At 36.7% G+C, this 57,671-nt stretch carries 55 protein-coding genes and 1 tRNA gene; 11 read left to right on the forward strand and 45 right to left on the reverse strand.

The window, feature by feature from the left end:
- Positions 1-198: 198 nt before the first annotated feature.
- The 26 genes from DVJ99_RS06195 to bshC form a co-directional block, all read right to left on the reverse strand.
- A complete protein-coding gene (locus DVJ99_RS06195) occupies positions 199-1,047 on the reverse strand; it encodes a hypothetical protein (protein ID WP_114603569.1) in 849 nt (282 codons plus the stop codon).
- Positions 1,044-1,337 (reverse strand): CRISPR-associated endonuclease Cas2, encoded by a 294-nt coding sequence (gene cas2, locus DVJ99_RS06200; RefSeq protein WP_240430815.1) that lies wholly within the window; start codon positions 1,335-1,337, stop codon positions 1,044-1,046. The genes DVJ99_RS06195 and cas2 overlap by 4 nt, the downstream gene beginning before the upstream one ends.
- A gap of 47 nt (positions 1,338-1,384) precedes the next feature.
- Positions 1,385-2,260 carry a type II CRISPR-associated endonuclease Cas1 gene (gene cas1 / locus DVJ99_RS06205; protein ID WP_114603571.1) on the reverse strand — a complete coding sequence of 292 codons (876 nt, stop codon included), beginning with the start codon at positions 2,258-2,260 and terminating at the stop codon, positions 1,385-1,387.
- The gene (cas9, locus tag DVJ99_RS06210; protein WP_114603572.1) at positions 2,250-6,284 is read right to left on the reverse strand and encodes a type II CRISPR RNA-guided endonuclease Cas9; all 4,035 of its coding nucleotides are present in this window, start codon (positions 6,282-6,284) and stop codon (positions 2,250-2,252) included. The genes cas1 and cas9 overlap by 11 nt, the downstream gene beginning before the upstream one ends.
- Positions 6,285-6,695: 411 nt before the next feature.
- Positions 6,696-7,658: an exonuclease domain-containing protein gene (locus DVJ99_RS06215; RefSeq protein ID WP_114603573.1), complete on the reverse strand. Its 963-nt coding sequence runs from the start codon at positions 7,656-7,658 to the stop codon at positions 6,696-6,698.
- Between the two features lie 154 nt (positions 7,659-7,812).
- A complete protein-coding gene (locus tag DVJ99_RS06220) occupies positions 7,813-8,730 on the reverse strand; it encodes an RluA family pseudouridine synthase (protein WP_114603574.1) in 918 nt (305 codons plus the stop codon).
- A 12-nt stretch (positions 8,731-8,742) separates the two neighbouring features.
- A complete protein-coding gene (gene lspA, locus DVJ99_RS06225) occupies positions 8,743-9,225 on the reverse strand; it encodes a signal peptidase II (RefSeq protein WP_114603575.1) in 483 nt (160 codons plus the stop codon).
- 116 nt (positions 9,226-9,341) lie between these two features.
- Positions 9,342-9,827 carry a CHAP domain-containing protein gene (locus DVJ99_RS06230; RefSeq protein ID WP_114603576.1) on the reverse strand — a complete coding sequence of 162 codons (486 nt, stop codon included), beginning with the start codon at positions 9,825-9,827 and terminating at the stop codon, positions 9,342-9,344.
- A 6-nt stretch (positions 9,828-9,833) separates the two neighbouring features.
- Positions 9,834-10,628 (reverse strand): VOC family protein, encoded by a 795-nt coding sequence (locus DVJ99_RS06235; protein WP_240430816.1) that lies wholly within the window; start codon positions 10,626-10,628, stop codon positions 9,834-9,836.
- Positions 10,629-10,830: 202 nt separating this feature from the next.
- A complete protein-coding gene (gene ileS / locus DVJ99_RS06240; RefSeq protein WP_114603578.1) occupies positions 10,831-13,578 on the reverse strand; it encodes an isoleucine--tRNA ligase in 2,748 nt (915 codons plus the stop codon).
- Between the two features lie 234 nt (positions 13,579-13,812).
- Positions 13,813-14,430: a DivIVA domain-containing protein gene (locus DVJ99_RS06245; RefSeq protein ID WP_114603579.1), complete on the reverse strand. Its 618-nt coding sequence runs from the start codon at positions 14,428-14,430 to the stop codon at positions 13,813-13,815.
- Positions 14,431-14,456: 26 nt separating this feature from the next.
- A complete protein-coding gene (locus tag DVJ99_RS06250; RefSeq protein ID WP_105993882.1) occupies positions 14,457-15,182 on the reverse strand; it encodes a YlmH family RNA-binding protein in 726 nt (241 codons plus the stop codon).
- A 124-nt stretch (positions 15,183-15,306) separates the two neighbouring features.
- Positions 15,307-15,600, reverse strand: a complete 294-nt coding sequence (locus DVJ99_RS06255) for a YggT family protein (protein ID WP_105993881.1) — start codon at positions 15,598-15,600, stop codon at positions 15,307-15,309.
- 11 nt (positions 15,601-15,611) lie between these two features.
- On the reverse strand, positions 15,612-16,220 hold the full coding sequence (locus DVJ99_RS06260) for a cell division protein SepF (protein ID WP_105993880.1): 609 nt from the start codon (positions 16,218-16,220) through the stop codon (positions 15,612-15,614).
- Between the two features lie 5 nt (positions 16,221-16,225).
- Positions 16,226-16,900: a YggS family pyridoxal phosphate-dependent enzyme gene (locus DVJ99_RS06265; RefSeq protein ID WP_114603580.1), complete on the reverse strand. Its 675-nt coding sequence runs from the start codon at positions 16,898-16,900 to the stop codon at positions 16,226-16,228.
- Positions 16,901-16,918: 18 nt separating this feature from the next.
- Positions 16,919-17,707 carry a peptidoglycan editing factor PgeF gene (pgeF, locus tag DVJ99_RS06270; protein WP_114603581.1) on the reverse strand — a complete coding sequence of 263 codons (789 nt, stop codon included), beginning with the start codon at positions 17,705-17,707 and terminating at the stop codon, positions 16,919-16,921.
- A gap of 224 nt (positions 17,708-17,931) precedes the next feature.
- Positions 17,932-19,098 (reverse strand): cell division protein FtsZ, encoded by a 1,167-nt coding sequence (gene ftsZ / locus DVJ99_RS06275; RefSeq protein WP_114603582.1) that lies wholly within the window; start codon positions 19,096-19,098, stop codon positions 17,932-17,934.
- A 29-nt stretch (positions 19,099-19,127) separates the two neighbouring features.
- On the reverse strand, positions 19,128-20,546 hold the full coding sequence (ftsA, locus tag DVJ99_RS06280; protein WP_105993876.1) for a cell division protein FtsA: 1,419 nt from the start codon (positions 20,544-20,546) through the stop codon (positions 19,128-19,130).
- 102 nt (positions 20,547-20,648) lie between these two features.
- A complete protein-coding gene (locus DVJ99_RS06285; protein WP_114603583.1) occupies positions 20,649-21,578 on the reverse strand; it encodes a cell division protein FtsQ/DivIB in 930 nt (309 codons plus the stop codon).
- A 15-nt stretch (positions 21,579-21,593) separates the two neighbouring features.
- Positions 21,594-22,943: a UDP-N-acetylmuramoyl-L-alanine--D-glutamate ligase gene (murD, locus tag DVJ99_RS06290; protein WP_114603584.1), complete on the reverse strand. Its 1,350-nt coding sequence runs from the start codon at positions 22,941-22,943 to the stop codon at positions 21,594-21,596.
- Positions 22,944-22,946: 3 nt separating this feature from the next.
- A complete protein-coding gene (gene mraY / locus DVJ99_RS06295; RefSeq protein ID WP_114603585.1) occupies positions 22,947-23,912 on the reverse strand; it encodes a phospho-N-acetylmuramoyl-pentapeptide-transferase in 966 nt (321 codons plus the stop codon).
- An 81-nt stretch (positions 23,913-23,993) separates the two neighbouring features.
- A complete protein-coding gene (locus DVJ99_RS06300; protein ID WP_114603586.1) occupies positions 23,994-26,147 on the reverse strand; it encodes a penicillin-binding protein in 2,154 nt (717 codons plus the stop codon).
- Complete coding sequence (ftsL, locus tag DVJ99_RS06305) at positions 26,128-26,526, reverse strand: cell division protein FtsL (RefSeq protein WP_105993871.1); 399 nt, start codon at positions 26,524-26,526, stop codon at positions 26,128-26,130. The genes DVJ99_RS06300 and ftsL overlap by 20 nt, the downstream gene beginning before the upstream one ends.
- 20 nt (positions 26,527-26,546) lie before the next feature.
- Positions 26,547-27,482, reverse strand: coding sequence for a 16S rRNA (cytosine(1402)-N(4))-methyltransferase RsmH (rsmH, locus tag DVJ99_RS06310; RefSeq protein ID WP_114603587.1), 936 nt, complete (start codon positions 27,480-27,482; stop codon positions 26,547-26,549).
- A 14-nt stretch (positions 27,483-27,496) separates the two neighbouring features.
- Positions 27,497-27,928: a division/cell wall cluster transcriptional repressor MraZ gene (mraZ, locus tag DVJ99_RS06315; protein ID WP_114603588.1), complete on the reverse strand. Its 432-nt coding sequence runs from the start codon at positions 27,926-27,928 to the stop codon at positions 27,497-27,499.
- Between the two features lie 141 nt (positions 27,929-28,069).
- Positions 28,070-29,683 carry a bacillithiol biosynthesis cysteine-adding enzyme BshC gene (bshC, locus tag DVJ99_RS06320; protein ID WP_114603589.1) on the reverse strand — a complete coding sequence of 538 codons (1,614 nt, stop codon included), beginning with the start codon at positions 29,681-29,683 and terminating at the stop codon, positions 28,070-28,072.
- 147 nt (positions 29,684-29,830) lie between these two features.
- On the opposite strand from bshC, the gene DVJ99_RS06325 reads away from it, so the two are divergent.
- Entirely contained in the window at positions 29,831-30,277 is a 447-nt protein-coding gene (locus tag DVJ99_RS06325; protein WP_105993867.1) for an N-acetyltransferase, read from the forward strand.
- A 74-nt stretch (positions 30,278-30,351) separates the two neighbouring features.
- Here DVJ99_RS06325 and DVJ99_RS06330 read toward each other — a convergent pair whose 3' ends face one another.
- The gene (locus DVJ99_RS06330; RefSeq protein WP_114603645.1) at positions 30,352-31,035 is read right to left on the reverse strand and encodes a YjjG family noncanonical pyrimidine nucleotidase; all 684 of its coding nucleotides are present in this window, start codon (positions 31,033-31,035) and stop codon (positions 30,352-30,354) included.
- 187 nt (positions 31,036-31,222) lie between these two features.
- On the opposite strand from DVJ99_RS06330, the gene DVJ99_RS06335 reads away from it, so the two are divergent.
- The 3 genes from DVJ99_RS06335 (at position 31,223) to DVJ99_RS06345 (ending at position 33,515) form a co-directional block, all read left to right on the forward strand.
- Complete coding sequence (locus tag DVJ99_RS06335) at positions 31,223-32,116, forward strand: hypothetical protein (protein ID WP_114603590.1); 894 nt, start codon at positions 31,223-31,225, stop codon at positions 32,114-32,116.
- Between the two features lie 131 nt (positions 32,117-32,247).
- Complete coding sequence (locus DVJ99_RS06340) at positions 32,248-32,427, forward strand: hypothetical protein (RefSeq protein WP_114603591.1); 180 nt, start codon at positions 32,248-32,250, stop codon at positions 32,425-32,427.
- Positions 32,428-32,585: 158 nt separating this feature from the next.
- Entirely contained in the window at positions 32,586-33,515 is a 930-nt protein-coding gene (locus DVJ99_RS06345) for a hypothetical protein (RefSeq protein ID WP_162912146.1), read from the forward strand.
- 76 nt (positions 33,516-33,591) lie between these two features.
- Here DVJ99_RS06345 and DVJ99_RS06350 read toward each other — a convergent pair whose 3' ends face one another.
- Positions 33,592-33,726, reverse strand: coding sequence for a beta-class phenol-soluble modulin (locus tag DVJ99_RS06350; RefSeq protein WP_105993862.1), 135 nt, complete (start codon positions 33,724-33,726; stop codon positions 33,592-33,594).
- 314 nt (positions 33,727-34,040) lie between these two features.
- Here DVJ99_RS06350 and DVJ99_RS06355 point away from each other — a divergent pair.
- Together DVJ99_RS06355 and DVJ99_RS06360 are read left to right on the forward strand one after the other, a co-directional pair.
- A tRNA-Arg gene (locus tag DVJ99_RS06355) sits at positions 34,041-34,114 on the forward strand.
- Between the two features lie 244 nt (positions 34,115-34,358).
- Positions 34,359-35,039: an Ltp family lipoprotein gene (locus tag DVJ99_RS06360; protein ID WP_114603593.1), complete on the forward strand. Its 681-nt coding sequence runs from the start codon at positions 34,359-34,361 to the stop codon at positions 35,037-35,039.
- Positions 35,040-35,358: 319 nt separating this feature from the next.
- On the opposite strand, the gene DVJ99_RS06365 is transcribed toward DVJ99_RS06360, so the two are convergent.
- Positions 35,359-35,742: a hypothetical protein gene (locus DVJ99_RS06365; RefSeq protein ID WP_114603594.1), complete on the reverse strand. Its 384-nt coding sequence runs from the start codon at positions 35,740-35,742 to the stop codon at positions 35,359-35,361.
- Between the two features lie 327 nt (positions 35,743-36,069).
- Between DVJ99_RS06365 and DVJ99_RS13285 the strand changes: the two genes are divergently transcribed.
- From DVJ99_RS13285 to DVJ99_RS06380, 3 genes are read left to right on the forward strand one after another with little or no spacing between them, the layout of a single operon-like run.
- Positions 36,070-36,576, forward strand: coding sequence for a hypothetical protein (locus DVJ99_RS13285; protein WP_240430817.1), 507 nt, complete (start codon positions 36,070-36,072; stop codon positions 36,574-36,576).
- Positions 36,577-36,623: 47 nt separating this feature from the next.
- On the forward strand, positions 36,624-37,289 hold the full coding sequence (locus DVJ99_RS06375) for a 3'-5' exonuclease (RefSeq protein WP_114603595.1): 666 nt from the start codon (positions 36,624-36,626) through the stop codon (positions 37,287-37,289).
- A gap of 17 nt (positions 37,290-37,306) precedes the next feature.
- Positions 37,307-37,705 (forward strand): YkvA family protein, encoded by a 399-nt coding sequence (locus DVJ99_RS06380; protein ID WP_114603596.1) that lies wholly within the window; start codon positions 37,307-37,309, stop codon positions 37,703-37,705.
- Positions 37,706-37,781: 76 nt separating this feature from the next.
- On the opposite strand, the gene DVJ99_RS06385 is transcribed toward DVJ99_RS06380, so the two are convergent.
- On the reverse strand, positions 37,782-38,231 hold the full coding sequence (locus DVJ99_RS06385; protein ID WP_105993858.1) for a VOC family protein: 450 nt from the start codon (positions 38,229-38,231) through the stop codon (positions 37,782-37,784).
- Positions 38,232-38,357: 126 nt separating this feature from the next.
- Between DVJ99_RS06385 and DVJ99_RS06390 the strand changes: the two genes are divergently transcribed.
- Positions 38,358-38,732: a VOC family protein gene (locus DVJ99_RS06390; protein ID WP_114603597.1), complete on the forward strand. Its 375-nt coding sequence runs from the start codon at positions 38,358-38,360 to the stop codon at positions 38,730-38,732.
- 59 nt (positions 38,733-38,791) lie between these two features.
- Here DVJ99_RS06390 and DVJ99_RS06395 read toward each other — a convergent pair whose 3' ends face one another.
- The 13 genes from DVJ99_RS06395 to zapA form a co-directional block, all read right to left on the reverse strand.
- On the reverse strand, positions 38,792-39,310 hold the full coding sequence (locus tag DVJ99_RS06395) for a YfcE family phosphodiesterase (protein ID WP_114603598.1): 519 nt from the start codon (positions 39,308-39,310) through the stop codon (positions 38,792-38,794).
- The gene (locus DVJ99_RS06400; protein ID WP_114603599.1) at positions 39,307-39,894 is read right to left on the reverse strand and encodes an XTP/dITP diphosphatase; all 588 of its coding nucleotides are present in this window, start codon (positions 39,892-39,894) and stop codon (positions 39,307-39,309) included. Before DVJ99_RS06400 ends, DVJ99_RS06395 begins: the two co-directional genes overlap by 4 nt.
- A 15-nt stretch (positions 39,895-39,909) precedes the next feature.
- Positions 39,910-40,710: a glutamate racemase gene (gene racE / locus DVJ99_RS06405; RefSeq protein WP_105993854.1), complete on the reverse strand. Its 801-nt coding sequence runs from the start codon at positions 40,708-40,710 to the stop codon at positions 39,910-39,912.
- 92 nt (positions 40,711-40,802) lie between these two features.
- Complete coding sequence (locus DVJ99_RS06410; protein ID WP_114603600.1) at positions 40,803-41,321, reverse strand: GNAT family N-acetyltransferase; 519 nt, start codon at positions 41,319-41,321, stop codon at positions 40,803-40,805.
- A gap of 69 nt (positions 41,322-41,390) precedes the next feature.
- Positions 41,391-42,200 carry a succinate dehydrogenase iron-sulfur subunit gene (gene sdhB / locus DVJ99_RS06415; protein WP_105993852.1) on the reverse strand — a complete coding sequence of 270 codons (810 nt, stop codon included), beginning with the start codon at positions 42,198-42,200 and terminating at the stop codon, positions 41,391-41,393.
- Positions 42,200-43,993: a succinate dehydrogenase flavoprotein subunit gene (gene sdhA, locus DVJ99_RS06420; protein ID WP_114603601.1), complete on the reverse strand. Its 1,794-nt coding sequence runs from the start codon at positions 43,991-43,993 to the stop codon at positions 42,200-42,202. Before sdhA ends, sdhB begins: the two co-directional genes overlap by 1 nt.
- Positions 43,994-44,047: 54 nt before the next feature.
- Positions 44,048-44,662: a succinate dehydrogenase cytochrome b558 subunit gene (locus DVJ99_RS06425; RefSeq protein ID WP_114603602.1), complete on the reverse strand. Its 615-nt coding sequence runs from the start codon at positions 44,660-44,662 to the stop codon at positions 44,048-44,050.
- Positions 44,663-45,143: 481 nt separating this feature from the next.
- Complete coding sequence (gene uvrC, locus DVJ99_RS06430; protein WP_114603603.1) at positions 45,144-46,949, reverse strand: excinuclease ABC subunit UvrC; 1,806 nt, start codon at positions 46,947-46,949, stop codon at positions 45,144-45,146.
- Positions 46,950-47,168: 219 nt separating this feature from the next.
- Positions 47,169-47,483 carry a thioredoxin gene (trxA, locus tag DVJ99_RS06435; RefSeq protein WP_105993848.1) on the reverse strand — a complete coding sequence of 105 codons (315 nt, stop codon included), beginning with the start codon at positions 47,481-47,483 and terminating at the stop codon, positions 47,169-47,171.
- Positions 47,484-47,602: 119 nt separating this feature from the next.
- Entirely contained in the window at positions 47,603-49,951 is a 2,349-nt protein-coding gene (locus DVJ99_RS06440; RefSeq protein WP_114603604.1) for an endonuclease MutS2, read from the reverse strand.
- 10 nt (positions 49,952-49,961) lie between these two features.
- Positions 49,962-51,674 carry a DNA polymerase/3'-5' exonuclease PolX gene (gene polX, locus DVJ99_RS06445; RefSeq protein WP_162912149.1) on the reverse strand — a complete coding sequence of 571 codons (1,713 nt, stop codon included), beginning with the start codon at positions 51,672-51,674 and terminating at the stop codon, positions 49,962-49,964.
- 114 nt (positions 51,675-51,788) lie between these two features.
- On the reverse strand, positions 51,789-52,316 hold the full coding sequence (locus DVJ99_RS06450; protein WP_240430818.1) for a CvpA family protein: 528 nt from the start codon (positions 52,314-52,316) through the stop codon (positions 51,789-51,791).
- A 3-nt stretch (positions 52,317-52,319) separates the two neighbouring features.
- On the reverse strand, positions 52,320-52,586 hold the full coding sequence (gene zapA, locus DVJ99_RS06455; protein ID WP_105993844.1) for a cell division protein ZapA: 267 nt from the start codon (positions 52,584-52,586) through the stop codon (positions 52,320-52,322).
- A gap of 268 nt (positions 52,587-52,854) precedes the next feature.
- On the opposite strand from zapA, the gene rnhC reads away from it, so the two are divergent.
- Positions 52,855-53,796, forward strand: a complete 942-nt coding sequence (gene rnhC, locus DVJ99_RS06460) for a ribonuclease HIII (RefSeq protein WP_114603607.1) — start codon at positions 52,855-52,857, stop codon at positions 53,794-53,796.
- A gap of 71 nt (positions 53,797-53,867) precedes the next feature.
- On the opposite strand, the gene pheT is transcribed toward rnhC, so the two are convergent.
- Together pheT and pheS are read right to left on the reverse strand one after the other, a co-directional pair.
- Positions 53,868-56,273 (reverse strand): phenylalanine--tRNA ligase subunit beta, encoded by a 2,406-nt coding sequence (gene pheT, locus DVJ99_RS06465; RefSeq protein ID WP_114603608.1) that lies wholly within the window; start codon positions 56,271-56,273, stop codon positions 53,868-53,870.
- Entirely contained in the window at positions 56,273-57,331 is a 1,059-nt protein-coding gene (gene pheS, locus DVJ99_RS06470; RefSeq protein ID WP_105993841.1) for a phenylalanine--tRNA ligase subunit alpha, read from the reverse strand. Before pheS ends, pheT begins: the two co-directional genes overlap by 1 nt.
- Positions 57,332-57,671 lie beyond the last annotated feature (340 nt).

Genomic DNA, 57,671 nt, shown 5'->3' on the forward strand with positions numbered 1-57,671 from the left:
CACCACGTACTGCATCATAACGATCTGTGTTTCACTTCATTCTAAAAGATCATAATTCTAAAACAACTTATCTGTTTTCAACACTGAAATATCGTTTCACTTCATTCTAAAAGATCATAATTCTAAAACATCATAATTCTAAAACCTCAAACAACGAAGTTTCAAGGTTTTAGAGACCTTAATAATGACAGTGAAAACTTATTTATTAACAAATTTCAAAAAGAAATCATCGTCTAAATACGGGTGTTGACTAAATTCATGATACGCAATCATTTTGACCGTTGTGTCTATATTTTCGATGTCTTCATCACCTTTAAATAAATACAATTCTTCATGTATTTGGTTTAAATCTACCGCTTCACCATTCGATTTAATCAGTGATAGATTATCTGATTCAACAATAAAATAAGGATGGTTGGTAACGATAATCGTATACATATTTAATTTTCTTATTTGATTTGCAAATAACTTCATATCTTGTAATCCCAATTGACATTCTGGGAACAGTAATATAATAATATTTTCTTTTTCGTTAGAAACCAATGTGTCTATAAACAATTGTCTTTGTTCTAGAGCACATAAGTCTTCTAAGTTATTGTGAAAATCAGGTTTAAACATGCCCAATAACTTTTTCAGAACAATATTAAAGTTTTGAAAGTCCACTTGATAATTATCATCTGTAATCTCTAAAGAAATTAATAACTTCTCAATGCTTGACTCAACATCATTATATAACATATTAGTGTTTAAATCGTTATATATTTGTTGCTCAAATTTACTCAATAATGCATCTTTAAATACTTTACTTTGAAATATGTTCAACTCTCCGCAAGGAACCATTATTATGTTTAATTTTGACGGAGTAATTGTCGAATAATCATTAGTTATAAGCCTTACACTTCCATCAAAATTCTTTGCTTTAGAAATACTATAGTTAATTAAGGCTTCAGTAAAATGATTCACATGGTTGGTTAGTTGAAAAGAGATTACATTTAACATTTGCTTGTGCAGATTTATCGGCTTATTAAACTCTCCTGCAAGTTTCATAATTCAAGCATTCTTTCTGTAGTGTTAACATCATATTTTGTTCTTGGTTCACCTATTAAATAAGCCATATCTGAAAATTGTTTTTCAGTTACAATCAAGGTTTGTACAATTCCATTTGTCGGTAAGTGCTGCTTAAGTTTACCAATTTGATGATTTAATGTCCCTCTATTTAAAATCAGTTTGCAATAAATCGAATATTGACTTCTTACATAGCCTTCATTTAAAAGAAATTTCAAAAATTGCCTATACTCTCTTCGTTCTTTGGAGGTCTCAACTGGTAGATCAAACATAATAAACAGTCTCAAGAATCTCATACTGCTCCTTTCAGAAACCTAAGTTAAAATTCAAAAACAGGCATTTTAATAAAGGCTTCATCTCCAGAATCTAAATATTTAAATATACCGTCTAAATATATTTCAATCGCATTAACCAGATAATAGTTCTTACGATTCAATTTAACTTTCATATCAAACATACTTAAAATAGCTCTTTTTTCCTCTTTTTCAAACTGCTTATGGACATTTTGTATTACTAGAAAATCTACTAACGGCCTAAAAACTTCCATAAAATCAGATGCTAGATTGTAAGGATTGAATTCATTTTTATGTTTTATGCCAAGCTCACTTAAATATCCTTTAGCTACAATTGTTCTTACAAAGACTGCTAATAAAACTTGATAACCATAATCCAAGCCAGCATTGACATATTCTTCAGAATTTCTAGATACACCTGAATCTAAAATTATATTAAAATAATACTTCGCTGCTAAACCTTCTCTGTTTGTACTATCATTCAACTTCGTATCACGAATACAGTTATCCAAAAATCCTGTGTCCAGATTACGATAAAAACATTTAACAACTTGTTTCTGATTTGTTATTTTATTTTTAATAATTCTTTGCCATAAAACCTCTTTAAATTCTGGCTTCCAGTTCATTTGTTTAGTAATATGCCTAGATTGCTTGTGATGCCCATATATTGGCACCACAAACGAATTTGGCAAGTGTTTCTTATCACATAATAAGGTGATGATTTTATTTTGTGATAAAGCATTTAATAAATGTCCCGTAATTGAAACACTCGGGTTTTCAATTACTACACATAAGATTTCTTGTAATGGAATCTTATAAAGCTCATCTGCATTTACAATCAAATGGTTCATCCTTAATGACAACTTAGACTCTTTAGTGATAATTACAGTCCTAAAGCTCATTTTTGGACTCCGCAAGTTTAAAGATAGATTTCGGCTTAGTAGATTTTAAGCCTGTTATTGACGTATATTTTATTTTAGCTTCTTTATCAGGTTCTAATAACGTTTTAGGAGTTTGACTTCCCCATCTTATTTTTAACTTTGAAGATCTATCTGCTGATACTTTTGTCATTTTCAACACTTCAAGAATACACTGTATAAGTGATTCTTTAGATTTATCAGTTTCACTAAATTGATTAATTATTAAATCGATTTTATCCTCTCTAGATTTCACTCCAAAACTTTGTGAAAATTCCTTTATAACTTTTTCAGCAAACTGGTTATAAAACTCCACTTTTTCTTGCTCAGTCATTTTATTAAATGGACTCAATGCTTCTTTTAATTTTCTTTGCATAGAAATATCCAGTTCTAACTGCTTACCATTAATACGTTCTTTTGCTGAAACATATAAAAACGGATGATTGTTTAAATAAATGGCATCTCCTTTATTCAAACTGAATAAATACTGTGCATCTTTCACATCAAGTTTTGGATATGTTTTTCGAACAATATTTAAGGCACGCTCATTCATATCTTTATCAGCACTGTTAACATAATCAAACACAGTTTCGTTAAAGACGCCATAGTCTACAATTATTTCACCTTTTTTAACGTGAGCGTAGCTTACTACAATGCCTCGTTTGTTTTTCATTTCTTTATAAACAGCTGTCTTGTTTTTATTTGACTCGTACAGTGGTGTCGAAATTTTAGGTGAAAAAGCGCTTTGTTTGTAGAAGGCGCTTTCTGCACTTTCTACTTTTCTAGAATAATTGAACTTAAAGTTATCCAAATCAAAAAGCAATTTTGAAATCATACCTTCACCATTTTCATTCACATAAGTTTCCATACGCTTAAACAAGAAAAATTCTCTTTTTTTATTATTCTTATTAAAATCACCTAATTGTTTCCATTTTTCACGTACTTTTTCCCACTTGAAGTTAAATTCAAATAAGTTAACATTTGGATAAAAGACCCGTGCTGCTTGATAAACAAAACCATTTAGATAAGCATCTACCGCATGATGCCAATCATTGAGCTGGCGGATTTTAGGTATATCAAACTTGCGTCTGAGTTCAGAAACAATATTCGCTTTCATAGGTACTACTGTTGTTGATGGATATTCCTCTGTTAAAAAGTCACTGACATGAGAAATGATTTGTCTTGTTTCAACAAGTTGTCTTTGAATGAACCCTTCTTTGTCTAAATCATTAAATTCCTTTTTCATTAATCTAGACAATTTACTACTGCTGATTAAGTCGTTTTCATGTAGTAATCTCCAAAATGGTACTAGCTTTCTACTATCAACGAATTCAAGCGGCATTTTATCCCCGGATTTTCTTTGATTGGCATCCTGTTTCACAAGCACCTTATTATTGATACTGTCATCTTTTACAAATGTTCTAGGTAAAATATGATCGATTTCATAAAGTCTGTCATTTGTATCAGAAAGCAATCTTTCCAAGTCTATAGACTCTTTAGTATACATACACTTACCATTTTGATGGATATAGAGCCACAGCTTTGGGTTAGAAAAGTCTAATTCAGGAAAAGCCTTAAGTTCTTCAAATAACGCACTGAATTCTTTATTTCTTTTCAAATTATGCTTTTTAACAAGATCATCCCAAAGTTCACTTCTAGATTTTTGACGTTTTCCTTTTTCTTGATCTTCAGTCGCAAATTCAATAACGATTTTTTCCGGCTCCCCAAAAATACTAGTGATTTCTCTCACCATTTTTATCGCATTCCATATACCTTTTTTAAGTGCTGGAGAAGTTCTTAAATCTGCAACATCCTTATAAGATATTTTCGCGTTTTTTACCTTATTGCTGTTCTTAATAAATTGATCAAACCCTAAAGATTTATCTGTAATGATTTCCATAAAATTATTTTCGGTTCTATACATTAAATCAATCACAGATTGACCATTTACTTCCTTAGTTAATAACTTTTCACTTAATTTGCCCCAGCCAGAATAGTTCAGCTTCAAAATTCGGTTAATTTGCTCATCTGTCACGTTTTTATATTTTTCTTCAATTTTTTCTTTTAATATCGCTTTGTCTTCAAAAATGGTAATCCACAGCACTAATTCCTCAATCATATTACGGTTATCCTCAACAGAACCAAAAATTGCTTTCATGTCATTATAAGTAGAAAGTTTAGACGCAAATTTCGACTCGTTTTGGGTACCGAACACTTTAATGGTTTGTCCATTCTTTTTAGTGAGTGTATTTCTGAATTCTGAGTTTTCAAGTAAGGTGATTAAATCTTTATGAGATACATTCTTTTTATTTTTAAAGAGCTTTTGATAAATAAATTGTTTTACTTTAGGGTCTAATCTATGAATTCTATTTTTCGGTTCATTTTCCCCTCTGAGTTGAACATTATTAAGCTCATTTAATACTTCCATTTCTTGATATAACAAACTTTGTTTCGGTAATACATCCTCTTCTAATAAATACGTACATTTACTTGTCATACGTCGAATGAACTTTTCAGCACTTTGAGATTTATCAACAACTTTTCCAAAATTCCAAGGTAAAACTTTATCATCCGATTTTCGAATCATCCAAGCAAAATCTGATTGTCCATTTTTTCGAGCAAGCGGACCTACGTAGTAAGGAATTCTAAAGGAAATTAATGTAATGACTTTTTCTATCATCTCGTCAGTGATTTCAGTATAATACTTTTGCTGATTTCTAAGAATATTTTCCGCTTCAAACACATTATTTTGATACGGTATACTCGCATTATCAGTCGTATTTTGAATAACTAAAAACTTGTGCTCATCTATTGAATTTAATACTTCATCATATTCTTTTGGCACCAATTTTTTTAAATCTTTCATCAATTTTTCATACTGATCCTTAGGATGAATTAAATATTGATCAAACCTAGAAAGTTTACCAAATGCTGCTGCATCAGGTTTCTCATTGTAAGCTCTCATATCTTCTTTGCTTGTAACGAAAAACTCATGATATTTATCTTGCTTATGGTTGTAAACTATATCTTTAATAAGTTTCAACTGATCTTTAAATGTATCATAATCTCTTCTCTTTGCAGCTGATATACTTGCAGCACCCTTTAGAATTCTATCTAATACAACTCCCATATTAAAAGTGTTTGCAGCTTCTATAAAATTCAACTGTTCATCTGATAAAAATTCAGAAAGATTTTCATAATAATCCTCAGATAATGAAATTGAATCACTACCAGTAGTAGTATCTTTAATTTCATCAGTGTTTTCCATTTTTTCAAATAGATTACTTTGTTTAAATTTCAATCCAAGAAGCATTTTGAACAATTCAGCATGAGCTTTTGAAACATTCTTCTTTAAATAATTCAGTTTATCTTTTCTAGTTAATTGCTGATCTTTCAGCGTATCAACAATCACTCTAACATCATTATTAGCAATCACATTTTCGTAAGGATTGATATTCTGATACAAGGTTAACAATTCTGATAGTTGTACTTCATTATCCACTGTTTTTCCTTGATTAAAATTTAAGTTGTTAAATAAAAAGTGGCCACGATATTTGACTAAGTGGTAAAGTGCTAAGAAAATTAATTCCGGTTCAAATTTCTTTTCAGGTTGTTTTTGTATAGCTTGTTGTAAATGATAAATTGTAGGGTGTTCTTTTGGATTTTTACCTAATGACTTCATCACTTCTGATAAACTGCGGTGCTTAAAATCCTCATTCGAATTTTTCCATTTATGTACGTTTAATAATTGATAAAAATCAGGGTTTTTTACGAGCGGTGCGACTGCTTCTTGCAATAAACCTAATCGTTTAATCCTTCTGTTATTGCGTCTTCTTGCATTTCTGAATCCTCTTCTTTCAGCTGCAGTTTCAGCAGCTTCAAATATAAAAACACCGATTGCATCTTTATCATGGTGTTTTAGAATATTAAAATCCAAGTCCATACAAGCATATCCAATACTTGCAGTTCCAATGTCTAAACTAAGAATGTACGGGTTTGTTTTCTTCATCTTATCACCTGTATAGTTTTATTAATGCAATTATCTCAAAATTGTTTCAATTTAGAAAGTAATATGTTATTCTTAAAAAGAAGTTTACTTCATTCTAAAAGATCATAAATAAGTTAAAACAAGCTTAAAGCGAAAATGTAGCTTAAATGCTAACGTCTTGCTGTGTCAGCAAGACTCTTTTTTTATGCTTTTTTATCATTTCATTGTTATATTCTATATTCTTTTATTTCATAATATACAAAAGCACTGGGCAATCATTCGTCTTAAATACCACCCAAACAACGCTATCTTAATGTGATTGGATAATTATCATAGGACTCATAAATCAATGAACATTGAAAAATAAAAGGAATGGATTCTTCCATTCCTAAAAAGCTACAGATTATTGGGGGACCTAACCTTTTATGAACTTTATACCTTCATATTGATTAGATCATAAAATACATTCTCTGATAAGATTTGTAAATCTTGACCTTCTAAAATATATTTTTCTGCTTTTTTCAATTTTGAAGATTTATCACCCTTTAGATTAGAATTATAATCAAAATTACCCAATATTAGATAATTCGTTTTTTTAGTAACACCATTTGCATTAATACCACCGATATCCGCTATTATTTGCATTGCTTCTTTCCTTGTCATGTGTTCTAACTTTCCAGTCAATACACAGACTTTTTCATAAAGTAAATTGTCAACTTGATGTTTGTCTGTATTCCCGACAATATCATTTGCATTTAAATTTGATGATTTCTTACAAAAATCTATAAAGTTTTGAACTGTCCCGTATTTTATAATAGTTGCTTCTTTAAGACTCTCAAAAACTTTGGAAGTCAACTCCACATCAAACATAGCTCTATGGGTAGTGTTATATTCATAATTAAAATATTCAACCACATCTTTTAGTTTATGATGTTTTAATTGAGGTAGTAATCTTCTAGATAATCTCAATGTATCAATGAAATCATTACCAAACTTAATATCGTGATTTCTTAGTAAACTATCGTATATAAAATTGATATCAAAATGAGCATTATGGGCTACTACCGTAGAATTACCAATAAAATTATAAAAGTCAACCACTACTTCGTTTTCAAAACGTGCATCCTTAAGCATTTCATTCGTTATACCTGTTAATTCAGAAATAAAACTGTCTAAAGAATGTTGTGGGTTAATTAGTTCATGAAATCTTGCTTTCTCAATCCCATTTGTATATTTTATGCCAGCTACTTCTATAATTGAATCATACTTTGCGTCAAGCCCTGTCGTTTCAATGTCAATAACAACATACTCGCTAGGGAATTCTAATAAGTTCTTCCCTTTTTCTCTCTGTATTTTTTTACTTTTATATATACCATCTATTGAAATCTCAAACATAAATCAGTCCCCTTTCTTTATATCTAATTTAAATTAACAATTGTAATTTGGCTAGAAAAAATTTTAAAACATTCTAACTTTACTCAAAAATCCCTTGAAACGAATTTCATTCATCTCAAGGGATTTTAATATTAGATATTGAGTTTGTGCTTATTTACGCTTCTCTCTTACGAATATCTTCAAGTATTTCCTCAAAGTAATCTGGAAGAGGTGCTTTTCGTTCGATGTATTCACCAGTAACTGGGTGTATGAAGCCGATGACACCTGCATGTAAGGCTTGTCCGCCGATATCCATTGTTTTCTTTGGTCCGTATTTAGGGTCGCCGACTAATGGGTAACCGATGTATTTCATGTGTACACGAATTTGGTGGGTACGTCCTGTTTCAAGTTCGCATTCTACTAATGTGTAATTGTTAAAGTGTTCTAACACATTAAAGTGTGTAACCGCATCTTTGCCGTCATCGACGACTGCCATCGCTTGGCGGTCGATTTTGTTTCGGCCGATCGGTGCGTCGATTGTACCGTAATCATGCGGGATATTGCCGTGAACAAGCGCAGTATATTTACGTGTTACGGTTTTATCCATTAATTGTTCGACAAGGCCGCGGTGAGCCACATCATTTTTCGCAACCATCAATAAACCAGATGTGTCTTTATCGATACGGTGTACGATACCAGGTCTGATTTCACCGTTAATACCGCTTAAATCTTTAATTTGATACATTAAGCCGTTTACTAATGTACCTGTATAATGACCGGGTGATGGATGAACCACCATACCTTTAGGTTTATACACAATCGCAACGTCTTCATCTTCATAATAGATATCAAGGTCTAAGTTTTCCGGTTTGATATCCGCTTCAACTGTTTCCTTCTCAGTCACTTCTAATGCATCATTTTTTCTTAATTTATAATTGGCTTTCACCACTTTATTATTCACACGCACTAAATCTTCTTTAATCCAGTCTTGGATTTGGCTGCGTGACCAATCTGAGTTCTGTTCAGGCAAGAATTTATCTATACGCTGACCAACATGTTCATCTTCTGTTATTTGATAATGAAATTGAGTCATTTCAACACTCCTTTACTTCACTTTACTTTTCTTCGAATCAAAGATTATCAAGATTAATATTAAAATTACACCTACTGTCAAACTAGCATCTGCGACATTAAAGATTGGGAAATCATAACCGAATATATACGTATCAATGAAGTCCACGACTTCACCATTTCTCATACGATCAATAAAGTTGCCTAATGCGCCCGCAAATAATAAGCTGATCGCAACTTGCATCCAGAAATTGCCTTTCGCTTCTTTAATGTAGAAAAAGATTAACAGACCTAAGACAATAATAGTCACAATAAAAAAGAAACTCATTTTGCCGCTTAAGATTCCCCAAGCAGCACCTGTATTGCGATGTGATGTAATATTTAAAAAGCCGGGAATTACCGAATAAGAATCTCCCACTGACATAGTTTTAGAAATAAATGCTTTGGTTACTTGGTCTAAAATCAGTATCGCAAGTGTTACGAATAATGAGATACTGATAAAATATGGTTTTCTCATGTCTTCCTCCTTGAAGCATCCGATAAAAACACGCGCTTATCTTTGCTTCACACTTCTTCTTAACAACATTGTATATTATAACAAATTGCCAGTAGAACAGATACTAAAATTATCAATTAAACATCTTTAGTATCTTGTACTTTCGGATTCTTTTTCGGATGAATATAATGATAATCTTGAACGCGTTCAGGTTGAATCGTACGTGAAGTAATTTTGTGCGGTGCCTCGTAATTCATTTCAGTCACATATAATGCACCATTGTCGTGAATGGCTTCTATATAAGCCACATGCCCTTGTTCTCCTCTAGGCGACTGCATTAATGACTTAACTTTCGGCTGCTGGTTCACTTGATAGTCATCTGCTTCAGCTTTATCAGCCCAATACTTCGCATCGCCCCAGCTTTTGCCAATCATATTGCCGTCTTTTTTTACTTTTTCAAAGACATAATCTGTACATTGCCCTTTATCATAAGGATTGAAGGCCATTGGGTCAGGTTTCATTTGTTCGATATAGTGTTCAATGTCGTCTTGATGGTCAACTGCCACATAAGCAGCACCTCCAAGTACAACCAGCAGTGCACCTGCTGAGATTAGTTTCTTCAATCGTTATCAAACTCCTAGATAATTAAATCGAAATTCTATGCCGTCTGGTCCTTTCAGCCATTTATGTGTACTAGCTGGATAATGATAATCTACCAGTGCCAAGCCATAGGTATCATCACTTTCCATCCGCTGCATGCTCGACATCCAATGATTGACTGCCAAGTTATGATGATAACCGCCTGTAGACATAAACAATGAAGTTTTATTAACATAAGACGATTCTTCTAAACCAAAGTGTTTTAAATAATAGTCTTTGACTTCAGATAAGCGTACCGTCTTCAAATGAACATTCCCGATTTGACTGTCTGACGGCATACCTTGCCAACCTTGCTTGCTGCGCAGATTCATTAATTTAGATGCATATAAATGACGTGTATCCATAATTACACGATTTTCTTTATCAAATTCCCACGTTTCTTCTGGCGCATCCGCATAAAATTCAAAGCCGTTGCCTTCTGGATCGCTGAAGTATAGTGAAGTACTGACATCATGTTCTGCCCCGTTCAGCACAATATTATTTTCTGTAAGATGCGCCATTAAATCCGCTAATTCGGAATGCGAACCTAAACGAATACCGATATGGAATAGTCCTGCTTCAGACACTAACGGTTCTCTCCCATGATCTAATTGGCGCAATGTAATACGGTGACCAGAATCTCCTACTTCATATTGTATAGAAGTATACGTCTCATTCATCACATTAAAACCTAAAAGGTCTTCATAGAAAGATTTTAACGCTTCTTTATCTCTGACATTCAAGGTCACACCGTTGACGTAATTTTTCACTCGATATTGACTCAATTTCGCCGCTCCTTTCTGTCTATTTTCAAATTGACGTTCAATAAGGGTAATCTCCATTATAACGAGTTTTAAACTGAATTACTTATGATTGGCTCAAAAAATCGCTTGTAAAAAAAGTTGTACGCACCAAAAAAGCACTCTGAATTAACAGAGCGCTTTTAAAGTGTGTACTGCAAGTACTATTTAATTAATGCCTCCACTATTAAAGTGAAGCTACAACGCCTTGGCAGCGTGGGCAAAGATGATCTAGACCATTTGCTGAACCAAGTTCAGTGCTGTAGTTCCAGCATCTTTCACATTTTTCACCATCAGCGTGTACGACTTTGATGTCGCCGTGATAGTATTCAGTACCATCTTCAACTTTGTCCTCAACTTCAACTTGAGACACGATGAATAATTGATGCAAGTTTTCGAAGTCTTTTAAGAAGGCTTTCGCATCAAAGTGTTCATTGTTTCCGATGATCACTTTAGCTTCTAATGATTTACCGATAACTTTGTCGTTACGTGCACTTTCTAAAGCACGGTTGACATCGTCGCGTAATTTCATGAAGCCATTCCATTTTTCTAGTAATTCTGCGTCTGGTTCAACAACTTTCGGCATGTTAGCTAAGTGTACACTTTCTTCTTCAACATGAGGGATATAAGACCAAACTTCTTCAGCAGTATGCGCTAAGATTGGTGCTAATAATTTTGTCATGTCGACTAAAATTTGGTATAACACCGTCTGCATGCTGCGGCGTTTAGGTGAATCTTGTTTTTCGATGTACAAGATATCTTTACCATAATCTAAGTAGAAGTTACTTAACTCAACGTTGATGAAGTTTTGAACTTCTTGATAGATGTTTAAGTAGTCGAAGTTATCATAATGTTTAATGATGTTTGCTGTGAATTCGCGTAAACGATTCAATAAATAACGGTCGACTTCTAATAATTCAGATTCAGGCAATGCATCTGTATTCGGATTGAAGTCATTGACGTTACCTAACATGAAACGTAATGTGTTACGGATTTTACGGTAAACATCTGCTGTTTGTTTTAAGATTTCATCTGAGATACGAACGTCTGCTAAGTAGTCTACACTGCTTACCCATAGACGTGCGATATCTGCACCTTTTTGTTTAACGATTTGATCAGGAACGATAACGTTGCCTAATGATTTACTCATTTTCTTACCTTCTCCGTCCATTACGAAACCGTGAGATAATAAGAATTTATAAGGTGATTGGCCGCGTGTCGCAACTGCAGTTGTGATAGAAGAGTTGAACCAGCCGCGGTATTGGTCACTGCCTTCTAAGTAAAGGTCAGCTGGGAATGATAATTCCGGACGTGTTTCTAATACACCGCGGTGTGATGAACCTGAGTCGAACCATACGTCCATGATATCTTCTTCTTTTGTGAATTCGCCGTTCGGGCTGCTTGGATGTGTGTAACCTTCAGGCAATAAATCTTTTGCGTCACGGTCGAACCATACATTTGAACCATATTTTTCAAATAAGTCTGCGATATGGTAGATGATTTCTTTGTCCATGATGATGTCGCCGTTTTCTGCGTAGAATACTGGTAATGGCACACCCCATACACGTTGACGTGAAATTACCCATTCACCGCGGTCGCGGATCATGTTATAGATACGTGTTTTACCCCAATCTACTTTGAAGTGTGTATCTTCGATAGCATCTAAGATATCTTGACGTACTTTACTGATAGATGCGAACCATTGCGGAGTCGCACGGAAGATAACAGGTTTTTTCGTACGCCAGTCATGCGGATAACTATGTGTGATGAATTGTAATTTCAATAATGAACCATTTTCTTTAAGCAAGTCAGTAACTGCTTTGTTGGCTTTGTCATAGAACATACCTTCGAATTGTCCGCCTTCTTCAGTGAAGACCCCTTTATCATCTAAAGGACTGATTACAGGCAAGCCGTATTTTTGACCTACGATATAGTCATCTTCCCCGTGTCCAGGAGCAGTATGAACACAACCTGTACCAGCGTCAGTTGTTACGTGCAAGCCATTGATAACTAAAGAAACACGATCGATAAACGGATGTTGTGTTTCCACATATTCTAATTCTTTACCAGTGAATGTTTTTTCTAATTCAATGGCATCTTTATCCCAGCCTAGTTCTTTTGCAACTTCTTCAACTAAGTCTGCACCGACAACGTATTTTTCACCGTTCACATTATATTGACCGTATTTCAAGTCAGGGTGTACAGTGATCGCAACGTTTGAAGGTAATGTCCAAGGAGTAGTAGTCCAGATGATGAATTTCGCATCTTCATCTACAACGCCTTTGCCCTCTTTTACGTCAAAAGCAACGTAGATAGATGGTGAACGTTTATCATGATATTCGATTTCTGCTTCAGCTAATGAAGATTCACTTGAAGGTGACCAGTAAACTGGTTTTTTACCTTTGTAAATTAAACCTTTATCTGCCATTTCACCGAATAAACGGATTTGTGCAGCTTCATATTCAGGTTTTAAAGTGATGTATGGATCGTTAAAGTCGCCATTCACACCTAAACGTTTGAAGTCTTTCTTTTGAAGTTCGATTTGTTCTAAAGCGAATTCCTTACATAATTCACGGAATTCAGAAACAGGCATTTCTTTACGTTTAACACCTTTTTTTGTTAATGCTTGTTCAATCGGCAAACCATGTGTATCCCAACCAGGAACATATGGTGAATAATAACCTTGCATTGATTTATAACGTACAATGAAGTCTTTTAAAATTTTATTTAAGGCATGACCCATGTGCAAGTTACCATTCGCATATGGCGGTCCGTCATGTAAAATATAAGTTTCATTTCCCTTGTTTTTCTCTAAGATTTTGTGATATAAATCTTGTTCGTCCCATTGTTTTTGGATTTCTGGTTCTTTCTTAGGTAATCCCCCTCGCATTGGGAAGTCTGTTTTCGGCATTAGTAGCGTGTCTTTGTAGTTCATTAATTTTCACTCCTTAAAATATAAAAAAGAACTCTAAGTTCAATTAACAGGGACGAACAACCGCGGTACCACCCTGATTAACTCAACTTAGAGTTCTCTTAATTCTTACTAATATAATGTTGAATAAGACAGTGATATAAGAATTAAACATATATTAGGCTCACACCATCCCTAACTCGCTGTTATGTTAATATGCGACTTAATTCTTACGCGTCTGTCTCATGACTTTGTTTGTTATTTATTTTCTTTATCTTTCGCTTCTTGTACAGGTTCGCTGCCTTCTTGCGCTTCAGCTTTTTGTGCTTGTGCTTGCTGCTTTTCTTGTTCAGTTACATCATTTTGATGCAGATGCTGGAAGTTTTCTTCTGTCACTTGTTGTGCATCCAAGTCATAGTTTAATAAATAATCCCAATCATCATTCTTCAATAAATCCAACTGAGCTTCAACCAGCATACGGAAACGAGAACGGAAAATTTTAGATTGACGTTTCATATCTTCTGTTTGGAATGAAAGTCTTCTTGCTTTTTCCACACCATCGTTTACAATACGATCTGCTTCAGCTTTTGCTTTTGATACAATCGCTTCAGCTTCTTTCGTTGCTGCTGCTTTTGTTTCTTGGCTTGCAGTTTGTGCTTGTACTAAAGCATCGCTTACAGATTGTTGTACTTCTTTGTAAGCTTTTAAGTTGTTTTCTTTTTCTTCAACAACTGTTTCCAATTGTTTCTTTTGTTCTTTTAAATGTTCAATTTCTTGGCTAAGCTGGCTTAAATAATCAGCGACTTCTGTTGGTTCCAGGCCATTCTTAGTTTTTGAAAATTCTTTGTTTTTAATTTCGTTCGGTGTAAAAGACATCTTATATTGTCCTCCTTAATCATACACTATTTGAATAAAGTTTCATATACTATGCGCAGTTTGTCTTTCTTTGTTTTATGACCGATTTCAGTCACTCTCGCACGGCCATGTCCTTGTATCGACAGCAAATCTCCAGGTTCAAGTTGGAAATCTGGACGTTCAATAATTGTATGATTCACTTTGATACGTTTCTTTTCAATATATTGTTTCGCAATTGAACGTGATTTACGAATCATTTCCTTCAGTACAACATCTAAACGCATTGCACTGACAGTAGCTTGATGTAAAGTCCAATTCTCTTTTGATTGTATCATATCTTCTAGTGGAACTTCATGCAGTTTGACCGGAACACCCTTGATTCGCTTTAATTCCAACATTATATACGATTTAATATTCTTTGTCAAAATAAACTGAATTTTATCGCCTACAATAATATCGCCCAATTGATCTCTTTCAATACTTAAAGACATCAACGTCCCTAACACATTGCGGTGATCGATTGTCGCAAACTTTTCTGGATATTCTAAATCAAGCAGCACCAGCTCAAAATCTTCCTCTGCCGGTGTGAAATAATCTGGTGCAATCACAGCACGTTTTCGTTCGCTTGAAGGCTGCCCGCCATTAAAGGTGACATGCAGGTCATCATAACTGCCTACAATAACCTCTAAAATATATTGTGCGCGCGGATCTAGGAAATGCGTCAGTACCGGCGCATAGTTGCGCTCGGCTTGTTGTACTTTATCGATTAACATGGTAATTATCGGTTGTTCTTCTCTTCTGAAATGCTGATAGATATCTATGTCTATTCACCTCTTTACAAAATAAAAAAGGTAAGCCTAGTCGTTTGAAGCTTGGCGTACCTTTTTAGAAATGATATTAAGCTAATTGTTGTAAAATCAACACGAATATAGCATGAAGTCCTTTTTGGAAGAAAATAAGGACAAAAATTGCTGCGATACTTGAAATATCAATCATACCGATCGGCGGTATGATTTTACGAAACGGTGCTAAAAACGGTTCGTAGATTTTATGCAGGAATCTGCCGAAGGCTGAACCTTGTGCATTTGGAATCCATGACATAAAGAAGTAGATAATCATACCCCAATAATATACCGTAAGCAATATCTCTATCACACTAAATACAAGACTTAAAAATCCAACTAAACTCATAGACGTTTACCTCATTCATAATCAAATTCTGACGTGTCTAAGTCTTCTGTAATACTGCCGGCAACTTCTACATTATCCGGTGTACATAAGAAGATATCATTACCTACACGTTGAATATCCCCGCCGATTGCATAAACTGTACCGCTTAAGAAATCGATAATTCTTTTTGCGGATACGTTATCAATACGCTGCAAGTTCACAAGTGTGGCACGTCTGTTTTTCAACTCATCCGCAATATCTTGCGTATCTGAGAACACGCGCGGCTCGAATAAACACATTTTTGAACTTTCATGCAAGTTCGCTGCGTTCATATTCACGACATTTCTAGCAGAATCATTGGATGTTTGATTAGCCATATGATACTTCCTTTCATTGGAAGACGACTGCAATCTTTTACCTTGCGTTTGACGTTTCGGGACAGTCTTAATTGCACGCTGTCTTTCATTATAGTAATTATTGTTTTGTTGCGGTGATGTATGCTGACTTTGAGAAGGTTGTTCTGGTTGCGGCTCAGGCTCTGGTTCAGCTTGTACTCTGTTTCTGTTTTGCTGCTGGTGATCAGCAACTTCTTCTTCCTCTTCTATCACAAAAAAATTGCTAAATAGGTCTTTTAAAGCCAAGTGGCTCACTCCTCTTTTCCTACTAATTTAGTACCGATTCGTACAAAAGTTGCGCCCTCTTCTGCAGCAATTTCATAATCATTGCTCATGCCCATAGATAATTCAGTGCACGGCGCATAGTCTAAGTTTTTTGCTTTGATTTCATCGCGTTTATTTCTAAGTTTTTCAAAAATGCCTCTGATTTCTGATTCGTCATCAGTATAAGGTGCCATTGTCATCAGACCTACGACTTTAATGTTTTCATATTGTTCTAGCAATTCGATGAAAGCATCCACTTCTTCTAATGCAAGACCATGTTTGCTTTCTTCTTCTGAAACATTCACTTGAACAAAACATTTCACAACATGTGATGCACGTTTATTGATCTCTTTCGCTAAGCTTTTGCGATCTAATGCGTGCAGATAGTCGATGTCATCGATAACTTCTTTCACTTTACGTGATTGCAAAGTGCCGATAAAGTGCATAACAGCGTCATTCGGCAAAGCTTCATGCTTCTCTTGGAAACCTTCTAAACGGTTCTCGCCGAAGTGTCTGATACCGGCATCATATGCTTCTTTAGCTCGCTCTATTGTAACATATTTTGTTACAGCAATCACGTTAGGTCTGGCAGTACGATTTGCTTTTTCCAAACTTTTTGTAATATGGTCGTTGATTTGTTCTAGATTTTGTTTCACATTCATTTCAATTACTCCTTACTTCTACTGTCCAATAAATGCTAACATCCGGCCAGTCTTACTCTTCTCTACCCTATATGAAAAGAATAAGTCTAAGTTTTCAGATGTCGCATATTCTGTCACATCAATATTTGCTTCAGGTACACCTGCTTGAATTAATAATCGGCGATTGGCCTCTTTTAAATCAATTCCGTGTCGATCGCTTCCGCGTGTTTCTATAAACGCACTTGCATCCACAGGCAGTGCTTCAAACTGTGCTTTGATATCATCATTGATTTCATAACTGTTCGAAGTTGCAGGACCGATGACTACTTTCAAGTCTGCTAAATCAAAATCAATTTGTTTAAGTATTTCCTCAGAAATACGTCCGACAGTCCCTTTCCATCCTGCATGAGCAAGACCGATAAAATGATGCTTTGTGCTGTAAAAATAAACTGGCACACAATCTGCATAACACATTGTCAGCAGCAAGTTTGAATCATACGTATAAAGCCCATCTACACCGTGCAGAGCATCTGTTAATGTATCAATGTTCGTATTCGCATCTTTTGTTGTCACTTCAACGACATGATTGCCATGCGTTTGTATCGGGAAGACCCATTGCTTTCTGTCAAAGCCGATGGCTTGTGCAAGTGTCTGCTGATGCGCATGTACATTTTCAGCCTTGTCGTCGATATATAATGCCATATTAAAAGCATTGCTGGGATATGGACTCTGTCCATCTTCTCTTGTCGTAAATCCCAATGTAATTTGATCTGACTTTGCGTCAGTATGTTCTAAGTAATGTGGTTGCTTCGTAAATTTCTCTGGCATAACTATCTCTCCTGTTTATTAATAGATGCTATACTTACGTACCTTATCAACTTAATAGTAAGACTTACACACTCAAAATTCAAATATATAAAAAGTGTCACCAGATCCATCCGATCTGATGACACTTTAGATTATTGTTCTCACTAGACCACTCGATGACCTGTTGCATCTAATCTTGCGTGATACTATGGTTGATTGCTCAATGCAAACTCTATAGAAAGATATTAACGTCTAGTTCTTCTTGAACGTCTTTCTTCTCTGTTTCTGATGAAACTTGGAATATCATCTTCTTTAGTAGTGTGTGTTCTTGATTCGCTTGTTGATTCAGAACTATGAGATCTTGGCGCATGTCCGATTCCTTCGTCATTTGAAGTTCCCGCACTGCTTGCGCTTGATCCGAAACCTGTATTAGATTGTTTGCGTGCATGTGTTGCTGGTTTGTCTTCGAAACCAGTCGCAATCACTGTTACCACGATTTCATCTTGTAATTCAGGGTTGATTACTGTACCGAAGATCATGTTTACATCTTCATCAGCCGCATCTTGAACGATGTCTGCAGCTTCTTGTGCTTCGAATAAAGATAATGATTCTCCGCCTGTAATGTTCATTAGGACACCTTGTGCACCAACGATTGATGTTTCAAGCAATGGAGATGAAATAGCTTTTTTAGCTGCTTCAACTGCACGGTTTTCACCAGAAGAAACACCGATACCCATTAACGCTGAACCTTGGTTAGACATAATTGTTTTTACGTCTGCAAAGTCAAGGTTTACTTCACCTGAAACAGCGATTAAGTCAGAGATACCTTGTACACCTTGGCGTAATACGTTATCTGCTTCTTTGAATGCTTCCATCATTGGCGTTGATTTGTCAACGATGTCTAATAAGCGATCGTTTGGAATTACGATTAATGTATCCACAGCTGCTTTCATTGATTCTACCCCTGCAGCAGCTTGTGTTTGACGTTTGCGTCCTTCGAAACTGAATGGGCGTGTTACAACACCTACTGTTAAAGCACCCATTTCTTTTGCGATTTTAGCAACAACCGGTGCAGCACCTGTACCAGTACCGCCACCCATACCAGCAGTTACGAATACCATGTCAGCGCCTTGAATTGCATCTTCAATTTGCTCACGTGATTCTTCGGCAGCTTTTTTACCGATTTCAGGGTTCGCGCCAGCACCTAAACCGCGTGTTAACTTTTCACCGATTTGGATTCTGGACTCAGCTTTAGATAAGTTTAATGCTTGACCGTCAGTGTTGATTGAAATAAATTCAACATTGTTCATTCCGTGGTCAATCATTCGGTTTACAGCGTTGTTACCACCGCCGCCAACACCAATGACTTTTAAAGTCGCTAAATGATTAAATCCTTGTTCAAATTCTAACATTTAAATTTCCTCCTAGTTTTAATGGGCAATCAATCAAATAGAGATTTCAATAATTTTTTAAATTTGCTCTCTTCTTGTTTCTCATGAGATTGGTCTGAGTTATAATCACTATCTTGCTTAGGATGTGTTTCTTTCGGTTCAGAAACCGTTTCATCCCCTTCAGTCGGTTCTTCAGCAACAGGCTCGTCATGAGACGGCTTGTTTTGTTTCTTCTTGAACCAGTCGAAACCGCTTGATTTTTCAGTATACTCTTTAGGGTTCGACTCTATGACTTCTTCTTCAAATTCTTCATTATCATGATTACTAATTGTAACATAATCTAATAATTCATCAAAAGCGATACTGCTGGAAATCGTTGAAATTGCTGAAGAGAATTCAGGTTTTCTGATTCCCATTTGCGAAGGTGTATGTATTCTAACCTTCTCATTAACCATATCTTGCAGTAATTCACGAACACCTAATAAGTTGGCTGAACCGCCTGTTACAACAAATCCGCCGTTTACTTTTGTTAAACCGAGTTCTTGCAATAAGTCGAAGACATTGAAGAAGATTTCCTCTACACGTGCTTCAATAATATCTGCTAAATCTTTTTGTGTAAATTGTGCATCCTCTTCGCTATCGATTTGTTCTACTGTGAAAACATCTTGGTCTGATGCTGAATTGTAGAAAGCGTGACCGTATTGATGTTTGACTTTCTCTGCAGTATCAAATGAAGTGTTCAGACCTTGTGCAACATCGTCTGTGATGTCGCGTCCGCCCATTTCAATTGAATCCGCATCCACTAAGTCGCCGCGTTCGTAGAACGCCACTTGTGTCAAGTCTTGACCAATGTCAATCACACATGCGCCAAGTTCTTTCTCAGTCGGTGTAAGGATTGATCCGTAGTTGTATGCATCAGAATAAACATCTAATACATCTACACCGCACGCTTCCACACATTTAATCAAGTTGACTAGAATTGATTTTTGAATGGCAATGACGCCTGCTTCCACTCTTAAAGAGTGTCTTGCAATCAATTCTTTAGGATCAGAAACTTCATTGTCGTTATCAACGATGAAACGAATTGGGAATGTATCCACAACTTCAGTTTCTTCAACATCATTTTTGTCTCTGATGCCTTCTAATACTGTTTCAATATGTGTTCCTTTTACTTCTGTATCTTCATAAAATTCAATTTCATTGGTTTCATCAAAAACTTCAGTAGCGACAATCGGCAATTTCAAGAAGACTTCTTTAATGTCAACGCCAGATGCGATTGAAGCTTTCTTAATTGTATCTTTAACAGCTTGTTTAGCTAAATCAAAATCATCGATTAAGCCGTTTTTAATTCCGCTAGTATAGGTTTGTCCTGTACCTATCACATTAATTCCATTATGAAATTTTTCGCCTACTATTGTTTTTACACTAGATGAACCAATATCTACACTTACATAGTAATGTTCCTCCATAGATAGGCACCTCCTGACAATTTCTTTAAAAAATACACTATAGTTAGTTTACAATACGTTTCTATGGTTGTGAACTATAAACACATGATATTCAAGACTTTTTTAATTATTTGTACTACTTTCTTTCTTTGACTTATCATTCTTTGACTTGTCATCGTTTGTTTGATCATTAATTTTGTTCAATGTTGCTTGTAATTCGTCTTTCGCTTTATCTTCCATCGCTGTGCCTTCTTTAAGTTTCATACTGCTGTCTGAAGACGTTGATGAACCATCTTGATAAGGAATAAATGATGCGCCGACTGATAAATCAATGTAACCTGATTTTTTCAGTTCTCCGGATGCATCTCTGTCTAACGCACTTGCCATATCCGGATAATACTTCATTTTATTCGCAATTGTATTCATATTGCCGATAACTTGAATATCATCTTTCATATACAATCTGACTTTATTGCGGCTTTCCTTATCATCTGCGTATTCGACTTCAGAGATTGCTTGACGAATATTTTTCGGCATTTCTGATAAAGCTTGAATGATTTTCTCGCGGTTAGAAGCATTAAAGCCTGAAACCACAGGTGCATCATTCGGCAGTTTCCCTTTATAATCTTTTAAAATATGATCATTTGAAAGGATGGGATGAAACTTCCCTTTTTCTTCAAGCAAACCGACTAACTGATACTCTTTGACTTGCACTTCTAAGTTGTTCGGCAGTTTTCTGTTGATTTGAACATCTTTTACAAAAGGATTTTGTTTCATCTTATCGACAGCCTTGCCTTTGCCGAACATGTAGATTTTAGTATCCTTCTTTAAATTCAAAGCGTTCTTAACCTCTTTATCAGAAAGATAATGATTACCTTTAATATCTACACGGTCAATATTACTGATCGGCGTAAACATATACAACACAATTAAAATAATCAGTGCGATGAGCGTACCGAAGATCGACAATTGGATACGCCGTTGTCTTTCTCTTCTTTTTCGACGCTTTTCCTTGAGGTACTCAGAATCGATTTTACGAACTTTATCCGTCATTAATACATCACACCCCTACTTCGAAGGCAGATGCGAACGGAAGCTGTCGATAAAGACATCGCCGCGTTCTTCAAAAGTATTGTATTGATCCCAGCTGGCACATGCCGGTGAAAGCAAGACTACATCATTAGGTTCGATGACCTCTTGTACTTTGTTAACAGCATCTTTCACATCGGTCGCACGAATCACATACTTGCCTTGACTTTCGCCGAGTTTTGTTAACTTATCTTGTGTTTCGCCGAATGTCAGCATCACTCTTACATTCTTCATGTAAGGAATCAGCTCATCGAAGCCGTTGCCTCTGTCTAAGCCGCCGCATAACCACACAATCGGCTGATCAAATGAATTCAAGGCAAATTGTGTTGCTAACGTATTCGTTGCTTTAGAGTCGTTGTAATATTTGTTCGTTTTGTTAGAACCGATATATTGCAGACGGTGTTTGATACCAGAGAATGTAGTTAATGTATGATTAATCGCATCTACCGGTACACCTGCAAGTACAGCTGCTAAGACTGCAGCTAAGATATTTTCAAGGTTATGCTCGCCAGGGAGCACAATATCATCTTTATGAATGAGACGTAAACCATTCAACATGATATAGCCGTCTTTGATGTAAATACCGTCAACTTCTTGATTGGTTGAGAAGTAATAGGTTTTAGCTTTTAAATCTTCTGTTTCAATCAAATGACGCTGACTGTAGTTGCAAATCAAATAATCATCTTCTGTTTGATTTTTATAGATACGGCGTTTTGCATTGCGGTATTCTTCCAGCGAACCATGATAATCAAGGTGTGCTGAATAGATATTAGTAATAATCGCAATATGCGGACGATACGTATCAATACCTAATAATTGGAAAGATGACAACTCTGTAATCAAGTAATCATCAGGGTGTGCTTCTTGTGCCACTTTAGATGCTACATAACCGATGTTGCCTGATAACAGCCCCTTGATTCTGCTGTTGTCAAACATGTCTCCAATCAAGGATGTTGTGGTTGTTTTACCGTTCGTACCAGTCACCGCAATAATCGGTGCTTCTGAAACTAAGTAGCTTAATTCAACTTCAGTTAAAATCGTTAAACCGCGTTTTTCTGCTTCTTCAATTAAAGGCACAGTATATGGAATCCCCGGGTTCTTCACGATAATAGGATGATTATCAAGCAATGAGAGCGGATGGTGACCGCCGATAACTGTTAATCCCATTTTCTCTAAATCATTTGCGTGCGGATCTTTGGAAAGGTCGCCGCCATCATTCACAGTAACATCTGCACCTAGATGATGTAATAATTTAGCTGCTTCATAACCGCTTTTCGCTAAGCCAACTACTAAAACATTTTTTCCTTCTAATCCTTTGTATTTAAGCATTTATCAATGCACTCCAATCCATAATCCTATCAAACCTGTAATGAGGCCTACTGTCCAGAATACAGTAACAACTTTCCATTCATTCCATCCGCTTAATTCAAAGTGGTGATGCAGCGGACTCATTTTAAAGATACGTTTTCCGGTTAATTTGAATGATGCTACTTGCAAAATAACAGATAATGTTTCAGCAACAAACACAAAACCGATAAACAGTAATGAGATTTCCGCATTCAGCATAATCGACACTGTTGCGATAATACCGCCTAATGCCAAGCTGCCTGTATCACCCATGAATGTTTTGGCCGGGTTGACGTTATAGAATAAGAAACCTAATAACGCAAAGACCATAATGATACAAAACGTACCCACAGCATGGTCGCCCAGCATAAAGCTCATAATCGCATACATCGCAAATGCGATGATAGATAAGCCGGTTGCCAATCCGTCTAAACCATCTGTTAAGTTCACAGCGTTAGAGAAACCGACTTGCCAGAATACGATAAAGATGACATAAGCGACTGACAATGGAATATGCACTGTCGTAAACGGAATGTGGATGCCTGTCGCAAAATGAATCATATTGAATGTATCACTTAAGATAAAGAAAATAACCGCAATCGCAATTTGCGCCAAGAATTTTTGTTTGCTTGTCAATCCTTGGTTATTCTTCTTAACGACAATAATATAATCATCAATGAACCCGATTAATCCGAATCCTACTGTCACAAATAACAATAAGATGAATGGGTTAGGGTTATTTGAAAAGATGATCGCAATAATCGTAGTGACAATAATACTGATTAAGAAAGTCAGGCCGCCCATTGTCGGTGTGCCTGTCTTTTTCATGTGGCTTTTCGGCCCTTCTTCTCGAATACTTTGGCCGAACTTCATTCTCTTCAGTGTTGGAATCAAAATCGGCACTAATACTGCTGTGATTAATAATGCAACGATTGCTAAAACATAAACCATAGTTATCTCCTTGTTATATATAATTTTAAACACTTATGTAAAGCGAGGCTTGGGTACCGAGGGTACCCTTGCCTCTTCTGTCTATTCTGCTGAAGGTGCGGACAATTCAACTTCTAATTGTTTTTGATCTTTAAGCGGTGTATTCGGACTGATAGATTGTTTAGATACAAATCCATTACCTTTCATTTTAACACTAATTCCAGTTAAGGATTCAAAAGCTAATACATCATCTTTGCCCCAATCTTTCATATCCGGCATAGTCATGTCGCCATCTGTTTTGATGAACACTTTGCTGTAAGGCAATGTTTTTTCGTTGCCTTCAGGCAGCTGCTGCGCCACGTTGTCGCCTTGACCGATGACAACCGGTTTTAAATTCTGAGCTTTAAGTGAATCTTTTGCTTTATCAACAGATTGTCCTGAAACATCAGGCACCTTGCTGAAGGATGCTTTAGATGATGAGTCGCTTGATTTGCCTACATTCAAGTATTTCAATGTATTTTCCATAATTGGATTAAAGGCTTTGCTGACACCCATTTCATACGCTTCTTTTTTGTTTTTCTGAGCCAAGCTCATACCTGCATAAACCACAACTTTAGGATCTTTGCTCGGTGCATGACCGATAAAGCTTGTGAAGTATGGATAAGGACCTTCTACGTAACCGCCGTTTTCCGGATCGGCAACTTGTGCTGTACCGGTTTTACCGCCGATACGGTAGCCTTTGACTCTGAAGTTCTGCGCATGGCTTTTCTCGCTGTTGACAACTAAGTCTAATTCTTTCATCACTTTCTTAGAAGTTGCTTCGGTAATCGGTTTACCAACAATTTCTCTTTTACCTTTATATAATTCTTTATCTTTGACTGGATTATTGATACTGCTGACATACCAAGGTTTAATCATGTTCCCTTTATTGAACATTGCACTTTGTGCTTGCAGCATTTGAACCGGAGTGACTGTTGTTGATTGTCCGAATGCTGATGTTTTTTGTTGCAGTTCATTATCCCAAGCGATACCGCCAGGTGCTTCGCCATCGAATAAACCGCCTGTTTTCTTACCGAAACCGAATTTTTCATACCAAGATTTCATCTTATCAGCACCGACTAAATCTTGAAGGTGCATCATCAATGTATTGGATGAATAAGTGAAACCAAGACTCATTGGAATTTTACCCCAACCGGTACGGTTCCAGTCAGAGATTTCAGATCCCATAATCGTACGATGTCCTGATTTATATTCTTTCTTAGGATCGAATTTGCCTTCTTGAATGGCTGCTGCTAAACCGTAGGTCTTAAATGTAGAACCAGGCTCATACGTGTTTTGATATAAATCATTCGCCCAATTTTTACCGAAGTCTTTCCCCGTTTCAGGATTGAACGTCGGACGTTGGCTGAACGCCAAGATTTCGCCAGTATGAGCATCCATAACGACCACGAATGCATCTTTCGGTGCGAAGTGATCATCGAGCTGATTCAATGCTTCTTCCACAAACACTTGAATATTCGAATCAATAGTTAAATGCACATCTTCACCGCGCTGCGGTGCCACTTCTCGTTTAGAATTCGGTGCAATATAACCCCAAATATCATGAATATATTTTAAAGAACCATGTTTACCAGCTAAATAACTGTCGAAGATTTTTTCAACACCCATCGCACCTTTCAACTCGCCGTTATCCGGATTCTTTTGCGCCATACCGATTAAGTGTGAGGCAAAATTACCGTTCGGATAGAAACGTTCCGTTTCAGGATACAATTTAACCCCGGGTATCTTCATCTTCTCGATTTTATCTTTTTGCTGATACGTCAAATTACTGCCTTTTCGTCCGAACTCTACTTGGAACGCTTTTTTGTTATTCAACATTTTCTCTATTTCTTTCGGTTCCATATCTATAACAGTTGAAAGCTTTTTCGCTGCTTCTTTTTTATCCACGACATGTCGCGGTTTCTCAGAGCCTTCATCCGCTTTTTTATCGATGACTGCTGTCAGCTTGAAGCGTTCAACATCTTCAGCCAGGACTTTTCCGTGGCGGTCATAAATCTTACCGCGTTCCGGTTGTTCTTGACTTTCTACTAAATACTTTTCATTGGCTTTATTGATTAAATCTTGCCCAGATGAATGCCCTGTCAGCATGACAAAGGCATACCTTAAAACCAATAGAAAAAAGAGCAGTCCGAACAAACTGACGAGGAGGACTGCCCCTATTTTATTTTTTTTAATTTTAATTTTTCGCTTCGGCATTATTACGCACTACCTTTACATTATCGTTCTTTAAGCTCATGCCTTGTTTTTGAGCTTTGTCGTAAATGCGTTCATAAGAAGAGTTCTTTTTGATTTCTGACTTTAATGCACTATTTTGACTTGATTGTTGTTCGATTTTGTAATCTAAATCTGCAATTTTCCCTTTAGTGTCATAAGCATCCATTTTTAAAGAAAGTATATAAATACTTACCATTGCGATGACAGCGACTAAAGTTATGTATAATACCTTCTCGAATTTAGTTAGTTGAACAACTACTTTTCTTTTAACTTTTCTGGTTGGCGATGGTTCGGTTTGCGGTACTTGTCTTGCTGGTTCGTATTGCTCGTTATATGGTTCGTAGATCTTTTCAACAGCCATAGCAGCTCGTCACTCTCCTATCATTTTAAAATCTCTGCTACACGCAATTTAGCACTGCGGGCGCGATTATTTTCTGCTAAATCATCATCTGTTGCGGTAATCGGTTTGCGGTTCACGCGTTTTAATTTCGGTGTATATTCCTCTGGAATAATCGGTAAGCCTCTCGGCACTTCCGGACCTTTCTCATATTCTTGGAAGATTTGTTTGCATAAACGGTCTTCTAATGAATGGAAAGTAATCACAGAAATACGTCCGTTAACCTTTACTCTATCGATAGCTTGTTCTAATGAATCTTCAAATGCTTTCAATTCATCGTTGACTGCTATTCTGATAGCTTGGAAGACACGTTTTGCAGGGTGGCCGCCTTTGCGTCTTGCTTTAGCGGGAATCCCTTCTTTAATCACGTCTACCAATTGTAAGGTTGTCTCAATGGGTTCATGTTCTCTCGTTTTTTCAATTCTTCTTGCAATCTGTTTAGAGAATTTCTCTTCACCATAGCGATAAAAGATTCTGACTAAACTTTCATATGGCCACTCATTTACAACTTCATACGCTGATAAAGGCTGTGTTTGATCCATACGCATATCCAGTCTTGCATCTTGGTGATAACTGAATCCTCGTTCAGGCACATCTAACTGCGGGCTGGAAACCCCTAAGTCATAATAAATGCCGTCAACTTTGTCAATGTTCAAATCATCAAGGATTTGATTTATTTCTCTGAAATTGCTATGCACAAATGTGACACGATCTAAGTGGTCCTTTAAGACCTCTTTAGCATTTTCTATAGCTGTCATATCTTGGTCAATCGCAATCAAATGTCCATTGTCGTTAAGTTGATTCAATAAATAAAGGGCATGGCCTGCTCCACCAAGTGTGCAGTCAACATATACACCATCTTCTTTTATATTTAATTCATCAATGGTTTCTTTTAACATGACACTAACGTGATGAAACACTTTCATTCCTCCATTTAAAAATCAAAATCTATCAAATCTTCAGCGATATCTTCGAAACTGTCTTCAGATTCATCATAGAACGCATTCCATGTTGCTCTGTCCCAAATTTCGATACGGCTTGAAACACCGATCACTGTACATTCCTTACTTAAGTTAGCGTACTCCCTTAAATTTTTAGGGATATTGATACGCCCTTGTTTGTCGAGTTCCACTTCAACAGCACCTGAGAAGAACATACGCATAAACTTACGTGCGTCACGTTTTGTCATCGGTAATGACTTCATTTTCTCCTCGATATTCTGCCATTCTTCCATAGTGTATCCGAACAAACATTTATCAAGGCCTCTGGTAATGATAAAACGTTCATTTAATTCATATCTGAATTTAGATGGTACAATCATGCGGCCTTTTGCGTCTAATTGGTGTTCGTACTCACCCATGAACATTTATCTCACCTCACCTTATTTATAATTTACCACAACTCCCCACTATCCTCCACCATTTATGTAAACATATCGAAAAAATTCACTTTTGGCATAAAAAAGACCCGTGCTCCTCACCGCGAGCACGGGCAAACTATTGGTATATTAAGGTTTTATGATAATTTGATCTAAAGTGTAACGAAGTGGTGGATAGGTGGAGGGACTGAACATATCTGTCCCAAATTCATTCATAAATTGCAGCGCATTCCACACTCTTTCTTGAAGTCCTCCCATTGGGTGGAGAGAGTCATTGATTTCTCTGAAATGTTTCATGCTGATTGCATTTTCTCTTTCGATATTCACGAAATAGCGTTTTCGCAAGTAATCATATTGCGATTGATGAATTTGATTGTTTTTATTCACTAAATTTTTATTATCCTCGTTACCCTCTACTTCAGCTAAAAGCTGTTCATACACTTTTTGCTGATTCTCTTTTAACCCATCTAATTGATTTAAGAAAGTTTCAGAAGCATGTGCTCTGATAAACTTATCCTTTTCATCTTCGATGCCGTGCTGAATCACTTCTTCTGCTGTGATATCATAACGTGCTAATAATTTTTCAACACGCTGTGTCAGATAAGTCATCTTCGTTCTCGGCAATACAATCGGCATATCAACACCTAAAACTTCAAATGCTGCTTTTAATTCGGCCCAGTATTTGATTTCGCTTGGTCCGCCGACAAAGCTGACTGTATTAAACAGCCATTCTTCCATGATAGGTCGTGTGACGACGTTATTGGAGAATCTTTCAGGACTTTGTTCTAAAATCTCCAATAAATCTTCTTTAGTATAAGCCGTCTGTGATTTGCTTGTGTAATAGTAACCTTCTTCAAACGTTAATAATTGACGCATGTCATCTTCATGTAAAAACAAATGTACATTTGTATCTGTTTGAATCATTGCATCCATACCTGCACCAACTGAACGTGCTTGCTGCGAACGAAACGCTTGGTCTACTTGTTTGTGCTTTTCAATCATCTCTCTCAAGATTGGCTGTTCTAATTCTCTAAGCTTCTGATCTTGTGCATCTATCAGCAACAAGCCATAGTCTTTGAAAACTTCGTGACATAAAGCTTTAAACATATCCGACCATGTTTCGTAATTTGTGATTATCTCACGCATCATTTGATGCAGCGGCTGCGTATGTTTAGTTTCAGGCAGCTGTACCATAAATTGATCCAATGCATTCAGTAATGCTTCCTTATCAGGTACATAACGCGACACATTGCTTTCAGGCGGTGTCATTGTATGATATTTTACTTTGTGCAATAATGCTTTTTGTTCATTAAAGACATACGTATGATTCACTTCATCGAAGTCATGGTCCTCTCCCGCAATCCAGAATACGGGCACAACTTCTTTGTGATAGTCTTCTTGCAATTCACGGCTTAAATTAACAATTGATAATATTTTATGAAAAGTATACAGCGGTCCCCCGAACAAGCCAGCTTGCTGCCCGCCGATGACTACTTTAGCTCCTTGATTCAATTTATCAATATTATCTCTTTGTTGATCAGATAAATCTAAATCTGACATGTACTGTGCAATAATTGAAGCTAACTCCTGCTCTCTGCCGTTATTCGGCTTGTTTAAAACTGTTTTAAAACTTTCAGGAGACATCGCATCATATTGGTAAAATGAGTTTAACAATGCATCACTTTCTTTTAATTTTGTCAGAAACTGATCATTCTCATTGATTTTTGCGGTTAAACAATCCATACACTTTTCTCCTTAACTACTGAGTTTTCTCAACCATAAGTATAATGTTTATCTATATATAACACAATTTAACGGCTTATCGTATTCAATGCGTGTAAGCGTTATTTATTATATAATGGCTATAACGAAGCAAGGGGGGAGACAGAAATGAGCAACGTTAAACATTTAGATATTAACTATAAGACAGATGAGTTATTTGCGGACTTTAGAGAAACAAGCAATCCTAACCTCGCCTTAATTGATGAATTTGCCGGCGAAATGATTGACGCAAGTTCTGAATCACCATTCTACGGCATTTTTGTAGGGGAAAAAATCGCAGCAAGAATGGCATTATACGAAAATGGCCAAGTTGAAGAACATTACTTCCCAGAGTACGACAATTACTTAGTATTGTGGAAACTTGAAGTACTGCCTTCTTTCCAATCAAGAGGATTAGGTACAGAACTTGTTGATTTCGCTAAAGAAAAACACTTGCCGATTAAAGCAATTGCTAGAAACAAGTCAAAAGACTTCTTCATCAGACATGGTTTCAAAGATACAGAAGCCAAAAACCCTGAGGGTTATGATGTTCTAATTTGGGCACCAGGACATTAATACTTAAAGTTGTAATCAAATATCAGCTTTTTATATGAATACGGTCTCGCATATCACAATGCAAGACCGTATTTTTATTGGATAATAGATTTAACCTCACTCAGATTCTTAATTTCATAATCCGGTTGAATATTTGACGCATTCGCTTTGTTTCTATAGTTAAACCAGCATGTATCAATACCTGCATTAATACCGCCTTTGATATCTGACGTTAAAGAATCACCGATAATCAATGAACTTTCACGCTGTGCATCAATACGGTCGAAGACATAATCAAAGAATTCAGGCATCGGTTTTTGGAAACCTGTCACTTCTGAAATAAAGATATCATGCATGATATTTTCAAGCGGTGTTTGCGTTAAACGACGTAACTGTGTATCCTCCACACCATTTGTCACAATATAAACCTTTGCATGCTGCGACATATATTCAATTGCTTCGATTGTTTGCGGAAAATATTTAACCGGCGCTGTCGCTAATCCATCTCTGAATGTGACATCCGCTTCATGCCCATTCACTTCCATCCCAAAATGCTTAAAGTAATTAATAAAACGCTCCGTCAGCACTTCTTCTTTCGTCAGCTTATTTTCTTGAAATGCTTCCCAATGTGCTTGATTCACTTCTTTGAATAACGCCAAATTTTTCGGCGTCGGTTCTAACTTATATTGCTGCGCAAGGTATTCAAACGCACGATCTTCAGCATCATGAAAATCCACAATCGTATCATCAAAATCTAATAATATCGTTTCATACTTCACAACTTCACCCCCATTATTCCTCATGGTAGTTGAATTTTTAACAACTTGCAATAGCATCCCCCTTTTATATTTTTAATCACACCATGAATGCATCTAACAATAAATTGTGAAACTATAAATTGTCATATATAATCAAAATAATAAACAAAGATAAACAAGCTATTATTAGGGATTGGGGGATACAAATATGACCTTGCATGCTTCTGCTTTTTTAGCCCTATGGCTGCTTTTCACACTCATCTTTATCATCTTTTTATTCTTGACTTTGAATGCATTGGGGAATCAAAACAAATACAAATTCAAACTGACAGTTGCACTCTCTGCGTTAATTCTAGGGCTCGTTAGTTTCGTTGGAATCTTCACTGATCAATCACTCTATCAAAACACTAACAACAATCTATCAATTAAAGACAAACTGCCCTTCCTCAACAACAAAGACAAATCAAAACCATCATCTGATTCAACTATAGTCCTGGATTCAAAAAGAGAATTCACACACGATGAAATTGAAGCTAAAGGATACGAAAGCGTGTACGCCTACTTTCCTTTGAAATTTAAACCCACTACCGCTTCAGGCAAGCCTATAAAAAGCGACGCTGAAAAACTAACGGTCGGCAAAGATATTAAACCAGGCTATTATCGTATTTCAGTTGAAGGCGACCCTCCTTATGGTACCATCGAAATCTTTAACCCATTTGGTGAAGTTGCTGAATTTGCACATTTAACTAAATCTGAAACACCTAAATCATTAACCACATACTTAATTAAAGGACATACACTTAAACTTAATTCTGCAAAGAAAAAGTATAAAACGACATATTCCATCGCTCCAGAAAAGCACATCATGCGTAATACACTGACCGCAGGTACTTATATTGTCGGTACAGATGTAAAACCTGGGCACTATCAAATCACATCAGAAAAAAGCGGAAACCTCATCGTACAAATGCAAAAGAAGCGACGCTATGAACTTAAGTATAATGAACTTTTAGAACAAGATTTTACTAAATCAGTTACATTAGGCAATGGAGATATGGTTTACATTAAAGGGGAAGCGACTGTAAAGTTAACACGTCAATAAGTTGTTTGCCTATTGTTTATCACTGGCGTATAATTAATATCGTATGTATTTAATTATCTTTTGTATTAACTATTCAATAAAGGGTATTAATAGTAATAAGAGATGTATTATAAATAAGGGAGTTGAAACATATGAACCCACGTTTAGAGCGCGCATATCAACAATATATTGAAAAGTTCGGTGAAAAACCGCCGAAACCTTACTTAAGTACATTAAGTAATTATGAAAAAGAAGAAATTCTATTACAACGCATCAGAAACAACACACCATTCTCAGAAAGTAAATATTACCGCAAATTGAACGTACAATAAGCTTTGATGATTGTCAGACGTACCCTAGCAGGTGCGTCTTTTTTATATTTAATTGCTCCTTTTTGTCATCTTCCATATAATATGTTTAACTACACTTAATTTTAAATTTGCTTCATAAATAAACAAAAAAAGGAGCGAGATCTATGATGTTATCCCCTATGACATTCTTATTGTTATGGATTTTATTTTCTTTGCTATTTATCATTTTCACCTTTTTAACTTTAAGCGCTCTCGGTAATCAAACACACTTTAAATTAAGATTGTCTATAGCAACACTTTCTTTCTTGTTAGGTCTTATATGTTTCTTCGGCATTTTCACAGACAATTCCATCAAAACAGACTGGAAACGTATAGGGAGTTTCAAGCCTTCTATTTCCGTCAAAGAAACTTTAAACAACTTCTTTGACAAAAAAGATACAACACCAAAAACGACGAAAAATGATACAGACACACCGCCTGCTCCACCAAAAAACGACTCTAATACTCAACAAAAAAATAGCGAAAATTATATCTCCAAAGGCAGACACTATCCTGTAGGTTATAATCCGACTGCTGATAAAGGACAAAAAACAACGAAAGGTTCCGGCATCTATACAGTTGGAAAAGATATTCAACCTGGCTATTACAAAATATCAATTAAAGAAAAAGAAATAGGAACAATCATGCTGGAAAATGAAAACGGCAGGTCTAATCTCTCTTCGATGTTGGATGGTTATCAAAAATCCAATAATAACTCTATCAACCTGCATCTAGCAAAAGATCAAAAGCTTATTATAAAAAGAACAGATCAAGTATCACTTGAACCCATACCTGTTAAAACTACAACAACTTTAAATCAGGGATTATATATTGTAGGTGCCGATATCAAACCAGGTCGCTATATCGCAAAGCAAACAAGCAAAGATTCAACCAATAACTTTACACTTTATAATGATAACTACAGACTTAAAACTAATGAAATTCTGACTAATAGAAAAATGAAATCCAGTAAATCAGTCAAACCAAAACCTCAAACTGCAATAGATATCAAAAAGAACGATATTATCACAATCTATGGCAAAGGTACAACACAATTGGAACCGCAATAACCTGAAAAAGAGAAAAAGGCGAGGAACAAAAAATGTTCACTCGCCTTTAATAATATTGTGAATTATTCATTATCAATTAGAATCCGAATAATTTGCTTACGATGCTTGCACCGTTAGTGATGATGTCAACGATGTTTGATCCTAAGTTTAAGTTGTCACCGCTTTGAGCAGCGTCGATTGTACCTTGAATAGCTTTGAATAAACCTTCCATGATTGTCACCCCTATAAGTAGAATAGTTAAGGTTAATGTATGTACTAACCTTCGATACATACACTATACAATGATTCTTAATTGAATTGGACAAAATTCCTCAACTCGCCATCTTTGATTCATCCTCGTGGATTTCTATCAAAACATTTACAGTTAGGCATTCCAAACTGTCCCCCAACCTCTAAAATATGATATACTTGCCATGATAAGTGCAATTCATCTACTAAAGTGAAAAATCTTATCGAAATTTATAAAGAATGGTATTGATTTAAATACATTAATTAGATATAATTATTCTTGTGTTAAAAAATCATGTCCTGGTAGCTCAGCTGGATAGAGCAATGGCCTTCTAAGCCATCGGTCGGGGGTTCGAATCCCTCCCAGGACGTAAATAACCGATAAAAATCGCTGTATCTTTTAATATTGATACAGCGGTTTTTTTAAAATCTATGACTATCGTTTTTTATCTATTTCACATCACAAAAAAACATCTCGAATATTTAAATGCAATATCCACAGACTAAAAACAATAATTTTTAGTCTTATATAACATGATTTATCAATCCGCCTTTCTAGCAACTTCTTATGAAATGCAGATTTATAAATATATATAAAGTAAAGGGGATTACACCATGACAAATAAAAAGTGGTATCAATCTAACTGGTTTATCGTGTTATCTTTAATTTTTTGCTTACCGTTGGGTCTCTATTTAATGTGGGAGAATCGCCAATGGAAAACAAAACAAAAAGTCATTATTACCATTATTTGTTCCAGCGTTTTTGTAACGGCTTTAAATTTCTTTGCTGTGAGCAGCTATGATGATTTTAAAGCAAATAAAGAAAAAGAAATAGCCGCAAAAGCAGAAGAAAGTTCAGATGAAATTACATTGGATGACACTGACTATCAAATGGAATATGAATCTGACGCGCTTACTGATGAACCTGAATCAGATAGCTCTGCTGAACTTTACGAATATGAATCGAGTGATGCTTTAAGTTCAACAGCTACCAGAGAACAAAAGGCTGCTTTAAAAAGTGCTGAAACCTACTCACTCATATTTCATATGTCAAAAGCAGGTATTTATGATCAACTAACTTCAGAGTTTGGGGATAAATTTCCGGCCGATGCTGCACAATACGCTGTAGATAATTTGGATGTCGATTATAATGAAAATGCTTTGAAGAGTGCTGAAAATTATGCTGAAACTTTTAATATGTCATCAGCAGAAATATACGACCAGCTCATCTCTGAATACGGAGAAAAATTCACAGCTGAACAAGCACAATACGCTGTAGATCATTTATCTGAATAAGCATCCTTAATTTCAAACATCAAGCTTCCTATTATTTGAAGCTATAACAATTCGGTTGATGAGATAATCTTACAATTATTTCTCAATCGAATTTGTTGCTTAAAAAGCGTCCTTTAATTTTTAAGTTATCACAAATAAGAATAGCGAGAAAATGCATTTATAGCACAATATAAAGCCAAAAATCCTTGATTATAAAGTGGAAAATATTTCGTTTGTTGACGACGTTCAGATAATTTAATTAGTCAATAACTATATATTTAAAGTCAAAACTCAGCATAGTATACCTTATCCATTTTAATTACCAATTATCGAAATCGACTTATCTCCCTTTTTCTCGATGATAATAGCTTTTTAATTTAATATCATCAATATTTTCTAAATAATGTTCAATGTCAGAAAGTAGATTCAATAAATTTAAACACTTTTGGTATTCATCAAAATGTAAATCATTCGCCCTGTTCAGCCTTTTGTTATACAAAATGAAAAATGATTTGTTGAATTTTTCAAAGTTTACCTCTATAATGCTTGTTATTTTGTCATACAAATATAAGATGCGGAATTTTAATGAATTATCCACATCTTGCTTTTTGAAGTATTGTTGTATATTGTCCCATTGTGTACTCAACAACTGTTTAAACTGCTGTTTCAAAACTGTAGCATCTTCGTTTTTATATTTTTCTTTAATTTCTTTAATATCAAGCATAACCTTCCCCCTATCATATTCACGACCTTCCTTTTAACGTTCTTCAAGAAACTCATTTTAAAATATAACTCTTTATTGATATTGTTATAAGATTTTCAGTATATCTATTAGACATTTCGATAAAAAAGCAACCATAAACCGCGTAGAGTTTTAGCTAGATCGCTAAATAAATTATATTTTTTCAAAATATCAAAACCCGGTGCTTATATCACACGTTCTCTCATCAAATTGTTAACATCTCTTATCATGTAATCTGTTCAAACTTACACTATAATGTATATAAACAAAATTAAAATATCAAACACGACTGTTAAGGAGTTGTTGATAATGAAACCTTTAGGATTTAAGGAAAGCTTTACAGAAGGCAGTATATTAACAGTGTTGGATAAGAGACAAAAACGACAATGGAATGAATTAGATGTTGAGGAGAAGCGTTATTTCATTAATCTATACAAGGAAAAATACAAAGATAATCCTCAACTGCTGATTTCAGATTTAGAACAGATGTTTAACGAGAAAGGCATTACAGGAGAACCTAAATCTCCAGAACAAATACAAAATGAAAAGTTGGAGAAATTCTTTAAAACACAAGGTATCTATAATCCAAGCGAGACGACAATGGAAGCCTTCAAGCACCAGCAAATATTTGCGAATTTCGATAACTTTTATCATGCGATCGGTCAATTTACATTCAATATGGAAAAGCAAGCACAATATAATTATTACATGAGCCAGCAAAAACAAAATTTCATTCAAGTGGCTCAAAACGATAAGATTATTAAACAAAATGATGAAATCATTCAATTACTTAAAATTATCGCTGAAAAACAGTAATAAAATGTCCTTCAAAAATCAATTGTGTTTAGTTCGGAGGTGAATTTGTGAACCAAGAAGAATTATTAGAAAAACTGAAGAAAGAAAATGAATTGCTAGTCATGAAACTGCGTTTAAAAGAAAAGTATATTAAAGAGTTGGAAACTGAACTTCAACAACGTAAACGCCCTGCTGTCGAATATGAGAAAACAACTGAACTTGAAGATATGTTTGTGGCAGTAGATATTGAAACGACAGGTTTAAGTCCTGACTTTCATGATATGTTTCAAATTGCTTTAGTTTTCTTTAAAGATGGACAGCCCGTTGATCAATTCGTAAAATACTTCAGACCGACTCGTTTACTCACTAAGAAAATTAAAGATATCACAGGGGTTTCAAATGAGTTTCTTGAAGATAAGGACTTCATTCAAAAAGATGATATAGAAACGATTTATCAATTTATCGGAGATAAACTCATTGTTTCGCATTCTGCCCCTTTTGCGATGAAATTTATATTACGCTATGCGGACGATTTCGATATAGAAAAACCTAGATTGCGTGTATTAGATACGTTACCGCTGTCTAGAAAGCAGATAAAAACCACACCTAATCATAAACTAGAAACACTTAAACATCAGTTCAACTTAGGCGACACAGATTCACACGATGCACTGAATGATGCTAAAGCCACAGGTTACCTTGCCTTAATGTTAAACACTATGACTAAAAAATAATTAAAGAGGCCTAATCTATGAATGATAAACTCACCTCAAAAATCAAAGCTTTTGTAAGTAAAATGAATCAAGAACTTGTCTTGCTTTATCTAGTTTCCAAAGATAGAAGAACACCTCTAGGTGTTAAGATACTTGCAGTATGTGTGGTTGCTTATGCACTAAGCCCTATTGATCTTATTCCGGATTTCATACCGGTCTTAGGCTATTTAGATGATATTATTATTGTCCCTTTAGGCATTGCCTTATGTTTAAAATTAATACCAGATGAAGTGCTTGAATCTAATCGTGCACAAGCACAAGTGATAAATAAGCGCTCACTTTCTAAAAACTGGTATGCAGGCATACTTATCATTACCTTGTGGATAATAGTGATGACCTTGATAGGCTTATGGATTTATCAGAATTGGATACGTTAGGCTCAGTGAATCATTTTAACTGAATAGATTTAAAAAATGCACAGGAATAAAGTTTTCCTGTGCATTACTTTATGCATTAGCCTTGTTGTTTAGAATGGTCTTGTCCATGCAACATCCAGCGTACATTATATTTGTCAGTAAATGAACCCATTTTACCGCCCCAGAATTGTTCTTCTAAAGGCATATCCACATCAACTGTGTCGCTGTCTTTTACTTTATTGTATAAATCTTCGACACGTTTTGAATCTGCTTCATCATTGATATCGTAGTCGATTAATAATGAAATACCTTCGTTGATTTTAACATCTTTGCCGAATGCATCTGATGCGAATAACGTAACGCCTGCGATTGTGAATTCTGAATGCATTGTTTTATCTGGTGCTTCTTCTTTGCTTACACCGAAACCTTCTGCTTGAGAAGGATCTACCGGCAGGCGGTTAATATCCGTTGCGCCGAATACTTCTTCATAATATTTTAAAGCTTCTTTCGTATTTTCAAATGCTAAATATGGATATAATTGAGTCATGTATAATTCCCCTTTTCATGTTTAGAGTACTGCTTTTTAATCATACCTTTTATTTGAGGTTTTAAACAACTTTTAAGCGGGCATTATGATAAGAGTTTTATTAATTATTTCGATAGAGGTGGAAAAATGATTCAAAGACTAGATGAAGTCATGTTATATGTAAATGATCAAGAAACTGCTAAAGCATTTTGGACAGAGAAGTTAGGTTTTATCGTAACATCAGATACAGAAGACCATGGCATGCGTACCATCGTATTACGACCTTCAAATGATGCACAAACCGCAATAGTTCTCCATAACAAACAAAAGATTCAAGCTTTAGATTTAGGTATCAGTACAGAAACACCGTCATTGATGTTTGCGACAGATGCAATTGATGATTTATATCAAACATTCAAAGACAAAGGTATCACTGTAGGTGAATTAGTTGAAATGCCGCAAGGCAGAGTTTTCAATTTTGCTGATGAAGAAAATAATTATTTTGCAGTGAAACAAGTCTAAAGAGAAAGCCGATGAACAGAAGTTATTTTCTGCCATCGGCTTTTGTCATGAACTTATTTTTACTTAGGACCTACTGTAAATTCAACTGTTTCAATCACTTCATGATTTCTGTTTCTGAAGTTTAATGTCGCATGCTGGTGATCATCTTCTATTAATAATTCCGCATAAGTTTCTTCTGTCGCACTTCTTGATTGTGAAATACTTCCAGGGTTAATGACATGTACTCCCGCAATTTCTTCATAACGTGCTATATGCGTATGGCCATAAAATGCCAATCGGCATTCATGTGCTTTCGCTTGTTCAGCCAGCTTTTGGCGTGTTGTATTCACCGCATAAAGATGACCATGAGTATAGAAAGCACGTACACCTTCATCCGTCACTATTTCTTCATTAGGAAACTCCGGATAAAAGTCGCAATTACCTTTTACTCTGCGATACAAACTTAATTCAGTATCATCATATTGGAATTCTGAATCCCCTAGATGCAATGCAACATCAACTTGGTCGTAATGATTAAAGATTTCAAACAAAATACCAGATTCTGAATGATTGTCGCTTACAATAATCCAACGTCTCAAATTTGTTCACCCTTTAAGTAATTTTTTAATTTATCGATAGCTTGGCGTCTATGGCTGATTTCGCCTTTTTCTTTATCAGTCAATTGTGCCATTGTTTTATGCATGCGCGGCACATAGAAAATCGGATCATAACCGAATCCATGCTCTCCTAATTTTTCCATCGTAATTACACCGCTGACAGTACCTTTGAATGTGACTGTTTCTTCTCCCGGTGCACTCATACTGATTACGCACACAAACTCTGCAGTACGATGGCGATCATTGCCTTTTAATTTCTCTAATAATTTTTCTATATTTGCTTCATCGTCTTTATCAGTACCCGCATAGCGTGCAGAATAAATACCTGGTTCGCCGTGTAATGCATCTACTGTTAATCCGCTGTCATCTGCGATGACGCGTTTGCCTAATGCTTTTGCGGCTGCTTCAGATTTTAATTTAGCATTTTCTTCAAATGTTGTTCCTGTTTCCTCGACATCAAAGCCTTCAATTAATTCACTGATACCAATTACATTGTATTCAGGGAATATAACTTTAAAGTCATTGATTTTGCCTTTGTTGTTTGTTGCGATTACTAAATCTTCCATGTCTTTCACCTCATATTAATCCACTTTCACTTGCGTTACTTCTACGTCGTCGATTTTCAGCCATTGTCCAATAATATATTGAATATGCTGTGCATCGCCTGTCGCAAAGAAGCGATGCTTTGGATACGGCGTATAATGCGCATGTTCATGACTGAATGTTAATAAAGCACTCACTTCACGCGCAGTTTCTAAACCTGATGATATCACAGTTTTATTACCGCCGAAATAATCAAATATCGGCTGGAATAATAACGGATAGTGCGTACACCCTAAAATAACCGTATCGGCTTCATTATTTCTATATGCCTTTAAAGTTTGATGAATCACGATATTTGTTGCTACTGGATCGTGATAACGCATTTGTTCCACCAAAGGAACAAAATCCGGACACGCAACACCTGTCACATCAACATTAGGGTTAATCGCTTGTATATGTTTCGTATACGCTTCAGATTTAATTGTACCTTCTGTACCTAATACCATGACTTTATTATTTTGTGTCGTCATGATGGCAGTACGAGAACCTGGTTCAATAACACCGATAACCGGTATCGGCAGCATCGCCTTTAATGTGTCTAATGCCACAGCTGTTGCTGTATTGCATGCAATTACCAGCATTTTAATATCGTATTCCATCAGCTTTTGTGCAAGCTGTACTGTGAATTCGCACACTTGCTCGCCGTCTCTTGGTCCATAAGGACATCTGGCACTGTCGCCTAAGTAATAAATTGTTTCATTTGGCAGCTGTCTAATAATTTCTTTTGCTACAGTGAGGCCGCCGACTCCTGAGTCAATTACACCAATTGGTTGATTCATGTCTTCTTCATCCTTACGAAAAACATTCTTAAACTATATTTTAGCATAATCATGAATTCCAATGCATGAATGGTTAACTATACAATTGTAATTTATAGGTTGAATGCTTTTGAATAATGCACTTCGCCGCGCACATCATCTAATGCACCTTCAACTAATTCTAGTGCTAACAAGTAGGGTTCTGCACCTTCAAATGGCGCTGTAATTTGCCATTCAATTGCTTTTTCAAAACCAAATCGCAAATAAAATTCAGGCGCTCCCAGCACAATAATAGAACGATACCCTTCTGCTTCAGCTTTCGCAATACTCTCTTGCATCAGCTGTGTTCCTATCTCTTTTCCTTGATAATCCAGCAAGACACTGATAGGCGCCAGTGCTAATGATGGTTCTCCTTCTCCTATTGTTATTGTTGATAACATCACATGTCCGATGATGTCGCCTTGATGATTTTGTGCAATCAATGACAATGAAGGTAAATAAGCATTGGTTTGTCTCAAATTACGAACTAATAGATGTTCTGTTTGATCACTCATCTCTGCATTGCGAAAAGCACTTTCGATCACTTGCTCGACACATCTATAGTCACCTGGTTGTTCTGGCTTTATTAACATATCATAAACTCCTTTCATAAATAGAAAAGGAGACAGGTATCTCTCCTGTCTCCGAAATTAATATTCAAATTAATGTACTTGATGGTCTGAACCAAAGAATGATTTGAACATGTAGAATGAAGTTTCTCTGTTTAACGCTGCGATTGATGTTGTTAAAGGAATACCTTTAGGACAAGCATTCACACAGTTTTGAGAGTTACCGCATTCTTGCAGTCCGCCGCCGCCCATTAAAGCGTCTAAGCGTTCGTCTTTAGTCATTGAACCTGTTGGATGCAAGTTGAATAAGCGAACTTGTGAAATCGCTTGTGCACCTACGAAGTCATTTTTGCTTGTCACGTTAGGACAAACTTCTAAACATACACCGCAAGTCATACATTTAGATAATTCGTATGCTGTTTGACGTTTTTTCTCAGGCATACGCGGTCCAGGACCTAAGTCATACGTACCATCAATCGGTACCCATGCTTTCATACGTTTCAAGTTGTCGAACATACGAGAACGGTCAACTTGCAAGTCACGTACGATTGGGAATGTGCTCATTGGTTCTAAACGAATCGGTTGTTCTAATTGGTCTACAATTGCTGAACATGCTTGACGCGCATGACCGTTGATAACCATTGAACAAGCACCGCACACTTCTTCAAGACAGTTCATGTCCCAAGTTACAGGTGCTACTTTTTCCCCTTTAGTATTATATGGATTACGTCTGATTTCCATCAAACATGCAATAACGTTTAAATTCTCACGATAAGGAACTTCGAATTTCTCTTCATATGGCTGTGAGTCCGCATTGTCTTGTCGTTTAATGATCAAAGTTACGGTTTTAGAACTGTTTTGAGTCGGTTGTTGAACCGCTTCATCTTTAACTTCTTCTGCCATTATGATTTGCTCCCTTCTTCCTTGCTAGTATCTTTACTAGACTTAGATTTGCTTGAGTAGTCACGTTTACGTGGAGGAATCAAGCTGATATCCACATCTTCGTATTCGAATCTTGGCGGATTGTCGATACCTTCGTAAAACGCTTTAGTTGTTTTCAACCACTCATCGTCGTTACGGTCAGGGAATTCAGGTTTGTAGTGCGCACCGCGTGATTCGTTACGGTTATAAGCACCGATAGTGATAACACGTGCTAACACTAACATATTCCATAATTGGCGTGTGAAGAATACAGCTTGGTTACTCCAAGTTTGTGTATCTTCCATGTCAATGTCTTGGTAACGTCGCATTAACTCAAGGATTTTTTCGTCTGTTTCAAGTAATTTTTTATTGTCGCGAACAACTGTTACGTTTTTCGTCATGACTTCACCTAATTCGCGGTGAAGTTTGAAGGCATTTTCTGTACCTTTCATAGTCAATAAATCATCGAAACGTTTTTGTTCTTGATCAATAAGGTCTTGATATAAGCTATCGTCTAATTCAGTGTATGATTTTTCGATATTATCAATGTATTTCACAGCGTTCGGTCCAGCTACTGTACCGCCGTAAATCGCAGATAATAATGAGTTGGCACCTAAACGGTTACCGCCGTGTTGTGAGAAGTCACATTCACCTGCTGCGAATAAACCTTTGATTGTTGTCATTTGATCATAGTCTACGTAAATTCCGCCCATTGAATAGTGGACTGCAGGGAAGATCTTCATTGGAACTTTACGAGGGTCATCGCCTGTGAATTTTTCATAGATTTCAATGATACCGCCAAGTTTAACGTCTAATTCATGCGAATCTTTGTGTGATAAGTCAAGGTATACCATGTTTTCACCGTTGATACCTAATTTTTGGTTCACACACACATCAAAGATTTCACGCGTTGCGATATCACGCGGTACTAAGTTACCGTAGTCTGGGTATTTTTCTTCTAAGAAATACCAAGGTTTACCGTCTTTGTATGTCCAAATACGGCCGCCTTCACCACGTGCTGATTCACTCATTAAACGTAATTTGTCGTCACCAGGAATCGCTGTAGGGTGGATTTGGATAAATTCACCATTCGCATATACCGCACCTTGTTGGTAAACGATAGATGCTGCTGAACCTGTGTTGATCATTGAGTTCGTTGTTTTACCGAAGATAATACCAGGACCGCCAGTTGCCATAACAACTGCGTCAGAACGGAATGCATCAATCTTAGCATCTACTAAGTTTTGTGCTACAATACCGCGCGCTGAGTTATCTTCGTCTTTAACAACACCTAAGAATTCCCAACCTTCATATTTTGTCACAAGTCCGTCTACTTCGAACTTACGCACTTGCTCATCTAATGCATAAAGTAGTTGCTGACCAGTTGTTGCACCTGCGAACGCTGTTCTGTGGTACAACGTACCGCCGAAACGACGGAAGTCAAGCAAACCTTCAGGTGTTCTGTTGAACATTACACCCATACGGTCAAGCAAGTGAATGATTTTCGGTGCTGCTTCAGCCATTGCTTTAACAGGTGGTTGGTTGGCTAAGAAGTCCCCACCGTATACTGTATCGTCAAAGTGAATCCAAGTTGAGTCGCCTTCACCTTTTGTATTAACCGCTCCGTTAATACCCCCTTGCGCACACACAGAGTGCGAACGTTTTACGGGTACTACTGAGAATAAATCAACATGTACACCTTGTTCTGCTATTTTAATTGTTGTCATCAGACCGGCTAGTCCTCCACCGACAACAATAACTTTTTTCTCTGCCATATAAATGTCACTCCCTGAAAATATAACCTTTATTTACGCTGATTCTATGTGTTCTTAAACGAATGCTAAAATTGCTGAAACACCGATGTAAGAAACAATAAGGAATACTACTAATGATACCCATGTGAAAATGCGTTGTGATTTAGCTGATTGCAAGACACCCCAAGTTACTAGGAATGACCATAAACCATTCGCAAAGTGGAATACAACCGCAACAGTTAATACTAAATAGAAGATTAACCAGAATGGATTGCTTAAGTAATCTTGCATCATATCGAATCCTAATTCTTTATGACCTAACCACATTTCTACTTTTGTTTGGTAGAAGTGAATGGCAATGAAAATAAATGCTAAAACACCTGTAACGCGTTGGAAGAAGAACATCCAGTTTCTAAACCATGAATAATGGCCGATGTTCTCTTTAGCCGTAAATGCAATGTGAATACCGTATAACGCATGATAAAGGATTGGAAGATAAATTAAGAAAATCTCTAATGCAAGCAAGAATGGTAATGATTCCATGAATCCAGCTGCTTGGTTGAAAGCTCCTGCTCCTTTAGTCGCTTGGTGGTTAACAGTCAAATGCACAAGTAAGAATGCACCGATCGGAATAACCCCTAGTAACGAGTGAATGCGTCGTAAATAAAATTGATTCTTAGTATAACCCAAAAGGAAGTCCCCCCTGTGAAACAAATAATATTAATTGATTTTATTTTAAGAAATGAAATGCACCTAACTCTAAATGCTCAAAAAATTGCGTTTTTTCAATTCGACCTGTCCCAACAACCAACGAACAGCCCTGCTGGCAGTTGTAATTACACTTAGAATCAGCATGGCAGCTCAGCGCCTATTGTTTATATGTATGGACCCCTATCTTAGATGCAAAAGCTGAACTGATTTCTGACAAAGTAATGCTTCACAGTTCTGGTTGAAAACGCATTGAGAATCATTTTCATTTAGAAAGCGGTTACAAACACTCCTAAAAAAATAAAATCTCGTTAACGATATTGTAACATTTTTTTAACGCCTTTTGGGCATGAGAATTATTCTCATCGTAATTTTTTCAAAAATCGTTTTAATTCATTTGCACAACGACTTAAAAATGAACCAAAAAGCGATAGCACTTTTGGTCGTTTAAACCCTAAGCCATCTATCGCTTTTCGTTCTCTTCTTTTTCTTCATTCAATGCATCCAGCAAGTTTTCAGCTACCTTTTGCGGCAAGCCGATTTCTCTTAAATCCTCTACACTGGCTGCTTTCATTTTCTTAACTGAACCATATGTTCTTAATAACTTCGTTTTGCGTTTCGGTCCGATACCTTCTATATCATCCAGCACAGAAGTCAAGCCGTGCTTTTGTCTGGTTTGTCTGTGGAACGTAATCGCAAAGCGATGGACTTCATCTTGTATTCTTTGAAGCAGATAAAAGGCCTGACTGTTCTTTTTCATCGGCACCACTTCAGCACTTTTACCGTAAATCAATTCAGATGTTTTATGCTTGTCGTTTTTGCGTAGTCCGGCAACTGGAATATCCAAGCCCAATTCATTTTCAAGCACATCCAGCGCAACAGACATTTGACCTTTACCGCCATCGACAATAATCAAATCCGGCAGCGGCAAGCCGTCGTTCAAGACACGTGTGTAACGTCTGCGGATCACTTCTTGCATTGATTTATAATCATCCGGTCCATCCACGGTTTTGATTTTGTATTTGCGATAACCTTTTTTATCTGGTTTACCGTCCACAAAAGTAACCATGGCAGACACAGCATCTACACCTTGAATGTTAGAGTTGTCGAAAGCCTCAATTCGAATCGGTGTTTGAATTCCCATGCATTCGCCCAGTTCTTCGATAGCTTTGATTGTTCTGGATTCATCTCGTGCAATCAATTCGAATTTGTTTTGCAGCGAAATTTCCGCATTATGATTCGCCATTTCTACTAAATCTTTCTTTTGCCCTCTGACCGGCTGTACGATTTTCGTATCCACAACAGATTGAATGATTTTAGGATCAAGGTTTTTCGGAATATGCACTTCTTTCGGCAATAAATGCTGATTCAAGCGATAGAATTGACCGATAAACGTATAGAACTCCTCTTCTTCTGTTTGCTGGAGCGGAATCATCGTTGTATCACGCTGAATCATATTACCGTTTCTGACGAAGAACACTTGAACACACATCCAGCCTTTTGCCACGCTGTAGCCGAAAACATCACGTGCTGTATTATCTGTAGACATGATATTTTGTTTCTTCGTGAGATTATGAATATGCTGAATCAAATCACGATATTCTTTTGCTTGTTCGAAATCTAGATTTTCACTCGCAGATTCCATTCGTGCTTCTAAGCTTTTGATAATCGTTTTATCTTCACCGTTCAAGAACTCAGAAACCTCTTGTATCATTTGAGCATATTGCTGCTCATCTACGTCATAGACACAGGGTCCTAAGCATTGCCCAATATGATAATACAAGCACAATTTATCCGGCATTTTGTCGCATTTTCTAAAAGGATAAATGCGATCTAGCAGCTTTTTCGTTTCCACCGCTGAGAAAGCATTCGGGTAGGGTCCGAAATATTTGCCTGTACCTTTTTTGACTGTTCTTGTTACTAATAAGCGCGGATACTTTTCTTTCGTTATTTTGATAAACGGATAACTTTTGTCATCTTTTAACAAAATATTATAACGCGGCTGATATTGCTTGATTAAGTTCAATTCTAATAACAGCGACTCCGTTTCACTATCAGTGACAATGAATTCGAAGTTGCGGATCTCACCGACTAAACGCGTTGTCTTGGCATCATGCGCACCAGTGAAATACGAACGCAAACGATTGCGCAAACGCTTTGCTTTTCCAACATAGATGACCTGATTGTTGCGGTCTTTCATCAAATAACAACCCGGTTCAAACGGCACAACAGATAATTTTTGTTTGATTTTCTCTTGATAAGCTTCCAAATGTATCCTCCTTTCTTTTAAGATTTTGCAATACAATGTCGTACATTATTATAGCATCTGCTTGCTTTTTACAACGAACTGATTGCTTGTTCAACTTCTCGGCATATGAAAAAGACCAGAACGTCATATTCTGGTCTCGCTGTTTTAATATAATGGTCGATTCGATATTTAGCGGCAAGTTTCAGCTTAACCGCAGAAATTCGGCATTATTCTAACAAATTAAAGTTGTTTATTTAAAACTTCAGCTAAGTTTTCTTTAGGTTGGAAACCAACAACTTTGTCTACTGGTTCGCCGTCTTTGAAGACGATTAAAGTAGGAATACTCATTACTTCGAATTTTGCAGCTGTGTTAGGGTTTTCGTCCACATCTAATTTTAAGATGTCTGCTTTGCCTTCGAAATCTTGAGCTAATTCTTCCAATACTGGCGCGATCATTTTACAAGGTCCGCACCAAGTTGCCCAGAAATCTACTAATTTAACTCCGTCTTGAACTTTTTCGTTAAAGTCAGAATCAGTTACTTTAAGTAATGCCATAAATATCGTTCCTCCTTGGATTTTAATGATGAACAAAGTATATCAGATAGCATTTGAAATTGCATCGGCTTTGCTCACTGATAAAATGCTTTATTGCCTATACTTTTTATTTTTCTATTTTATTTTAAAGTTGCTACGGTAACACCGAATCCGCCTTCGCTTGGTGTACCTACTCTGTATTCCGCCACATTTTTATGGCGTTTCAAATGCTGCTGCACTGCTTTCTGCAATGCACCTGTTCCCTTACCATGAATAATATAAACATTCTCATAATTGCTCAGCATCGCTTGATCTAAATACTGATCCAATGCTGACACGGCTTCTTCATAACGGTAACCGCGTAAATCTAATTCCATTTTGACTGGAGAACGGTTGGAACGTGAAACCGTTTTGGCTGGTTTTTCTTGTGTTTTCTTTTTCTTTTCTAAATCCGCAATCGGCAATTTCATTTTAATGATACCCATTTGCACGACGGCTTCTTCATCATCCAGCAATTCCAGAACTTCACCTTTTTGTCCGTACGTCAATACTTTCACTTCATCGCCGGCTTTGATTTCGTCCCATTTTTGTTTTTTCACATTTTGTTTAATATCAGTCGCTTCATATTGCTCATCTAAATGTTTGCGTTTCTCAATCAATTCGTGTTCTTTGACATCCGCATTCTTTTCATCTCTTAATTGGCGCAAGTCTTTAATAATATCTTCTGCTTCTTTAGTCGCAGCTTTCACACGTTGATTAGCTTTTGTTTTCGCTTCATCCATTAATTTTTGTTCGAAGTTTTGATACTGCTCGTATTTTTGACTCAATTGACGATGTAAATCTTGTGCTTCACGCAATAACTGTTCAAGTTCGATACGCTGATTGTCTACACGTTTCGTATTCTTCTCTAATGACGCAATCATACTATTGATTTCTTGCTCGTCTTGACCAATCATAGATTTCGCTTCTTGAATAATTTTGCCGTTCAAACCTAATTTGCTGGAAATCTCAAAGGCATTCGAACGCCCTGGTACACCCATGAGCAATTTATACGTAGGGCTTAACGTATTAACATCGAATTCTACACTGGCATTCATAACACCATCTCGATTATAGCTGTAAGCTTTAAGTTCAGGATAGTGTGTAGTCGCCATTACTAGCGCACCGCGTTTTTGCACATTGTCTAAAATACTCATCGCAAGTGCTGCCCCTTCGCTCGGGTCAGTTCCTGCACCTAATTCGTCAAAGAGAATCACACTGTTATGATCCGCATGTTTTAAAATCTCTACGATATTCTTCATATGAGATGAGAATGTTGATAAGGATTGCTCAATGGATTGTTCATCACCGATATCACAATAAACATTGTCGAAGACACCTAGTTTACTGCCATCTAATGCCGGGATTAATAAACCAGATTGTGCCATTACAATAATCAATCCTAATGTTTTCAGCGTTACAGTTTTACCGCCTGTATTCGGTCCGGTGATAATTACCGTTTGAATACCATCCACAAATTCAATCGTATTTGCGACAACAGTCTTGCGGTCTAATAACGGGTGGAACGCTTTAGGCAGATACACACTGCGTTTTTCAGTGAATTCAGGTTTCGTTCCTTTAATCGAACTGCCGTATCTTGCTTTCGCAGTTAAGAAATCGATTTGTCCCATTACTGACTCAGAAACCAAACATGCATCCGCTTCTACAGCAACTTCTGCTGTTAAAGCTGTTAAGATACGTTCTACTTCAGCTTTTTCTTCATTACGCAAACGACTGATTTTATTATTCATTTCCACAACCGCAGAAGGTTCGATATACAATGTTTGTCCTGAAGATGACTGGTCGTGCACAATCCCGTTAAAATCTTGACGATATTCAGCTTTAACTGGGATAACATGGCGATCATTTCTGACTGTAATAATCGAATCAGAAAGTTTCTTTTGATTCGATTGACTCTTCACGACTCTATCTAAATTCTGCTTAATGCGCTGAGAGGTACTATGAATACGGCTTCTGATACTTTGGAGTTCATAGCTCGCATCATCGAATAAATCATATGCATCGCATTTTTGATGAATTTCTTGATATAAATCAGAAAGCACGGGCAATTGTGCCATATTTTCATCTAGAATCGGATAGTTGATTGTTTCCTCTTCTTCGATTAATTGGTTGTAGAACGTCTTATATTGGTTTTGCACTTGAATCAAACGTTTGATTTGATTCAGCTCTCGTACATTTAAAATACTTCCGATTTTCGCACGATGAATCAGCGGCGATACTTTAGACAAACCGCTTAAACTCGGTAAACGGTGTTTATTATAGATTTGAGATATTTCATCGGTTTCATCCATTTGATGCACTACCGTTTTATAATCAGATGCAGGCGACATAGACGCACATTTTTCTCGCCCTAAATCACTCACTGCCTCTTTTTCCACAAATGCTTTGATTTTATCGAAATCAAGCACATCTAATGTCTTCTGTCTCACGGACATCCCTCTATTTCTTTAGCTTTTTATTATTTTCCACAAAATGTTTAAATTCGTCTCTCGATATCGTATTTAAAACACGTGATTTATCGATAAATGCTTTTTGTGCAGTTGCGACACCGTATTGCATTAATTCTAAGTTATCGATATGGTGTGCATCTGTATTAATAGTCACCATAATATCTTTTTGATGACGCAGCACTTCTGCACTTAAATCCAAACGTAATGGATTGGCATTTATTTCTAAAATTGTATCTGTCTCTTTCGCAAGTTCGAACAAACGGTCCATATTGACTTTATAACCGTCGCGTCTGCCGATAATACGTCCAGTCGGATGTGCAATATGACGTACATAAGGATTGCGGCACGCTTGTTCTAAGCGATACATAATCTCTTCTTCTGTTTGATTAAAGCTTTGATGAATCGATGCAATGACATAATCTAATTGTGCCAATATATCATCCGGATAATCCATTGTTCCGTCTGCTAAAATATCCATTTCTGTTCCTGAATAGATATCGATTTCATCATATTCTTCATTGATAGCTTTAATGTCTTCATTTTGACGCAGTAAACGTTCAATCTCTAAGCCGTGCGCGACACGCAAGCTGCGGGAATGATCGGTAATCACCATATATTCATACCCTTTTTTGATGTTCGCTTCTACCATTTCTCTTAAACTGAACGCACCATCACTCATCGTTGTATGCATATGCACATCGCCTTTGATATCATCCAGCGTTACTATTTGAGATAAATCTCTATCGAATTCACTGCCGTCGACACGCATCGGCGGTGCAATATAAGGACTGTTGAAATGTTCGTAAATCGCTGCTTCGCTATCCAGCTGCAGCAATGAACCGTCTGGTTGTTCAATGCCGTATTCGCTGACTTTCTCACCGCGTTCTTTCGCAAGTTGGCGGATACGGATATTATGATCTTTTGAACCTGTAAAGTGCTGCAGCGTATGATAGTATGCTTTTGGTTCTATAATTCTAAAATCAATTTCTATGATTTCATCTTCAAACTCCACTTCAACAGAGACTTTAGTCAATCCGACAGCTACATCTTTGACTTTATGCGGTACGTTCAATAAGGCTTGCTGAACTTTCTCTGGTTCTGTTGTACTCATAATATAATCTAAGTCTTTGCTCATTTCTTTCACACGACGGAAACTGCCTGCCACATGATACTGCTCCAATGCATCGATTGTCGATAAATATGCCTCTATTTCATCATTCAGCTTAATCAGCAAGTTGATTGGATAACGTTCTTTTCTGGCACTCAACGCTTGTACACCTGCCAGAATATTCTCTTCAGTCTTCTTGCCGAAGCCGCTTAAAGCACTGACTTCTTTATTTTCACATGCACGTGCTAATTCCTCTTTGTTGGTAATACCCAGTTCCTTATACAGCTTATGAATTTTCTTGCTGCCGAGACCTTGTATTTTAAGCAGCGGCACTAATCCTGCAGGCACTTCTTCTTCTAATGCTTGCAGTGTTTGTGATTCGCTCGTACTGATATATTCATTGATGACCTCGCCGACACCTTTGCCGATGTTTTTCAGCTCTGTCACATCTTCGATTTCATCTAATGTCCTTTCATCTGTCTCTAAACTTTGTGCAGCTTTGCGGTAAGCTGATACTTTAAAGGCATTTTCGCCTTTTAACTCCATGTACGTTGCGATTTTCTCTAATAAGCGCACGACATCCTTCTTTGTTATATGTTGACTCATTTGATTCACTCCAATTAAAAAGAGGGACTTTCTGTCATTCGAATATCGGTACTGATGGACGAATGTTTAAGCCTCCTCTTGGTTTAGTAATTAAACATTGAATTATAATGTCATCACAAAAGACGACAGATATGGGGTTTGAAAGAGTATCAATTGTGCAATTACAGATTGTGCAAATTGCTGCTGAATCAAAACACTTGGGTATAAACTGCATAAGTATAATACGAGCAGAACAATCATCACCGAACTCAAAAAGCTGATGATGACCCCAAAACTTCGATTCATGATAGATAAGGGTTGTATATACGTTATTTTATCAAATGCGGTGACGATGAGATATAAAATAAACTTGCTCATCAAGAATATCAAAATAAACGCGACAATACTCTCAAAGCGCAAATGAATATTATGATATTCTATAAAATAATGTGTCTGTGCAGCTTGTGTCTTAGGAAACGGCAGAAACAATTCTAAACGTTTTGCGACTGGCGCATACAATGTTGCAGCTGTTATAAACGAAGCTGCTGTACATAAAAAATGAACCAGACTCCACCAGAATCCTCTGCGAAAACCCATTGCGGCAATCATGAAAAAAGTAATAAATATCAGCACATTTAATAGCATAGGCATAACCTACTGTTCATTGTTTTTCAAACGGTTCAACTCTTGTGTCAAACGACGATTCTCTTCTTCTAACAACACCTTTTCATGCATAATATTGACTGCAGTCAGTACTGCTTTTCGTGTCGTATCTAATCCGGCACTTTTGCGTCCTAATTCCTGAATTTTTTCATCTACAAGATGAGCGACATATCGAATATGCTCAGGATTATCTTCGCCGACTATCGTATAGTTCTTATTATTGATTGAAACATTGATTCTATTTTTAAATTCGCCCAATTTGATAACTCCTATCTTGCTAATTTTGCGCATGTCTACACACAGATCGGTCAGTTTTTGCTTCTCTGACCGCCATTCAACTTCTCTTTTTGGTTGAAATCAATCCTATTTATTCATCACGAACCATTATACACGAGTGCTATTTATTATGTAAGTACTGTACTCTTTTTTGCAATATATTGTAAAACTAATGTAATATACTAAAATTTGTTTCACAGACAATCTGTAGTAAACTGTGAATAGATTCTATTAAATAAGGAGCAATCATATGGCCAACGCCGTTTTTAAACTAACAGAAAAAGAAATTCAGCACTTACTTTCAAAAATTCAAGCTGATACTTCTAATCTACCCGCTGGCATGCGTGCCAGAACCAAATATAAAGGGACAACTATTAATATCTATAATTCTAAGAAAGTCATGTTCCAAGGCAATCAAGCAGAACAAGTCGCACAGCAGCTGCTCGGCACTTCTGCTTCTCCTGCCCCATCTAAAACTAAAAAAACAAAATCAGCGGATACATCAAAAACTTTTCCGTTTAATCAATCCAATTGTATCGGCAGTGATGAAGCCGGCAGCGGCGATTACTTTGGACCGCTCACAGTGTGTGCAGCATATGTTTCGAAAAAGAACGCTGAGATTTTAAAAACCTTAGGTGTAGACGACTCTAAAAAATTAACCGATGCGAAAATCGTCGAACTTGCGGAACAGCTTGTGACTTTTATACCGCACTCATTACTGACTATGAACAATGACAAATACAATCAGCAGCAGCAAAAAGGCTGGTCGCAAGTCAAAATGAAAGCTGTATTGCATAACCAAGCCATTCAAAATGTTGCGGATCGAATTGCACAGCAAGGCGAACCTTTGGATTACATAGTCATTGACCAATTCGCAGTACGCGGTGTCTATCAAAACTATGCACTCTCTCCAATGCCTTATCCTGACAAAACTTGTTTTGAAACAAAAGGCGAATCCAAATCATTAGCCATTGCTGCAGCGAGTATTATCTCCCGCTATGCATTCGTTAAATATATGGATCAAATGAGCAGAGATGTACATCAAACTGTGCCTAAAGGTGCCAGCAATAAAGTAGATTTATTTGCGGCACGTATTATTGACAAATACGGCATTCAAAAATTAGACAGTATGTCAAAAGCACACTTTAAGAACCGAGATAAAGCTTTAAATCTCTATAACAAAAAGCATTAATGTCATTTATCCAATAAAAATACCCTTTCCCCGCACAATTGTGAGGAAAGGGTAATTTTTTTGACTGAATCTTAACGAATTGTTGCACCTTGTGCAGTTAATGCGTCCACAATTTGATTGTGTACTGCAGTCACTTGTTCGTCTGTTAAAGTATTGTCTTTATCCAAGTAAGCGATACGGATAGCAACTGATTTTTTGCCTTCTTCCATATGTTCGCCTTCATAAACATCAAAGACATGTGCATCTTTAAAGATAGTGCCGCCGTTTGCTTTGATTGTTGAAAGCAATTCTGCAGCTGATACTGTTGTATCGACTTCTAATGCAATATCTCTTGTCACACCTGGATATTTCGGAATCGGTTGATAGTTGATATAGCCGACAGAAACATCCATGATTTTGTCGTAGTTCAATTCAAAGACATACGTACGTTGTTTCAAGTCATTGTCTTCAGCAAGCTGCGGGTGAAGTTCCCCGATGAAACCAATTACTTCATCATTGAGCAATACTTGTGCTGTACGACCTGGATGCAAGCCGTCGATTTGAGCCGCTTGATATCCGAATCCGATATCTAATTTTTCCGCTACAGCATCTAAAATACCTTTCGCAAGATAGAAATCAGTGATTTCTTTTTTACCTTGCCATTGGTTGCCGCTGTATTCGCCAGTCATAATACCGCTGAGGTATTCTACTTCATCCGGCAATTCTCCTTTGCCGTTGCCGAAGAAGACACGACCGATTTCGTATAAGAAGACATCATGATTTTTACGTGCCACGTTGTAAGCTGTCGCATCAATCAAGTGCGGCAATAAACTTTGACGTAATACCGCATGTGCTTCACTCATCGGCATCAGTAATTCGATATTAGGACGATCGCTGACTGAGAATTCTTTCGCACGCGCTTTAGAGATTAAAGAGTAAGTAATGGCTTCGCTTAAGCCTGCCCCTTCAATCGCACGTTTCACAATACGTGTTTTCGCTTGTCTGTCTGTTAAATGTCCGCTTGTCACATCTTCAAAGACAGGCAATGAAGAAGGAATTTCATCATAACCGTAAATACGTGCTACTTCTTCGATTAAATCTTCTTTGATTTTAATATCTTTACGGCGTGATGGTACATAAACTGTTAAATTGCCGTTATCGTTTTCAGTTTTGAAGCCTAATTGTTCAAAACATTTCACAATATCTTCAAGTGTCATTTCAGAACCGATAGTTTGATTGATTTTATCAACTGAAATTTGAATTGGTGTAATGAATTCGCCTAAGTCGCCTTGTGCAACACGATCAGCTAATACTTCACCGTTTGCATAGTGTTCTAGTAAGTAACATGCACGATCAACAGCTTGATCCACAAATTCTGTCGCAATGCCTTTTTCAAAACGGCTTGATGATTCACTGCGCAAGTTTAAACGACGTGATGTATGACGGATACTTACTGGATCGAAGATTGCGCCTTCAACCACAACATTTTGTGTTTGATCTGAAACCTCAGAGAAGTCGCCGCCCATAACACCGCCGAGTGCAATCGGTGCTTTGCCGTTAGTAATCACGATATCTGAAGCAAGTAATTTACGTTCAGTATCGTCTAATGTTGTCATTGTTTCGCCTTCTTGTGCTTGGCGTACAACAATTTCATCTGAACCGATTTGGTCTTGGTCGAACATGTGGAGCGGTTGACCATATTCAAGTAATACGTAGTTTGAAATATCTACGACGTTGTTAAGCGGACGGATACCCGCTTTCATTAAACGTGCTTGCATCCACATCGGAGAAGGTCCAATCGTTACATTTTTAACCACACGCGCACTGTAATAAGGGACTTTGTCTCCATTTTCAACAGAAACTGATAATTCATCAGACGCAGAAGCATCTTTCGTATCAGGTTGTGTTTCTGGCAATGTTAATGGTGCACCGTAAAGGGCTGATGTTTCATAAGCCGCACCTACCATACTTAATGCATCGGCACGGTTAGGTGTTAAATCAAATTCCATCACTTGATCATCTAGATACAATGCTTCTAATGCATTTGTACCTGGTTTTACTTCGCTTGGGAAATTGAAAATACCCTCTTCAAACGCTTTTGGCACAACGTTGCCTGATACTCCGATTTCTTGTAATGAACAAATCATACCTTCTGAAACTTCGCCGCGTAGTTTGGCACGTTTGATTTTAATACCACCAGGCAAACGACCGCCTACAGTCGCTACAATTACATATTGTCCTGCATCGACATTCGGTGCGCCGCAGACGATTTGTACCGGTTCATCTTCACCGATATCTACTTTACAGATGTTTAATTTATCCGCATTCGGATGTTGTGTTTTGCTTTCTACATAACCTACTACTAACTTTTTGATTTCAGCCGTATAATCAATAATGTCATCAACTTCAATGCCTGTACGTGTAATACGTTCAGCTAAAGGTTGAATCGGTTCGTTGACAGCGACTAATGACTCTAACCACTCTTTTGATACAAACATTATGCTTCACCTCTATCTTCAACAGCTTTAAATTGATCTAAGAATCGAACATCATTTGTGTAGAAATAACGAATATCTTCAATGCCGTATTTCAACATTGCGATACGGTCTGGACCCATACCAAAGGCAAATCCAGTATATTTAGATGAATCAAATCCAGCCATTTCTAATACGTTCGGATGCACCATACCTGCACCTAAGATTTCAATCCAGCCTGAACCTTTACATACGTTGCAGCCTTTGCCGCCGCATTTGAAACATGACACGTCTACTTCTACAGATGGTTCTGTGAATGGGAAGTAACTTGGACGCAAACGAATTTCGCGTGCATCACCGAATAATTTTTTCGCTACAAGCTCTAGTGTCCCTTTCAAGTCGCTCATTTTAATATTTTCCGCAACAACTAAGCCCTCAATTTGTGTAAATTGGTGACTGTGTGTCGCATCATCTGAATCTCGACGGTACACTTTACCAGGACAAATAATTTTAACTGGTCCTTGGCCGTTGCGTTTTTCTAATGTACGCGCTTGTACCGGAGACGTATGCGTACGCATTAATGTTTCTTCAGTGATATAGAATGTATCTTGCATGTCACGTGCCGGGTGTGATTTCGGCAAGTTCAATGCCTCGAAGTTGTAGTAATCTTTCTCTACTTCATAACCGTTCACAATTTCAAAGCCTAAACCTAAGAATAAATCTTCGATTTCTTGAATTGTGCGTGTCAATGGATGTGCTGCACCTTGTTTAACCTTGCGGCTCGGTAATGTCACATCGATTGTTTCTTCATTTAATTGTTGATTCAAGCGCTCTTGTTCAAGCACTTGTTTGCGGTCTGCGATAGCTTGTTCAATCGCTTGACGCACTTCATTCACAGCTTGACCGAATTTCGGCTTTTCTTCATTTGATAAATCTTTCATTTGTTTCATTAAACCTGAAACAGAACCTTTTTTACCTAAGTACTTTACTTTAACATCTTGCAACGCTTTTTCATCTTCTGCTTTTGACACATCTGCCAAAGCTTCAGATTTCAGCTGATTCATTTCTTCAGTTTGAACCATGTCTGCCCCTCCTATTTTGTGTTGGCAATAAAAAAAGACTTCATCCCTCTCTTACGATATGGGACGAAATCTTCCGTGGTACCACCCAAATTTATGCATACGCATACACTTGTTTTATAATTTATAACGGTTATTAACCGACTTAAATCTCTTTAAGTTGCCAAAAAGGTGAAAAAAGCTATGGATTTCTGGAATGAGTTTCAGTCACGCTCATTCTCCCTATACAGTCATCGCTTGATAGCTTACGTCTTTTTATAGGCAAAGTATTTATTTATCTGTTCATGTTATCCTATAACAATAAACATTGAATCACATCTAATTATAAGTAATCCTTACTAAA

The organism is Staphylococcus sp. EZ-P03 (genome assembly GCF_003344575.1).
GTDB lineage: Bacteria > Bacillota > Bacilli > Staphylococcales > Staphylococcaceae > Staphylococcus > Staphylococcus simulans_B.

Excerpts from the sequence above, each read along its gene's own strand:
- DVJ99_RS06195 (WP_114603569.1), bottom strand. The coding sequence starts at position 1,047 with ATGAAACTTGCAGGAGAGTTTAATAAGCCGATAAATCTGCACAAGCAA.
- cas2 (WP_240430815.1), bottom strand. The coding sequence starts at position 1,337 with ATGTTTGATCTACCAGTTGAGACCTCCAAAGAACGAAGAGAGTATAGG.
- cas1 (WP_114603571.1), bottom strand. The coding sequence starts at position 2,260 with ATGAGCTTTAGGACTGTAATTATCACTAAAGAGTCTAAGTTGTCATTA.
- cas9 (WP_114603572.1), bottom strand. The coding sequence starts at position 6,284 with ATGAAGAAAACAAACCCGTACATTCTTAGTTTAGACATTGGAACTGCA.
- DVJ99_RS06215 (WP_114603573.1), bottom strand. The coding sequence starts at position 7,658 with ATGTTTGAGATTTCAATAGATGGTATATATAAAAGTAAAAAAATACAG.
- DVJ99_RS06220 (WP_114603574.1), bottom strand. The coding sequence starts at position 8,730 with ATGACTCAATTTCATTATCAAATAACAGAAGATGAACATGTTGGTCAG.
- lspA (WP_114603575.1), bottom strand. The coding sequence starts at position 9,225 with ATGAGAAAACCATATTTTATCAGTATCTCATTATTCGTAACACTTGCG.
- ileS (WP_114603578.1), bottom strand. The coding sequence starts at position 13,578 with ATGAACTACAAAGACACGCTACTAATGCCGAAAACAGACTTCCCAATG.
- DVJ99_RS06245 (WP_114603579.1), bottom strand. The coding sequence starts at position 14,430 with ATGTCTTTTACACCGAACGAAATTAAAAACAAAGAATTTTCAAAAACT.
- DVJ99_RS06250 (WP_105993882.1), bottom strand. The coding sequence starts at position 15,182 with ATGTTAATCGATAAAGTACAACAAGCCGAGCGCAACTATGCGCCGGTA.
- DVJ99_RS06255 (WP_105993881.1), bottom strand. The coding sequence starts at position 15,600 with ATGAGTTTAGTTGGATTTTTAAGTCTTGTATTTAGTGTGATAGAGATA.
- DVJ99_RS06265 (WP_114603580.1), bottom strand. The coding sequence starts at position 16,900 with ATGAATGTGAAACAAAATCTAGAACAAATCAACGACCATATTACAAAA.
- pgeF (WP_114603581.1), bottom strand. The coding sequence starts at position 17,707 with ATGCCAGAGAAATTTACGAAGCAACCACATTACTTAGAACATACTGAC.
- ftsZ (WP_114603582.1), bottom strand. The coding sequence starts at position 19,098 with ATGTTAGAATTTGAACAAGGATTTAATCATTTAGCGACTTTAAAAGTC.
- ftsA (WP_105993876.1), bottom strand. The coding sequence starts at position 20,546 with ATGGAGGAACATTACTATGTAAGTGTAGATATTGGTTCATCTAGTGTA.
- DVJ99_RS06285 (WP_114603583.1), bottom strand. The coding sequence starts at position 21,578 with ATGACGGATAAAGTTCGTAAAATCGATTCTGAGTACCTCAAGGAAAAG.
- murD (WP_114603584.1), bottom strand. The coding sequence starts at position 22,943 with ATGCTTAAATACAAAGGATTAGAAGGAAAAAATGTTTTAGTAGTTGGC.
- mraY (WP_114603585.1), bottom strand. The coding sequence starts at position 23,912 with ATGGTTTATGTTTTAGCAATCGTTGCATTATTAATCACAGCAGTATTA.
- DVJ99_RS06300 (WP_114603586.1), bottom strand. The coding sequence starts at position 26,147 with ATGCCGAAGCGAAAAATTAAAATTAAAAAAAATAAAATAGGGGCAGTC.
- ftsL (WP_105993871.1), bottom strand. The coding sequence starts at position 26,526 with ATGGCTGTTGAAAAGATCTACGAACCATATAACGAGCAATACGAACCA.
- mraZ (WP_114603588.1), bottom strand. The coding sequence starts at position 27,928 with ATGTTCATGGGTGAGTACGAACACCAATTAGACGCAAAAGGCCGCATG.
- bshC (WP_114603589.1), bottom strand. The coding sequence starts at position 29,683 with ATGGATTGTTTAACCGCAAAAATCAATGAGAATGATCAGTTTCTGACA.
- DVJ99_RS06325 (WP_105993867.1), top strand. The coding sequence starts at position 29,831 with ATGAGCAACGTTAAACATTTAGATATTAACTATAAGACAGATGAGTTA.
- DVJ99_RS06335 (WP_114603590.1), top strand. The coding sequence starts at position 31,223 with ATGACCTTGCATGCTTCTGCTTTTTTAGCCCTATGGCTGCTTTTCACA.
- DVJ99_RS06340 (WP_114603591.1), top strand. The coding sequence starts at position 32,248 with ATGAACCCACGTTTAGAGCGCGCATATCAACAATATATTGAAAAGTTC.
- DVJ99_RS06345 (WP_162912146.1), top strand. The coding sequence starts at position 32,586 with ATGACATTCTTATTGTTATGGATTTTATTTTCTTTGCTATTTATCATT.
- DVJ99_RS06350 (WP_105993862.1), bottom strand. The coding sequence starts at position 33,726 with ATGGAAGGTTTATTCAAAGCTATTCAAGGTACAATCGACGCTGCTCAA.
- DVJ99_RS06360 (WP_114603593.1), top strand. The coding sequence starts at position 34,359 with ATGACAAATAAAAAGTGGTATCAATCTAACTGGTTTATCGTGTTATCT.
- DVJ99_RS06365 (WP_114603594.1), bottom strand. The coding sequence starts at position 35,742 with ATGCTTGATATTAAAGAAATTAAAGAAAAATATAAAAACGAAGATGCT.
- DVJ99_RS13285 (WP_240430817.1), top strand. The coding sequence starts at position 36,070 with ATGAAACCTTTAGGATTTAAGGAAAGCTTTACAGAAGGCAGTATATTA.
- DVJ99_RS06380 (WP_114603596.1), top strand. The coding sequence starts at position 37,307 with ATGAATGATAAACTCACCTCAAAAATCAAAGCTTTTGTAAGTAAAATG.
- DVJ99_RS06385 (WP_105993858.1), bottom strand. The coding sequence starts at position 38,231 with ATGACTCAATTATATCCATATTTAGCATTTGAAAATACGAAAGAAGCT.
- DVJ99_RS06390 (WP_114603597.1), top strand. The coding sequence starts at position 38,358 with ATGATTCAAAGACTAGATGAAGTCATGTTATATGTAAATGATCAAGAA.
- DVJ99_RS06400 (WP_114603599.1), bottom strand. The coding sequence starts at position 39,894 with ATGGAAGATTTAGTAATCGCAACAAACAACAAAGGCAAAATCAATGAC.
- racE (WP_105993854.1), bottom strand. The coding sequence starts at position 40,710 with ATGAATCAACCAATTGGTGTAATTGACTCAGGAGTCGGCGGCCTCACT.
- DVJ99_RS06410 (WP_114603600.1), bottom strand. The coding sequence starts at position 41,321 with ATGTTAATAAAGCCAGAACAACCAGGTGACTATAGATGTGTCGAGCAA.
- sdhB (WP_105993852.1), bottom strand. The coding sequence starts at position 42,200 with ATGGCAGAAGAAGTTAAAGATGAAGCGGTTCAACAACCGACTCAAAAC.
- sdhA (WP_114603601.1), bottom strand. The coding sequence starts at position 43,993 with ATGGCAGAGAAAAAAGTTATTGTTGTCGGTGGAGGACTAGCCGGTCTG.
- trxA (WP_105993848.1), bottom strand. The coding sequence starts at position 47,483 with ATGGCATTACTTAAAGTAACTGATTCTGACTTTAACGAAAAAGTTCAA.
- DVJ99_RS06450 (WP_240430818.1), bottom strand. The coding sequence starts at position 52,316 with ATGCCTATGCTATTAAATGTGCTGATATTTATTACTTTTTTCATGATT.
- rnhC (WP_114603607.1), top strand. The coding sequence starts at position 52,855 with ATGGCCAACGCCGTTTTTAAACTAACAGAAAAAGAAATTCAGCACTTA.
- pheT (WP_114603608.1), bottom strand. The coding sequence starts at position 56,273 with ATGTTTGTATCAAAAGAGTGGTTAGAGTCATTAGTCGCTGTCAACGAA.
- pheS (WP_105993841.1), bottom strand. The coding sequence starts at position 57,331 with ATGGTTCAAACTGAAGAAATGAATCAGCTGAAATCTGAAGCTTTGGCA.